At 45.9% G+C, this 41,273-nt stretch carries 33 protein-coding genes; 16 read left to right on the forward strand and 17 right to left on the reverse strand.

Going from position 1 to position 41,273, the window contains the following annotated elements:
- Positions 1–250 precede the first annotated feature (250 nt).
- The 8 genes from secE (at position 251) to rpoC (ending at position 12,270) form a co-directional block, all read left to right on the forward strand.
- Positions 251–628 (forward strand): preprotein translocase subunit SecE, encoded by a 378-nt coding sequence (secE, locus tag AB4384_RS08495; RefSeq protein WP_010435558.1) that lies wholly within the window; start codon positions 251–253, stop codon positions 626–628.
- 13 nt (positions 629–641) lie between these two features.
- The gene (gene nusG, locus AB4384_RS08500) at positions 642–1,190 is read left to right on the forward strand and encodes a transcription termination/antitermination protein NusG (RefSeq protein ID WP_010435556.1); all 549 of its coding nucleotides are present in this window, start codon (positions 642–644) and stop codon (positions 1,188–1,190) included.
- A 212-nt stretch (positions 1,191–1,402) separates the two neighbouring features.
- Positions 1,403–1,831, forward strand: coding sequence for a 50S ribosomal protein L11 (gene rplK / locus AB4384_RS08505; protein ID WP_010435555.1), 429 nt, complete (start codon positions 1,403–1,405; stop codon positions 1,829–1,831).
- Between the two features lie 4 nt (positions 1,832–1,835).
- Complete coding sequence (rplA, locus tag AB4384_RS08510; RefSeq protein WP_017060523.1) at positions 1,836–2,540, forward strand: 50S ribosomal protein L1; 705 nt, start codon at positions 1,836–1,838, stop codon at positions 2,538–2,540.
- A 250-nt stretch (positions 2,541–2,790) separates the two neighbouring features.
- A complete protein-coding gene (gene rplJ / locus AB4384_RS08515; RefSeq protein ID WP_010435550.1) occupies positions 2,791–3,285 on the forward strand; it encodes a 50S ribosomal protein L10 in 495 nt (164 codons plus the stop codon).
- A 57-nt stretch (positions 3,286–3,342) separates the two neighbouring features.
- Entirely contained in the window at positions 3,343–3,711 is a 369-nt protein-coding gene (gene rplL, locus AB4384_RS08520) for a 50S ribosomal protein L7/L12 (protein WP_017631516.1), read from the forward strand.
- 235 nt (positions 3,712–3,946) lie between these two features.
- Complete coding sequence (gene rpoB, locus AB4384_RS08525; RefSeq protein ID WP_017060526.1) at positions 3,947–7,975, forward strand: DNA-directed RNA polymerase subunit beta; 4,029 nt, start codon at positions 3,947–3,949, stop codon at positions 7,973–7,975.
- Positions 7,976–8,067: 92 nt separating this feature from the next.
- On the forward strand, positions 8,068–12,270 hold the full coding sequence (gene rpoC / locus AB4384_RS08530; protein ID WP_017060527.1) for a DNA-directed RNA polymerase subunit beta': 4,203 nt from the start codon (positions 8,068–8,070) through the stop codon (positions 12,268–12,270).
- A gap of 330 nt (positions 12,271–12,600) precedes the next feature.
- Here rpoC and AB4384_RS08535 read toward each other — a convergent pair whose 3' ends face one another.
- Complete coding sequence (locus AB4384_RS08535) at positions 12,601–13,098, reverse strand: Rsd/AlgQ family anti-sigma factor (RefSeq protein ID WP_032545724.1); 498 nt, start codon at positions 13,096–13,098, stop codon at positions 12,601–12,603.
- Positions 13,099–13,263: 165 nt separating this feature from the next.
- Between AB4384_RS08535 and nudC the strand changes: the two genes are divergently transcribed.
- Positions 13,264–14,073: an NAD(+) diphosphatase gene (nudC, locus tag AB4384_RS08540; RefSeq protein ID WP_102429034.1), complete on the forward strand. Its 810-nt coding sequence runs from the start codon at positions 13,264–13,266 to the stop codon at positions 14,071–14,073.
- Positions 14,074–14,372: 299 nt separating this feature from the next.
- A complete protein-coding gene (gene hemE, locus AB4384_RS08545) occupies positions 14,373–15,440 on the forward strand; it encodes a uroporphyrinogen decarboxylase (RefSeq protein ID WP_017060530.1) in 1,068 nt (355 codons plus the stop codon).
- Between the two features lie 103 nt (positions 15,441–15,543).
- Here the strand turns inward: hemE and AB4384_RS08550 are convergent, their stop codons facing one another.
- Positions 15,544–16,137, reverse strand: a complete 594-nt coding sequence (locus AB4384_RS08550) for a uracil-DNA glycosylase family protein (RefSeq protein ID WP_372103960.1) — start codon at positions 16,135–16,137, stop codon at positions 15,544–15,546.
- Positions 16,137–17,063: a D-2-hydroxyacid dehydrogenase gene (locus tag AB4384_RS08555; protein ID WP_136974345.1), complete on the reverse strand. Its 927-nt coding sequence runs from the start codon at positions 17,061–17,063 to the stop codon at positions 16,137–16,139. Before AB4384_RS08555 ends, AB4384_RS08550 begins: the two co-directional genes overlap by 1 nt.
- Positions 17,064–17,134: 71 nt before the next feature.
- Here AB4384_RS08555 and AB4384_RS08560 point away from each other — a divergent pair, with 71 nt between their 5' ends.
- On the forward strand, positions 17,135–17,722 hold the full coding sequence (locus AB4384_RS08560; RefSeq protein WP_017062699.1) for a YjaG family protein: 588 nt from the start codon (positions 17,135–17,137) through the stop codon (positions 17,720–17,722).
- An 80-nt stretch (positions 17,723–17,802) separates the two neighbouring features.
- Here AB4384_RS08560 and AB4384_RS08565 read toward each other — a convergent pair whose 3' ends face one another.
- Positions 17,803–18,978, reverse strand: a complete 1,176-nt coding sequence (locus tag AB4384_RS08565) for a CNNM domain-containing protein (RefSeq protein WP_372129336.1) — start codon at positions 18,976–18,978, stop codon at positions 17,803–17,805.
- A 270-nt stretch (positions 18,979–19,248) separates the two neighbouring features.
- Between AB4384_RS08565 and hupA the strand changes: the two genes are divergently transcribed.
- Together hupA and AB4384_RS08575 are read left to right on the forward strand one after the other, a co-directional pair.
- On the forward strand, positions 19,249–19,521 hold the full coding sequence (gene hupA / locus AB4384_RS08570) for a nucleoid-associated protein HU-alpha (protein ID WP_004729753.1): 273 nt from the start codon (positions 19,249–19,251) through the stop codon (positions 19,519–19,521).
- 47 nt (positions 19,522–19,568) lie between these two features.
- The gene (locus AB4384_RS08575; RefSeq protein WP_017063655.1) at positions 19,569–20,267 is read left to right on the forward strand and encodes a DUF1481 domain-containing protein; all 699 of its coding nucleotides are present in this window, start codon (positions 19,569–19,571) and stop codon (positions 20,265–20,267) included.
- A gap of 181 nt (positions 20,268–20,448) precedes the next feature.
- Here the strand turns inward: AB4384_RS08575 and purD are convergent, their stop codons facing one another.
- Together purD and purH are read right to left on the reverse strand one after the other, a co-directional pair.
- Positions 20,449–21,738: a phosphoribosylamine--glycine ligase gene (gene purD, locus AB4384_RS08580; RefSeq protein ID WP_136979843.1), complete on the reverse strand. Its 1,290-nt coding sequence runs from the start codon at positions 21,736–21,738 to the stop codon at positions 20,449–20,451.
- Between the two features lie 295 nt (positions 21,739–22,033).
- Positions 22,034–23,641 (reverse strand): bifunctional phosphoribosylaminoimidazolecarboxamide formyltransferase/IMP cyclohydrolase, encoded by a 1,608-nt coding sequence (gene purH / locus AB4384_RS08585; protein WP_065584281.1) that lies wholly within the window; start codon positions 23,639–23,641, stop codon positions 22,034–22,036.
- A gap of 325 nt (positions 23,642–23,966) precedes the next feature.
- On the opposite strand from purH, the gene zntR reads away from it, so the two are divergent.
- Entirely contained in the window at positions 23,967–24,407 is a 441-nt protein-coding gene (zntR, locus tag AB4384_RS08590; RefSeq protein ID WP_048612394.1) for a Zn(2+)-responsive transcriptional regulator, read from the forward strand.
- Positions 24,408–24,495: 88 nt separating this feature from the next.
- On the opposite strand, the gene fis is transcribed toward zntR, so the two are convergent.
- The 9 genes from fis to AB4384_RS08635 form a co-directional block, all read right to left on the reverse strand.
- On the reverse strand, positions 24,496–24,792 hold the full coding sequence (fis, locus tag AB4384_RS08595) for a DNA-binding transcriptional regulator Fis (protein ID WP_004729744.1): 297 nt from the start codon (positions 24,790–24,792) through the stop codon (positions 24,496–24,498).
- A gap of 23 nt (positions 24,793–24,815) precedes the next feature.
- Positions 24,816–25,784 carry a tRNA dihydrouridine synthase DusB gene (dusB, locus tag AB4384_RS08600; RefSeq protein WP_032546269.1) on the reverse strand — a complete coding sequence of 323 codons (969 nt, stop codon included), beginning with the start codon at positions 25,782–25,784 and terminating at the stop codon, positions 24,816–24,818.
- Between the two features lie 140 nt (positions 25,785–25,924).
- Complete coding sequence (gene prmA / locus AB4384_RS08605) at positions 25,925–26,812, reverse strand: 50S ribosomal protein L11 methyltransferase (protein WP_017055901.1); 888 nt, start codon at positions 26,810–26,812, stop codon at positions 25,925–25,927.
- Positions 26,813–26,982: 170 nt separating this feature from the next.
- On the reverse strand, positions 26,983–28,326 hold the full coding sequence (gene accC / locus AB4384_RS08610) for an acetyl-CoA carboxylase biotin carboxylase subunit (protein WP_017062706.1): 1,344 nt from the start codon (positions 28,324–28,326) through the stop codon (positions 26,983–26,985).
- Positions 28,327–28,341: 15 nt separating this feature from the next.
- The gene (gene accB / locus AB4384_RS08615) at positions 28,342–28,794 is read right to left on the reverse strand and encodes an acetyl-CoA carboxylase biotin carboxyl carrier protein (protein ID WP_017062707.1); all 453 of its coding nucleotides are present in this window, start codon (positions 28,792–28,794) and stop codon (positions 28,342–28,344) included.
- Between the two features lie 74 nt (positions 28,795–28,868).
- Positions 28,869–29,318: a type II 3-dehydroquinate dehydratase gene (gene aroQ, locus AB4384_RS08620; RefSeq protein ID WP_010435475.1), complete on the reverse strand. Its 450-nt coding sequence runs from the start codon at positions 29,316–29,318 to the stop codon at positions 28,869–28,871.
- A gap of 322 nt (positions 29,319–29,640) precedes the next feature.
- On the reverse strand, positions 29,641–31,590 hold the full coding sequence (gene acs / locus AB4384_RS08625) for an acetate--CoA ligase (protein ID WP_009844693.1): 1,950 nt from the start codon (positions 31,588–31,590) through the stop codon (positions 29,641–29,643).
- Between the two features lie 218 nt (positions 31,591–31,808).
- Positions 31,809–32,441: a 3'-5' exonuclease gene (locus AB4384_RS08630; protein ID WP_017062708.1), complete on the reverse strand. Its 633-nt coding sequence runs from the start codon at positions 32,439–32,441 to the stop codon at positions 31,809–31,811.
- 10 nt (positions 32,442–32,451) lie between these two features.
- Entirely contained in the window at positions 32,452–34,284 is a 1,833-nt protein-coding gene (locus AB4384_RS08635; protein ID WP_102429028.1) for a DUF294 nucleotidyltransferase-like domain-containing protein, read from the reverse strand.
- Between the two features lie 232 nt (positions 34,285–34,516).
- On the opposite strand from AB4384_RS08635, the gene AB4384_RS08640 reads away from it, so the two are divergent.
- Both AB4384_RS08640 and AB4384_RS08645 read left to right on the forward strand, forming a co-directional pair.
- Positions 34,517–35,713, forward strand: a complete 1,197-nt coding sequence (locus AB4384_RS08640; protein ID WP_017062710.1) for a 3-phenylpropionate MFS transporter — start codon at positions 34,517–34,519, stop codon at positions 35,711–35,713.
- A gap of 118 nt (positions 35,714–35,831) precedes the next feature.
- Complete coding sequence (locus tag AB4384_RS08645) at positions 35,832–39,263, forward strand: PAS-domain containing protein (protein ID WP_372129338.1); 3,432 nt, start codon at positions 35,832–35,834, stop codon at positions 39,261–39,263.
- 117 nt (positions 39,264–39,380) lie between these two features.
- On the opposite strand, the gene AB4384_RS08650 is transcribed toward AB4384_RS08645, so the two are convergent.
- Together AB4384_RS08650 and AB4384_RS08655 are read right to left on the reverse strand one after the other, a co-directional pair.
- Positions 39,381–40,766: a lyase family protein gene (locus tag AB4384_RS08650; RefSeq protein ID WP_017062713.1), complete on the reverse strand. Its 1,386-nt coding sequence runs from the start codon at positions 40,764–40,766 to the stop codon at positions 39,381–39,383.
- Between the two features lie 12 nt (positions 40,767–40,778).
- Positions 40,779–41,165, reverse strand: a complete 387-nt coding sequence (locus tag AB4384_RS08655; RefSeq protein WP_017062714.1) for a hypothetical protein — start codon at positions 41,163–41,165, stop codon at positions 40,779–40,781.
- Positions 41,166–41,273: the final 108 nt, after the last annotated feature.

The raw sequence follows: 41,273 nt of genomic DNA on the forward strand, positions 1-41,273 counted from the left end.
GGTGTTGTAGCTAAAATCTTTGCATAAGATTTGACGAACCACTAGTAAAAAGGGCATCATTTGATGCCCTTTTTCTGCGCTAAAAAAAGAGTTGGATGTTTTGACATCGATTTTTGCTCTTAGCAAAGAATTAAACGGTCTTTTTGACTAAAATGACTGTTAGATGTGTTGTTTTGCAACGCAAAGGAATGTGCCCTGCAACAGCGGGGTTATTGTCGTCTATATTTAAGACTTATCACAGGTTGGTTTTATGAAAGCAAACGCTGAAACTCCTGATAGCTCAGGTGCAGCAGATACAATGAAGTGGATTGTCGCTTTTGTTCTGTTGGCTGCTGCTGTTGTGGGTAATTACCTGTATGGTGAATTGTCTGTTGTAATTCGCGCTGCAGGTGTAGTTGTGCTGATTGCTGCCGCACTAGGCGTTGCAGCAACAACAACTAAAGGTAAAGCTGCGATCGATTTTGCAAAAGAATCTCGTATGGAGATTCGTAAAGTTGTTTGGCCTACTCGCCAAGAAACTATGCAAACTACATTGATCGTTTTAGCTGTATGTATTGTTATGTCTCTAGTGCTTTGGGGAATTGACGGCATTATGGTCCGTCTAGTTTCTCTAGCAACTGGGGTGTAGAGGGTTCTGATTCATGAGTGAAGCTCCAAAAAAACGTTGGTATGTAGTTCAAGCCTTTTCTGGCTTTGAAGGTCGTGTTGCACAGTCGCTACGCGAGCATATTAAAATGCACAACATGGAAGAACTATTTGGCGATGTGCTAGTACCTACTGAAGAAGTAGTGGAAATGCGTGCAGGCCAACGCCGTAAAAGTGAACGTAAATTCTTCCCTGGCTACGTATTAGTTCAAATGATCATGAATGATGAATCATGGCACTTAGTACGCAGCATTCCGCGTGTTATGGGCTTCATTGGTGGTACCTCTGATCGTCCTGCACCAATCACTGATAAAGAAGCTGATGCTATCTTGAACCGTCTAGAGAAAGCGAGCGAGTCTCCACGTCCTAAGACAATGTTCGAAGCGGGTGAAGTGGTTCGTGTGAACGATGGTCCATTTGCTGACTTCAACGGTACTGTTGAAGAAGTAGATTACGAGAAAAGCCGCATTAAGGTATCTGTATCGATCTTTGGTCGTGCAACACCGGTTGAGCTTGAATTTGGTCAGGTTGAAAAACTGGACTAAAACTCTAAGCTTTGAACAAGCTGTGGATAAATACTTCGTAAGTTGTTCAAAATAAAAGAGTATAAAAAATCACCTTTTTAGGGTTGTTAAAGGCGCGAATTATGATTATAATTTCGCGCCTTTTTGCTTCTGTGGAAGTAAAAAAGAGTTAATTGAATTTATGGGGAGCTCGCCTGCGGCTAGCGCATGTACCCAAAATATTAGGAAATATCATGGCTAAGAAAGTTGAAGCTTATATCAAACTGCAAGTTGCAGCTGGTATGGCAAACCCAAGTCCACCGGTTGGTCCTGCTCTAGGTCAACACGGCGTGAACATCATGGAATTCTGTAAAGCGTTCAACGCAAAAACAGAATCTGTTGAGAAAGGTCTACCTACTCCAGTAGTTATTACTGTTTACAACGACCGTTCTTTCACGTTCGTAACTAAGACTCCACCTGCTGCTGTTCTTCTTAAGAAAGCTGCTGGCGTTAAGTCTGGTTCAGGTCGTCCAAACACTGAGAAAGTTGGTACTGTTACTGACGCTCAAGTTCAGGAAATCGCAGAAACTAAAGCTGCTGATATGACTGGTGCTGACATCGAAGCAATGAAACGTTCTATTGCTGGTACTGCTCGTTCAATGGGCCTAGTGGTAGAGGGATAAGATCATGGCTAAACTTACTAAGCGTATGCGCGTAATCCGCGACAAAGTTGACTCAACTAAAGAATACGAAATCAGCGAAGCTGTTGCTCTTCTTAAAGAACTAGCGACTGCTAAATTCGTTGAATCTGTAGATGTTGCTGTTAACCTAGGCATCGATGCTCGTAAATCTGACCAAAACGTTCGTGGCGCAACAGTGCTACCTCACGGTACTGGCCGTGACATCCGCGTTGCTGTTTTCACTCAAGGTGCAAACGCAGAAGCTGCTAAAGCTGCTGGCGCAGATATCGTTGGTATGGAAGATCTTGCTGAGCAAGTGAAAAAAGGCGAAATGAACTTCGACGTAGTTGTTGCTTCTCCAGATGCAATGCGTGTTGTTGGTCAACTAGGTACAATCCTAGGTCCACGCGGCCTTATGCCAAACCCTAAAGTTGGTACTGTAACTCCTAACGTTGCTGAAGCGGTTAAGAACGCTAAAGCTGGTCAGGTTCGTTACCGTAACGACAAGAACGGCATCATCCACACTACTATCGGTAAAGCATCTTTCGAAGCTAGCCAGCTTCAAGAGAACCTAGAAGCTCTTCTAGTTGCTCTTAAGAAAGCTAAGCCTTCTTCAGCTAAGGGTTCTTACCTGAAGAAAGTAAGCATCTCTACTACGATGGGTGCTGGTGTTGCTGTTGATCAAGCTAGTCTTGACACTCAAGCAAACTAATTTGCTTAGGCGCAGATTTAGTGTATACTTCTGCGCCTAATATTTGTGGTTGGGTGGTTTTAAAGCAATTTGAAATCATCTATCCCAAGACCGTAGGCGCTGTCGATTTTCATTAGATTATTGATAGCTTAATAAAACCTACGTAGGCGATGTTGTGGTTTGAAATGAATTTATTCATTTTTAAATAACATCGTAAACGCTCATTACATTTTGTATTGAGTGCTGTAATCACAACCAGAGGTTAATCCAAATGGCTTTAAATCTTCAAGACAAAAAAGCAATTGTTGCTGAAGTCAACGAAGCTGCCAGTGGTGCACTTTCTGCAGTTGTAGCTGATTCTCGTGGCGTTGAAGTTGGCGCAATGACTTCTCTACGTAAACAAGCTCGCGAAGCGGGTGTTTACATGAAAGTTGTTCGTAACACACTAGCACGCCGTGCGGTTCAGGGTACAGACTACGAGTGTCTAGTAGACACTTTCACTGGTCCAACTCTGATCGCATTCTCTAATGAGCACCCAGGTGCTGCAGCGCGTCTTTTCAAAGACTTCGCTAAAGAGAATAAAGATTTCGAGATCAAAGCTGCTGCATTTGAAGGCGCAGTTACTGATGCTGAAGTACTAGCGACACTACCAACTTACGACGAAGCTATCGCACGCCTAATGATGTGCATGAAAGAAGCTTCTGCTGGCAAGCTGGTTCGTACTATCGCTGCTGTTCGCGACCAAAAAGAAGAAGCTGCGGCATAAGCCTTGCTTTTCACTGGTTGCTATTTAAACTTATTGTTGACTTAAAAGAGAATTGTTATGTCTATTACTAACGAGCAAATCCTAGACGCAGTTGCAGAAATGTCTGTAATGCAAGTTGTTGAGCTTATCGAAGCTATGGAAGAGAAATTCGGCGTTACTGCAGCTGCTGCTGTTGTAGCTGGTGGCGCAGCTGGCGGCGACGCTGCAGCTGAGCAAACTGAATTCGACGTTATCCTAACTGCTGCTGGCGCTAACAAAGTACAAGTTATCAAAGCTGTACGTGGCGCAACTGGCCTAGGTCTTAAAGAAGCTAAAGGTCTTGTAGACTCAGCTCCTGCAGCGCTTAAAGAAGGCGTTGACAAAGCTGAAGCTGAAGCTCTTAAAGCACAGCTAGAAGAAGCTGGCGCTTCTGTTGAAATCAAGTAATTATTACTTAATTTCTTAGCCGCAAGGCTAATGGCTGGTGGTTTATTAACCACCGGCCTTTTTGCGCTGTAGGGCTATGACGAATTTTCCGCTGTTTAACCGTCATAATCCGAGCAAAAAAACAGTCATTTTTTCGAAATGATTGTTCACTACAGTAAACAGCTGTTTGTCACCGCCCCCTCTTGAAGAGTGTTTTGGGTGGTTTGGGTCACTTATCAGCGAGCTGAGGAACCCCATGGTTTACTCTTATACCGAGAAAAAGCGCATCCGTAAGGATTTTGGTACTCGTCCACAAGTTTTGGACATTCCATACCTGTTATCGATCCAGCTTGATTCTTTCGACAAATTCATCGAACAGGATCCAGAAGGTCAATACGGTCTTGAAGCTGCTTTCCGTTCTGTATTTCCAATTCAGAGCTACAACGGCAATTCTGAGCTGCAATACGTTAGCTACCGTCTTGGTGAGCCAGTTTTTGACGTTAAAGAATGTCAAATCCGCGGTGTTACTTACTCAAAGCCACTACGCGTAAAACTACGTCTAGTTATCTTTGATCGAGATGCACCAGCAGGTACTGTAAAAGACATTAAAGAACAAGAAGTCTACATGGGCGAAATTCCGCTTATGACAGACAATGGTACTTTCGTAATTAATGGTACCGAGAGGGTTATCGTATCCCAGCTGCACCGAAGCCCAGGCGTGTTCTTCGACAGTGATAAGGGTAAGACCCACTCATCAGGTAAAGTTCTTTATAACGCACGTGTAATTCCTTACCGTGGCTCATGGTTAGACTTTGAGTTCGATCCTAAGGATAACTTATTCGTACGTATCGACCGTCGTCGTAAGCTACCAGCATCGATTATTCTTCGTGCACTTGGTAAGTCGACTGAAGAGATCCTAGATCTGTTCTTCGACAAAGTGAACTTCGAAGTTAAAGACCAAACTCTTCTTATGGAGTTGGTTCCTGATCGTCTACGTGGTGAAACTGCGTCATTCGACATCGAAGCAAACGGCAAAACTTACGTTGAGACTGGTCGTCGTGTTACTGCTCGTCATATCCGTCAACTTGAAAAAGATGGCGTTGAGCACATCGAAGTACCAGTAGAGTACATCGTTGGTAAAGTTGCATCTAAAGATTACATCAATGAAGCAACTGGCGAGATCATCGTTGGCGCGAACCAAGAGATTAGCCTAGAAGCACTTGCTAACCTGTCTCAAGCAGGTCACAAGGCTCTACAAACTCTGTTCACGAATGACCTAGATCACGGTCCATTCATGTCAGACACTCTACGTGCAGATAGCACAGTAGATCGCATCTCTGCATTGGTAGAAATCTACCGCATGATGCGTCCTGGCGAGCCACCAACGAAAGAAGCTGCAGAGTCTCTATTCGAAAGCCTATTCTTCTCTGAAGAACGTTACGACCTATCAACTGTAGGCCGTATGAAGTTCAACAGCTCTATCGAGCGTGAAGAAGAAGAAGAGCGCGGTACTCTGGATGAATCAGACATCATCGAAGTGATGAAAAAACTGATTGGTATCCGTAACGGTATTGGTGAAGTGGACGATATCGACCACCTTGGCAACCGTCGTATCCGTTCTGTAGGTGAAATGGCAGAAAACCAATTCCGTGTTGGTCTAGTTCGTGTAGAACGTGCCGTTAAAGAGCGCCTAAGCCTTGGTGACCTTGATGCAATCATGCCTCAAGATCTTATCAACGCTAAGCCGATCTCTGCTGCAGTTAAAGAATTCTTTGGCTCTTCACAGCTTTCACAGTTCATGGACCAAAACAACCCATTGTCAGAAGTTACGCACAAACGTCGTATCTCTGCTTTAGGTCCTGGTGGTCTTACTCGTGAGCGCGCAGGCTTCGAAGTACGTGACGTTCACGTAACTCACTACGGTCGTCTATGTCCGATCGAAACGCCTGAAGGTCCAAACATCGGTCTAATTAACTCGCTATCTGCGTTTGCACGTTGTAACGATTACGGTTTCCTAGAAACTCCGTACCGTCGTGTAGTAGATGGTGTAGTAACAGAAGAAGTTGATTACCTGTCTGCAATCCAGGAAGGTCAATTCGTAATCGCGCAAGCAAACACCATTCTTACTGAAGAAGGTACGTTTGCAGATGAGCTAATCACAGCTCGTCAAAAAGGTGAATCTGGTCTTCACCCACGCGATCACGTTGACTACATGGACGTTGCGACAAACCAAGTAGTATCTATCGCTGCTTCGCTTATCCCGTTCCTAGAACACGATGATGCGAACCGTGCATTGATGGGTGCCAACATGCAACGTCAAGCTGTACCAACACTTAAGGCTGATAAGCCTCTAGTAGGTACAGGTATCGAACGTAACATCGCAGTTGACTCTGGTGTTACAGCGGTTGCTAAACGTGGTGGTCAAGTTCAGTCTGTAGACGCTTCTCGTATCGTAGTTAAGGTTAACGAAGATGAATTGGTACCTGGCGAAGCTGGTATCGATATCTACAACCTAACTAAGTACACGCGTTCGAACCAAAACACATGTATTAACCAACGTCCAACTGTACTTCCTGGTGAACCAGTTGCACGCGGCGATGTTCTTGCTGATGGTCCTTCAACAGACCTTGGTGAACTAGCTCTTGGCCAAAACATGCGTATCGCATTCATGCCTTGGAACGGTTACAACTTCGAAGACTCGATCTTAGTATCTGAGCGCGTAGTTCAAGAAGACCGTTTCACGACAATCCACATTCAAGAACTATCTTGTGTGGCTCGTGATACTAAGCTGGGTTCTGAAGAGATCACAGCTGATATTCCAAACGTAGGTGAGTCTGCTCTGTCTAAACTAGACGAGTCAGGTATCGTTTACATTGGTGCTGAAGTTAAGGGTGGCGACATCCTAGTTGGTAAAGTAACCCCTAAAGGTGAAACTCAACTGACTCCTGAAGAGAAGCTACTACGTGCTATCTTCGGTGAGAAAGCATCTGATGTTAAAGATACTTCTCTACGTGTACCAAACTCTGTTTCGGGTACTATCATCGATGTACAAGTCTTCACTCGCGATGGCGTAGAGAAAGACAAGCGTGCACTTGAAATCGAACAGATGCAGCTTAAAGAAGCGAAGAAAGACCTAACTGAAGAGTTCCAAATTCTTGAGGGTGGCCTTCTTAACCGTGTTAAAGCTGTACTTCTGTCTGGTGGTTACTCTGAAGCTAAGCTTGATACTATCGGTCGTAAGCAATGGCTAGAGCAAGTTCTAGAAGACGATGCGCTACAAACACAGCTTGAGCAACTTGCTGAGCAGTGGGATGAGCTAAAAGCAGACTTCGATAAGAAGTTTGAAACTAAGCGTCGTAAAATCACTCAAGGTGATGATCTAGCGCCTGGCGTTCTTAAGATTGTTAAAGTTTACCTAGCGGTTAAACGTCGTATCCAGCCTGGTGATAAGATGGCCGGTCGTCACGGTAACAAAGGTGTAATCTCTAAGATTAACCCTGTTGAAGACATGCCATACGATGAGAAAGGTCAGCCTGTAGACATCGTACTTAACCCGCTGGGTGTACCATCGCGTATGAACATCGGTCAGATCCTAGAAGTTCACTTAGGTTTGGCTGCGAAAGGTATCGGTGACAAGATCAACCAAATGGTTAAGGAACAACAAGAACTGCATAAGTTCCGTGAGTTCCTACAGAAGGTTTACGATCTTGGTGATACTCGTCAGAAAGTTGATATTGCTGAACTGTCTGATGATCAAGTTCGTACACTGATCAAGAACCTACGTGGCGGTCTACCGATTGCTACTCCTGTGTTCGACGGTGCTTCTGAGTCTCTAATCAAAGAACTACTTAAACTGGGTGATCTGCCAGAATCTGGTCAGCTTAAACTGTTTGATGGTCGTACTGGTGATTCGTTTGAGCGTCCTGTAACTGTTGGTTACATGTACATGCTGAAACTGAACCACTTGGTTGATGACAAGATGCATGCTCGTTCAACTGGTTCTTACAGCCTAGTAACTCAGCAACCACTTGGTGGTAAAGCTCAGTTCGGTGGTCAGCGTTTCGGTGAGATGGAAGTATGGGCACTAGAAGCATACGGTGCTGCATATACTCTACAAGAAATGCTAACAGTTAAGTCAGATGACGTTAACGGCCGTACTAAGATGTATAAGAACATCGTAGACGGTAACCATAGCATGGAACCTGGTATGCCTGAGTCGTTCAACGTACTGTTGAAAGAGATTCGCTCGCTAGGTATCAACATCGAGCTAGAAGACGAAGAGTAATCCCTCCTTCTTTTTAAAAGAAGATAGGATTATTTGGTAAAAGGGAGCTTGCTACAGCAGTGAGCTCCTTTAACTCCTTACAGGAGCTGAATGTGAAAGACTTATTAAACTTTCTAAAAGCACAGCATAAGACCGAAGAATTTGATGCAATCAAAATCGGTCTATCTTCACCAGACATGATCCGTTCATGGTCTTTTGGTGAAGTTAAAAAGCCGGAAACAATTAACTATCGTACGTTCAAACCTGAACGTGATGGTCTGTTCTGTGCACGTATTTTTGGTCCAGTTAAAGACTACGAATGTCTTTGTGGCAAATACAAGCGCCTGAAGCACCGTGGTGTTATCTGTGAGAAGTGTGGCGTTGAAGTTACACAAACTAAAGTTCGTCGTGACCGCATGGGCCACATCGAGCTAGCTTCACCAGTTGCTCACATCTGGTTCCTAAAATCACTGCCGTCTCGTATCGGTCTACTAATGGATATCCCTCTACGTGATATCGAACGTGTTCTTTACTTCGAGATGTACGTAGTAACTGAACCAGGTATGACTGATCTAGAAAAATCTCAGATGCTTACTGAAGAAGAGTATCTGGATCGTCTAGAAGAGTGGGGTGACGAATTTACTGCTAAGATGGGTGCTGAAGCGATCAAAGATCTGCTTGCAACAATGGACCTTCATCAAGAAGTGGAAGAAATGCGCGAAGAGTTAGAAACGACTAACTCAGAAACTAAGCGTAAAAAAGTTACTAAGCGCCTGAAGCTAGTTGAAGCGTTCATTGCATCGGGTAACGATCCGCAATGGATGATTCTGACTGTACTTCCGGTTCTGCCGCCAGATCTACGTCCTCTAGTACCACTAGATGGCGGTCGTTTTGCGACTTCAGATCTGAACGACCTTTACCGTCGTGTGATCAACCGTAACAACCGTTTGAAGCGCCTTCTAGAGCTAGCTGCTCCGGACATCATCGTACGTAACGAAAAGCGTATGCTGCAAGAGTCTGTTGATGCACTTCTAGATAACGGTCGTCGTGGTCGTGCTATCACTGGTTCTAACAAGCGTCCTCTGAAATCTCTTGCTGATATGATCAAGGGTAAACAAGGTCGTTTCCGTCAGAACCTTCTAGGTAAACGTGTAGACTACTCTGGCCGTTCTGTAATCACAGTAGGTCCATACCTTCGTCTACATCAGTGTGGTCTTCCTAAGAAGATGGCACTTGAGCTATTTAAGCCGTTCATCTACAGCAAGCTAGAAACTCGTGGCATGGCTACGACAATCAAAGCTGCTAAGAAGATGGTAGAGCGCGAAGAAGCTATCGTTTGGGATATCCTGGACGAAGTAATCCGCGAACACCCAGTACTGCTTAACCGTGCACCTACACTTCACCGTCTAGGTATCCAAGCGTTTGAACCAGTACTAATCGAAGGTAAAGCGATTCAGCTTCACCCACTAGTGTGTGCGGCATACAACGCCGACTTCGATGGTGACCAAATGGCGGTACACGTGCCTCTAACTCTAGAAGCACAGCTTGAAGCACGTACACTGATGATGTCGACGAATAACATTCTGTCGCCAGCGTCAGGTGATCCGATCATCGTACCTTCTCAGGACGTTGTATTGGGTCTTTACTACATGACACGTGACAAGATCAACGTGAAAGGCGAAGGTATGTACCTTGCTGGCCCTGCTGAGGCTGAAAAGGCATACCGTACTAAGACTGCTGAGCTACACGCTCGCGTTAAAGTACGTATCACCGAAACTGTAGTAGACGAAGATGGTAACAGCACTACTGAAACGAAGATGGTTGATACAACTGTCGGCCGTGCAATGCTATGGCAAATCGTTCCAGCTGGCCTACCGTACAGCATCGTTAACCAAAAGTTAGGTAAGAAGCAGATCTCTACTCTTCTTAACGAGTGTTACCGTAAGCTTGGTCTAAAAGATACAGTAGTATTTGCTGACCAAATCATGTACGCAGGTTTTGCATACGCTGCACTTTCTGGTGTTTCTGTAGGTATCGACGATATGGTTGTACCTCAAGCGAAATACGATGAAATTGAATCTGCTGAAGAAGAAGTTCGCGAAATCCAAGAGCAATTCCAATCTGGTCTTGTTACTGCGGGTGAGCGTTACAACAAAGTTATCGATATCTGGGCATCTACGAATGACCGCGTTGCGAAAGCAATGATGGATAACCTATCTTCTGAAACAGTTATCAACCGTGACGGCGAAGAAGAACAGCAAGAATCGTTCAACAGCATCTACATGATGGCCGACTCGGGCGCACGTGGTTCTGCAGCTCAGATTCGTCAGCTAGCAGGTATGCGTGGTCTGATGGCGCGTCCAGATGGTTCAATCATCGAAACGCCGATCACAGCGAACTTTAAAGAAGGTCTAAACGTCCTTCAGTACTTTATCTCAACGCACGGTGCTCGTAAGGGTCTTGCGGATACAGCACTGAAAACAGCAAACTCGGGTTACCTAACTCGTCGTCTAGTAGACGTTGCTCAAGACGTTGTAGTACACGAACATGACTGTGGCACGCATGAAGGTATCGACATGATGCCTCACATCGAAGGTGGTGACGTTAAAGTTGCACTTTCTGAGCTTGCTCTAGGTCGTGTAGTAGCTGAAGACGTTCTTAAGCCTGGTACTGAAGATGTACTGATTCCACGTAATACTCTGATTGATGAGAAGTGGTGTCAAATCATGGAAGACAACTCAGTAGATAGCATGAAAGTGCGCTCTGTTGTTACCTGTGATGCAGACTTCGGTTGTTGTGCACAGTGTTACGGTCGTGACCTAGCACGTGGTCACCTAGTGAACCAAGGTGAAGCAGTTGGTGTTATCGCTGCACAATCTATCGGTGAACCGGGTACACAGCTAACGATGCGTACGTTCCACATCGGTGGTGCGGCATCTACTGCAGCAGCAGAGAACAGCATCCAAGCTAAGACAACAGGTACTGTGAAACTTCACAATGCTAAGTTCGTAGTTAACAAAGATAAGAAACTGGTTATCACTTCTCGTGCATCTGAGATGACGATTATTGATGAATTCGGCCGTACTAAAGAGAAGCACAAACTTCCTTACGGTTCGATGCTAACCAAAGGCGACAACGCAGCAGTTACTGCTGGTGAAGTTGTAGCTAACTGGGAAGCGCATACCATGCCAATCATCACTGAAGTGGCAGGTCGTATCCAATTCGTAGATATGATCGATGGTATTACAGTTTCTCGTCAAACTGACGATCTAACGGGTCTTTCTTCAAGTGAAGTTACAGACGCAGCAGCTCGCCCAGCAGCAGGTAAAGATATGCGTCCAGCTATCAAACTTGTTGATGAGCAAGGTAACGACGTAATGATCCCTGGTACTGATATGCCAGCTCACTACTTCCTACCTGGCAAAGCGATTGTAAACATCGAAGATGGCGCTGAAGTTGGCATCGGTGACACACTATCTCGTATCCCTCAAAAATCGAGCGGAAACAAAGATATCACCGGTGGTCTACCACGCGTAGCTGACCTATTCGAAGCTCGTAAGCCTAAAGAGCCTGCGATCCTTGCTGAGCACACAGGTACTGTGTCTTTCGGTAAAGAAACGAAAGGTAAGCGTCGTCTAGTAATCACTCGTGAAGGCGGTGACGCTTACGAAGAGATGATTCCTAAGCATCGTCAATTGAACGTGTTCGAAGGTGAGAAGATTGAACGTGGTGATGTAATCGCCGACGGTCCTGAAACTCCACACGATATCCTGCGTCTACGTGGTATCCACGCAGTAACTCAGTACATCGCGAACGAAGTTCAAGAAGTTTACCGCTTACAAGGCGTAAAGATTAACGATAAGCACATCGAGACTATCGTTCGTCAAATGCTACGTAAGTGTACAATCACTCATTCTGGTGACTCTCCGTTCCTACCTGGCGAACAAGTTGAGTACCACAATGTTAAGATTGCTAACCGTAAGCTAGAAGCTGAAGGTAAAGAACTAGTACGTTTCGAACGTGATCTACTAGGTATTACTAAAGCATCTCTTGCAACTGAGTCATTCATCTCAGCTGCATCGTTCCAAGAAACGACTCGCGTACTAACAGAAGCTGCGGTTTCTGGTAAGCGTGATGACCTTCGCGGTCTGAAAGAGAACGTAATTGTTGGTCGTCTGATCCCAGCTGGTACTGGTTTCGCATACCACCAAGAGCGTCAAAAACAACGTGAAGAAGAGCAAGAAGGTCCTTCAGCTGAACAAGCTACTGACAATCTAGCAGCACTTCTAAACGCTGGTTTCTCTTCAGAAGAGTAAGCTCTACGAGTAGTCTCTAAGAGATAAGAAAAAGGCACCTTCGGGTGCCTTTTTTGTATCTGGCGTATTGGTATTTAGCTATGACTTATAAAGTGATAGGTGTGCTTATCTAGCTGGTGAGGTTGGATTTATGTCCTGAAGAGTGCTCTTTGAGGCCAGTAAGATAAAGGGTAGAGATGATTAGGCTGATTAGGGCTGTAACCATATGCTTATGGCTAAAGGTCAGGGCGAGCGAGTAAGCTCTGTCTGAAAGGTTCTGGGTAGTTTGGATAACCTTACAGACAAAACAAAAAGCTTGCACAGAGGCAAGCTTATTAAGGATTCGGCTAACTAAGCGCCTGGTGGAATCGCTAAACTGTCTGCAATAAGCTGGATAAGATTATCTTCTACTTCAAAACGTAGTTCGAGTAGTTCACCTATTTTGGACATATCTCCTTCGAAGTTAGGCAACTCATCGTCTGCATTTACTTTAACGTACTTATCATTGAATTCTAGAAGCGGCTCGGTTGTAAGTACGATCTTCGCGTAAGTTGTATCAATCTCGTCATTGGTTTTAAAGCCTGTTGCTTGCCATTTTTTCATGACCATATCGTAGATCTTAAAATGACCCTCTGAGATATAATCGACAACATGATCACAGAATGAGCTTATTTCTTTAGGAGAAGGGAGTTCAACAACGTTTGATTGCCCGTTGCTAGCTGGCTGCAGGGCACCTAGCTTACAATACTCAACGATTAGAGACTGTCGAGTTTCGAGCCAATGATCGATGACCTCATTAGAGCCACCCCATTGTTCTTGTATTTGTTTGAATTTATTTAGCATGACCATGTCCTCATGATCTGATCACAACCTTGTGATCAAGTAATTGCCTAAGCAGGGTCCGTTTTATTGGTAGCTACTAAAATTAATAGCTTGAAATATTCTCTGCTACAACTCTAGTATGAAATTAGATTGCCAGTAAAATGAACGAACTGCAAGCAATGAGGCATAGGGATGTTAAAAAAAAGTGATAACAAAATGACAGAGCAAGCTTATTGGTGCGTCGTTTCTGGTAGTGATATTTGGGTTAATAATGATCAGTTTCCGTTTGGCTCTGCTGAAGAGCTTGGGCTGAGTGTGGAGCATGCAATCTGTATTGGTCAGCATCAAGGTCGCAAGGTGTATTGGCTCAACGATTGTGATGTGGAGAATGAGCTGAGCATGGTCAGCCTAAGAGAGTTACTGCACTGGCCTGAAGTGAGTTTCTTGACTGCAAGCAAAGCCATCCAATATGGGCATATGACTCAAAGTATGCGTTTTTGCCCTCAGTGTGGTGGTCGAAATCATCTCAATCATAACCAGGTGGCGATGCAGTGTGGAGATTGCCGCACGCTTCACTACCCCCGTATCTTCCCGTGCATCATTGTCGCTGTACGAAACGACAACAAGATATTGCTTGCACAGCACCCAAGACATAAAACAGGCATGTATACCGTGATAGCGGGCTTCCTAGAGGTCGGAGAAACCTTAGAGCAGTGTGTGGCAAGAGAAGTCAAAGAAGAAACGGGTATCGATGTCGATAATATTCGTTATTTTGGCAGCCAGCCATGGGCGTTTCCATCAAGTATGATGATGGGCTTTCTCGCAGATTATGCTGGTGGTACGCTTAAGCCTGATTACAGCGAGCTATCGGATGCTCAATGGTTTGACGTAACAAGCCTACCTGATGTTGCTCCTGTTGGAACCATTGCGAGACAGTTGATTGAGAAAACCGTTGATGACGTGATGAAAGATGGTGTGACGGAGCAGATGCTAGAGCACTAATTTGCCTGTAATAGTATTTGGCCTATGGGTGGTCAAAAGCTAAAAAAAACCCTCCACAAGTGGAGGGGGTAAGTAAGATGTCGTTATGAGATGCTGAGTAGTGACTACTCAGATGTTATAATTGTAATTTTCGCTAGCGAACAAATTTTTAACACGCTCCCGTAATTGGGTGCAAATTAAGCATTGATTTAAAAGTTAATAACTTGATCTAGGTTGCAAAGCACACAGCTTTTACCCTTCAATCAGTGTTAGAATACTTGCCATCAAAACTAGACAAGATTGAATTGGAATTTAACGGAATGACCGAATTAAAAAACGATCGCTATTTACGCGCACTTTTAAAACAGCCTGTTGATTACACACCGGTATGGATGATGCGCCAAGCTGGCCGCTATCTTCCTGAGTACAAAGCAACGCGCGCTGAAGCGGGCGATTTCATGTCTTTGTGCAAAAACGCGGAACTGGCATCCGAAGTAACACTTCAACCTTTACGTCGTTTCCCGCTTGATGCGGCAATCTTGTTCTCAGACATCCTAACTATCCCTGATGCAATGGGCTTAGGTTTGTACTTTGAAACAGGTGAAGGCCCTAAATTTGAGCGTCCTATCACGTGTAAAGCTGACGTAGAGAAGATTGGCCTACCAGATCCAGAAGGTGAGCTTCAATACGTAATGAATGCCGTTCGTCAGATCCGTAAAGACCTGAAAGGCGAAGTGCCACTGATTGGTTTCTCTGGTAGCCCATGGACTCTAGCGACATACATGGTTGAAGGTGGAAGCTCTAAAGCATTCACTAAGATCAAGAAGATGATGTACGCAGAACCACAAACGCTGCACCTGCTTCTAGACAAGCTGGCTGACAGTGTTATCGAATACTTGAACGCGCAAATTAAAGCGGGTGCTCAATCGGTAATGGTATTTGATACATGGGGTGGTGTACTGACTCCTCGTGACTACAACCTATTCTCACTGCAATACATGCACAAAATCGTTGATGGCCTAATCCGTGAAAACGAAGGTCGCCGTGTACCGGTTACTCTGTTCACTAAGAACGGCGGCATGTGGCTTGAGTCTATCGCAGCAACAGGTTGTGATGCGGTTGGTCTAGACTGGACAATCAACATCGCAGATGCAAAAGCTCGCATCGGCGACAAAGTTGCTCTGCAAGGTAACATGGATCCTTCAATGCTTTACGCTCAACCTGAACGTATTCGCGAAGAAGTGGGCAGCATCCTTGAAGGCTTCGGTGACGGTGGTACAGGTCATGTATTTAACCTAGGCCACGGTATCCACTTAGATGTACCGCCAGAGAATGCTGGTGTATTCGTTGACGCTGTTCACGAATTGTCTAAGCCTTACCACAAGTAATTCTGAGTAAGATTATTGAAAGCGCTGTTGGGAAACCAACAGCGCTTTTTTATTGTCTGAAATTGGCATTTGATGGCGGTTTAATCTTATTGTGTGCAGTTAATCAGGCATTTGGATCATGGTAGGCCAAATGCTCTGAGATGTGTTTCCTGATATAAGGAATGACTTCATTTTCAAACCAAGGGTTCTTCTTGAGCCAGATATTATTGCGTGGCGAAGGGTGGGGTAATGGCAAAAACTCAGGCGCCCACCTTTGCCAATCACGCACGGTTTCGGTCAATGTGCTGGTGGTTTTGTTTGTTAGGTAATGGTTTTGTGCGTACTGGCCAATCAGCAGTGTCATTTGAACATTGGGTAGAGATTGCAGCACTTTGTTGTGCCAAAGCTCCGCGCACTCTTTGCGTGGTGGGAGATCACCACTTTTCCCTTTCCCCGGATAACAAAACCCCATAGGCACAATCGCGACTTTTTGCTCGTCGTAAAAAGTATCGCTATCTATCCCTAACCATCCTCTTAATCGTTCGCCACTGGCGTCATTCCAAGGGATGGACGACTCATGCACCTTGATACCCGGCGCTTGACCTATGATCAGCAAGCGCGCGTTTGGATGCGCTTGAATCACCGGGTTGGCACCGTGTGATAGGTGAGGCTCACAAGCTCGGCATTGTCGAATCTCTTTAAGTAACGAAGAGGACATCAGTAACCTTTATCAAAATCGATGACATGATTAAGTGTAAAGCCATCTCGCCACTGTTTGTAATTCTCTGCGAAGATCTCGACTACTTGTCTTGGCTCACTGAGTGCAGCGATGTGTGGAGTGATGGTGACTTGCGGTAGTTTCCAGAAAGGATGTTCCTGAGAGAGGGGTTCACTTTCAAACACATCTAAAAATGCGTGTTCTACCCATCTGTTTTTTATGGCGAGCAACAAGGCTTTATTGTCGATACTTTCCCCTCGACCGACATTAAACAGCAACACATTAGAGCAGTAACCTAACGTGGTTTGGTTCAACAGCTGATAGGTTTCAGCGGTTGATGGCAAGGTGTTGACCACAATATCGGCCTGCTTAAGGGCCGCCTCTATCTCATTGATGTGGAAAGTCTCTTTAAAGGTTTCTTGTTTGGATGGGATACCCGTACGGTTGACACCTATGGTATGAATACCAAAAGCCGCCGCGGTTTTTGCCAAATGACTGCCGATTGAACCTGTTCCTAAAATCACCATAGTTTTGTCAGTTAGGCTAGTATAAAGCTGTGGCTGCCAGTTTCGTTGTTGTTGATGCTGGTGGTAATGAGGGAAGTGTCTACAGTGACTGATTGTGTAACCCAATACGTATTCTGCGATAGCCGGGCCAAAGATGCCTTTGACGTTGGTTAGCGTATAGTCCTGACGCAGATCTGGCTGAGTGAGTTTATTGATTCCAGCATAGGTACTCTGTACCCAGTCTAGCTCTTTAAACTCGCTGAGGCGTTCTGCGATTAGAGGTGGTGACGCCAAGACAATCTGTGCTGATTCGGGGTTTTGAGTGATTTCTAGGTCGGGTAAATCCTGGTTTAGAATCAGTTGCGTATAGGTATCGTCATGCTCAGTAAGAATATAGAGCTTATTCGTAAAATTGTTCATCGGCTTACCTTTTCCCCCCAGGGTTTATCAAGTACACTTTCGCTGTCTTTTTCTGCAATTATTGAGTGACTATGCTTCAGAATCCACTGCAGGTTCGTCTTGAAAAGTTAGAACCTTGGCAACAAATTACCTTTATGGCGTGTCTATGTGAGCGTATGTACCCTAACTATGCCATGTTTTGTGAGAATACAGAATTTGCGGAAGCTCGAATCTATCGTGATGTTTTGGATAGCATTTGGGAAATCCTGACGGTTAAAACAGCAAAGGTGAACTTTGAGCGTCAACTTGAGAAGGTTGAAGAGCTATTCCCTAGCGGTGATGATTTTGATTTTTATGGTGTTTACCCAGCAATGGACGCATGCCAAGGCCTAGCAACGCTAATTCATGGTCTGCTTGACCGTGAACATATGTTGGAAGCGGTAATTAAAGTGAGTCAACAATCGGTGAAGACGGTTGCTGAGCTTGAGTTTGCTCAAGGCGCTGAAGAAGTGACGAACGAAAACCAGAAAGAAAACGAAGCGGTGTGTGAAGAGTGGGACGTTCAGTGGGCCATTTTCCGACCTCTACGTGAAACGACTGAGCGTGACTTAGAGTTGATCAAAGACCTACGCCACGAACTGCGTGAAGACCCAGTCAGTAACATTGGTGTTGCGCTATAATTCGCAATTGCACCAAGGTACGAATAAAAACAAAGGCTCCCTAGGGAGCCTTTGTGGTATCTGACGGTATCAAATTGAGATTAAGCGTCTTTTTTGTCTTCGTTCTGCACTTTGTCTTTTGATGCCTTATCTTTTGATGCGTCGTCGTCATTCGTTGATTTTGCATCTGAAGAGTCGTTGTCTGCTGGAGTTTCTTCCTCGTCCTCGTCATCGCGGTTTTCGATAACACCGTGTGTCTCTTTCCACTTCTCCCAGCGTTGGAACGCCAGTTCTTGCATGTCAGTCGTCTTATCCGCTTCGTCGACAATCTCTTCACCCACTAGGTGCTCAAAGATGTCTTCTAGGGTGATGATGCCCTGAATAGTGCCGTACTCGTCCACAACTAAAGACAGTTGCAGGCGGTTTGCCATCATCTGGTCAAAGGCCTTAGCCAAGCCCATGTTGTTCAGCAACACGTGGATAGGGCGCATTACCTCACCCAGAGCTTTTTCACCACAACCGGCTTGCTGCAATCTAAACAGCTCTAGGCGGTGAACAAAACCGATGATGTTGTCACTCTGCTCGCTGTAAACCAGCGGACGTGAGAACGGCGTGTCTTTATGTTGCTCTAGGAACGTATTCACACTCATTTCCGCATCAACACGGAATACTACTGGGCGCGGCGTCATTACCTGAGTCACGGGTACATCTTGAATACCCAGTAGGTTGCTCAGGATTTTTGATTCGCCTTCTGCAAACTCGCCGCTCTCTTTTGCCAAGATCGCCATTGCAGATAGCTCATCACGCATTTTTGGTGCCTGGTGGCCACGAGCAAGACGCTTGGTGATCTGCTCTGAGAACCATACAAACGGTGTTAGGAAGAACACCATCCAACGAAGCACGCTTGCCGAAGCAGGGGCAAGTTGACGCCAGTAGGTTGCACCAATGGTCTTTGGAACAATCTCAGACAAAACTAAGATACCCAGCGTTAGTACGGCAGAGAAGACACCTAACCATTGGCTACCAAAAACGACAGCCGCTTGTGCACCTGCTGTCGCAGCACCGATAGTATGCGCGATGGTGTTGAGCGTTAAAATTGACGCAAGCGGGCGGTCAATATCTGTTTTCAGTTTGTCTAAAGACTCTGCTGCAGGGTGCCCATTTTGTTTTAGTTGAGCAATGTAGCTCGGACTAATACTCAAAAGTACAGCTTCCAAAACAGAACAAATGAAAGAAACTCCAATAGCAATGGAGACGTAAATAGTTAGCAGCAGCATGTTTGCCCTTAAATTAAATTGTACGCTTTAGCAGCGATTCAGCGTGGATTATAGTGAAAAAGTAGTGGCTAGGTCATCATTAATTTTGCTCTCAGCCCCTTTTAAACAAGGGCTTGCTTAATAAAATCAGTAACAAATTGTGAGTTATTACTCATATTATGGCTAAAACTACGGCATTAGAGCTAAAGATCGACGACAAACCTTTGCCAGATGGGGCATTTATGTTTTAGAGTGAATTGAATTCAAAAATACAAAGAAGGGAAACCTAAAATGAACAAGACTCAATTAATCGACTTTATTGCTGAAAAAGCGGACCTTTCTAAAGCACAAGCTAAAGCTGCTCTAGAAGCGACTCTTGGCGGTGTTACAGATGCTCTTAAAGATGGCGATCAAGTTCAGCTAATTGGTTTTGGTACTTTTAAAGTAAACCACCGTGCAGCTCGCACTGGTCGTAACCCAAAAACTGGTGATGAGATCCAAATCGCTGCTGCAAATGTTCCAGCATTTGTTGCAGGTAAAGCGCTGAAAGATTCAGTGAAATAATCTAAACTGTACCGAGGTAGTCGTATTCCACCTCGGTACAGGTTTTTATGAAAAAAGCATTTCTTCTCGTTTCACTATTATCTACATTTCTTATTGGCTGTTCTTCAACAAGCCCTCGCAAAAACCTAGAGCAATTTGAGACTCACACCGGCGGCCAAGTCATGGGCGACGCGACAAGTTTCTACTGGGTTACAAACAAGCTAACACAACCTCATACTTCAGCTGACTACGTCACTGTCGGCGATTACGGCTGGTACCAAACTGATTATGCTTGGTCAGAAGGCGTGCTTCGTGAATTCATTCGTGAAGGCGAGCAGCGTAACTCTTCTAATGAGCTGGTTCCCTATCGAGTCCATGTGCGTTTCAATAAGTCAGGCGAAGCTGTGTATCAACAGTATCGTATTGATAGCAAAATCTTACCTATCCAAGCCAAGCAGCTTGAAAACTATCAGAAAGAAGCGACGTCGGTTCTAGAGACCACAACGAAGCAGCATGATGAAGGGCTTAGGCTGATTCAGGGTTACTGGAATGGCAGCTCTTTTAAAACGTGCGCTGGTGGTGAGTTTGATCGCATTGAATTTAACCAGACCTTGCCAGGCTTCGTGATTGACCGATTGGCGTCTGTGGAAAGCTATGCGGCGTTTCTTGGCAGTGATTCACTGGGTAAGATGAGCGTGGAAGAGTTACTGATGCTGGCTGAAGACAGCCATGATTGTGTCGTTAGGCCATCATTGTTGAAAGAATAGCGAGTAATCAAAGGATTGAGAGTATTTGGCCTACTGTAGGCCAAGTGCCTATTTGTCTGTACAAATACAGATTCTTGTGTAAATGAGATAATAAAAGGCGCCTATTGAGGCGCCTTTTTCTGTTATTCACTTGCTGTCATTTGCTTACTGTTATTGGAAAGTAAGCGAGCAACAAGATTGTTTACTGCTCTTGTTCGCGCGCAATCGCACGGTAACCAATATCATTGCGGTGGAACATACCATTCCAGCTAACTTGCTTCGTCAACGCGTAAGCGCGCTCTTGAGCCTCAGAAACCGTATTGCCCAGTGCTGTTGCACAAAGTACACGACCGCCGTTTGTCACAACGTCGCCAGCTTCATTATTTGTCGTACCCGCGTGGAAAACCTTTTGGCCTTCAACTTCGCTTGTTGGTAGTGAAATAACGTCACCTTTTGCGTAGTCAGCAGGGTAACCGCCAGCCGCAAGAACAACACCGATAGAAGCGCGTGGATCCCACTTCGATTCTGCTTCGTCGAGCTTCTCGTCGATAGCCATTAGGCAAAGTTCAACAAGGTCTGACTCCATACGCATCATGATAGGTTGCGTTTCAGGGTCGCCAAAGCGGCAGTTGTATTCGATAACTTTAGGTGTGCCGTCAGCATCGATCATTAGGCCAGCGTAAAGGAAACCTGTGTAAGGTGCGCCTTCTGCGTCCATACCACGTACCGTTGGGTAGATAACTTCCTCAAGGATACGGCTGTGGATTTCTGGAGTTACAACCGGCGCAGGAGAGTAAGCACCCATGCCGCCCGTGTTTGGCCCAGTGTCTTTGTCGCCAACACGTTTGTGATCTTGGCTGGTGGCCATAGGAAGCACGCTAGAGCCGTCAACCATTACGATGAAGCTTGCTTCTTCGCCTTCGAGGAACTCTTCGATAACAACGCGGCTGCCTGCTTCGCCAAAGGCGTTGCCCGCTAGCATGTCTTTGATTGCGTCTTCTGCTTCTTCAAGGGTCATCGCAACGATAACGCCTTTACCTGCCGCAAGACCGTCAGCTTTCACTACGATAGGAGCGCCTTGCTCGCGAACGTAAGCGATAGCTGGCTCAATCTCAGTGAAGTTTGAGTAGTAACCTGTTGGGATATCATGACGAGCTAGGAAGTCTTTAGTGAATGCTTTAGAGCCTTCAAGCTGTGCTGCAGCTTGAGTAGGGCCGAAGATTGGCAAACCTACTTCGCGGAATGCATCAACCACACCGATAACCAATGGTGCTTCAGGGCCCACGATAGTCAGTTCGATTTTTTTATCTTGAGCAAACGCGACTAAACCAGCGATGTCTTCAACGCCGATGTTTACGTTCTCTAGTTTTGGCTCAAGTGCAGTACCTGCGTTACCTGGAGCGATGAATACTGTTTCAACGTTTGGGTTTTGTGCTGCTTTCCAACCTAGTGCATGCTCACGACCGCCGGCACCAATAATTAATACATTCATTTTATTTATCCTTTGATAGCTGCGCCATATTGTTAATCTCTGCGTCGAGCTTGCTCATTTATAGTTATAAACTCCGCGAGCTCTCCTTGACCTTATCAATATGGCTTTGCTCTAAAATGAAAAATTTCTAAAACTAAGAGTATTTCAAATTAGTTAAATTAAATAAGTCTTGCTCAAAGTAGTTGGTGATGTGGCTAGGCAGCAATTGAGCCCATCCCCGGGAGCATAGTTCGCTATGTGACCGGGGTGGGCGAAAGCAGCTAACGACGCCACAGTGCCAAATACGAAGAGGAAATTAGTGGCGGAAGTGACGCATGCCCGTAAAGATCATCGCCATGCCGTGTTCGTCTGCTGCTGCGATAACTTCGTCATCACGCATAGAGCCGCCCGGTTGGATAACACACTTGATGCCAGCCTCTGCAGCCGCGTCGATACCGTCACGGAATGGGAAGAATGCATCTGATGCCATCACACAGCCTTCAACCTGTAGACCTTCGTCTGCAGCTTTGATGCCTGCGATTTTCGCAGAGTAAACGCGGCTCATTTGGCCAGCGCCAACACCAATTGTCATGTCGCCTTTCGAGTAAACGATAGCGTTAGATTTAACGTATTTCGCTACTTTCCAGCAGAATAGAGCATCTTTCAATTCTTCAGCTGTAGGTTGGCGCTTAGAAACCACTTTAAGGTCATCTTCAGACACCATGCCTTGGTCGCGGTCTTGAACTAGCAAACCACCGTTAACGCGTTTAACGTCAAAGCCAGTTGTCTTCGTTGTCCACTCACCACACTCAAGTAGGCGAAGGTTTTTCTTAGCCGCTACGATTGCTACTGCTTCAGCAGAAACTGATGGTGCAATGATAACTTCAACGAATTGACGCTCAGTGATAGCCGTTGCTGTTGCAGCGTCTAGCTCACGGTTGAAAGCGATGATGCCGCCAAATGCAGACGTTGGGTCTGTTTTGAATGCACGGTCGTAAGCTTCTAGGATGTCTTCACCTAGTGCAACACCACATGGGTTAGCGTGCTTAACGATCACACATGCTGGCTGGTCGAACTCTTTCACACACTCAAGTGCTGCGTCGGTGTCAGCGATGTTGTTGTAAGAAAGGGCTTTACCTTGAATCTGGCGAGCTGTAGAAACTGATGCTTCTTCAGGGTTTGCTTCAACGTAGAATGCGGCTGCCTGGTGGCTGTTCTCACCGTAGCGCATGTCTTGCTTTTTCTCGAACTGTTGGTTGAACGTGCGAGGGAATTTGCTCTTGTTTTCAGGAGAAGGTTCGTCACCTTCTTTGTTCTCACCGTAAGATGGAACCATAGTGCCGAAGTAGTTTGCGATCATGCCGTCGTAAGAAGCGGTGTGCTCGAATGCTGCGATAGCGAGGTCGAAGCGAGTCTCTAGTGTTAGAGATTTATCGTTCGCGTCCATTTCAGCGACAACGCGCTCGTAGTCGTGTGCGTTAACAACGATAGTGACGTCTTTGTGGTTTTTCGCTGCAGAGCGAACCATTGTTGGACCGCCGATGTCGATGTTCTCAACAGCGTCAGCAAGGGTACAACCTTCTTTAGCAACGGTTTCTGCGAATGGGTATAGGTTTACAACAACCATATCGATAGGGTTGATACCGTGAGTTTCCATCACGTCATCATCTTGGCCACGACGGCCTAGAACACCACCATGAACTTTTGGGTGCAGAGTCTTAACACGGCCATCCATCATTTCTGGGAAACCAGTGTAGTCAGATACTTCTGTAACAGAGATGCCTTTTTCAGCAAGCAGGCGAGCAGTGCCACCGGTAGATAGGATATCTACACCACGGTTAGCAAGAGCTTGTGCAAATTCAACGATACCAGTTTTGTCTGATACGCTGATTAGAGCGCGGCGAATTGGACGAGCGTTATTCATGCTTCCATCTTCCTCAAATTCATGGGGTTAAAATAAAGATATTTGCCAAAAAAGAACTTGTTTCTATCTTCTTAGCGTGGATTATCTTAGATACCAGTAAGAGATAAAATATTGGCCAGTTTTGGTAAAGACCTTTTGGGTTAGTCTTAGGATTAAGCTATAAGATAACCAACTCCAAATTTGATGGCGCAGATTCTAACTAATTTATTACAAAAAAGCTCGCGCAATCGTTTGGCATCTCAAAATTAATTATGAAAAGTGCCATTTCAGCCTGAAAAGTAACGATAAGGTTAATTGTGGAATGGACGAAACAGTAGGAAAAACCATGTTTCAGATCGGTGAATTAGCGAAGCGATGCGGTGTGACAGCCGATACCTTGCGATTTTATGAGAAGAATAACCTGATCGCGCCAGCCAGTCGCAGTGAGTCGGGCTATCGCCTATATGATGAAAATAACCAGAAACAGGTGACGTTTATTCTCAAATCTAAAGCGTTGGGGCTGAGTTTGGACGAGATTAAAGAATTGCTTGAGATTCGCCTCGAGGCCACACAGCACAGTTGCGCTGAAGTGAAGTCGATTACCTCAGCAAAATTAGAGATGATTGATGAGAAGATCACTGAGTTAACTAAGATTCGCACCGCACTTAAGAAGATTAATGATGCGTGTTGCGGCCACGTAGACGACGATGCAAGCCATTGTTCGATTCTGGCAGCCTTGGATTCCGCAAACGTCGACAAAGGGCGCTGTTGTCGCACTGGAGAGTAATCAGCCACTATCACGGATCGACAAGCCAAAAAAAAGCCAAACTCAACAATGAGCTTGGCTTTCAATTCAATAAATTACGAAAGAACGATTAGTTCATGCCGTATTTTTTAAGTTTCTTGCGAAGAGTACCGCGGTTAATACCCATCATGGTTGCTGCGCGAGTTTGGTTACCGCGAGTGTACTGCATGATAGTGTCTAGTAGTGGCTGTTCAACTTCAGCTAATACTAATTCGTATAACTCGCTGACTTCTTGACCGTTTAATTGAGCAAGGTAATTTTTCAATGATGCTTTAACTGAGTCACGTAGTGGCTTCTGCGTGATTTGGTCTTGTGATGTAACTGTAGTTACTGTCAATGCTTCTGAAGTCAGATTTTGTTCGAACATATTCGGTCTAGCTCTTCTCGTAATTATGGTGCAACGTTATCAAAAAAACCTTCTAGCGCTTCAAGCTGCAGATCACCTGCTTCGAATGCGTTGAAGGTACGGCGAAACTCACTCGCTTGTTCATGTTCTTTTAGATACCAACCCACATGCTTACGAGCGATGCGAGGGCCTAAAAACTCTCCATAAAATTCATGTAGAGCGTGGACATGACCAAGCATGATGTCTTTCACTTCCGAAATCGGGAGTGGGTCCATCGTGGTGCCGTTTTCCAAATAGTGTAGGATTTCGTTAAAAATCCAAGGACGTCCTTGGGCAGGTCGACCTATCATTAAAGCATCAGCGCCGGTGTACTCCAGCACAAACTTCGCTTTTTCCGGACTATCGATATCACCGTTAGCGATAACCGGAATAGATACTGCTTGTTTCGCTGCTTTAATGTGTTTGTATTCTGCCTCACCTTTGTACATACAAGCGCGAGTTCTTCCATGGAGCGCAAGAGCTTGTATGCCGCAGTCTTCGGCTATTTTCGCGATTTGGACACAGTTTCTATTGTCTGTATCCCAGCCCGTGCGCGTTTTCAACGTTACTGGAACGTCGACAGCATTTACCACCGCTTTCAGAATGTCTTCAATGAGTTCTGGATGCTGTAGTAAGGCTGAGCCCGCAAGCTTCTTATTCACTTTTTTGGCTGGACAACCCATGTTGATATCGATGATTTGCGCACCGTTATCGACATTAAATTGAGCAGCCTCGGCCATAAGCTGTGGATCTGCACCAGCGATTTGTACTGAACGAATGCCCGATTCGCCTTCATGTACCATACGCTGCTGAGACTTTGACGTTTTCCAAACTTTCGGATTGGAGGACATCATTTCACTGACTGCCATCCCCGCACCGTAGCGAAGACACAACTCACGGAATGGTCTATCCGTTACGCCAGCCATAGGAGCGACGATTAGATTGTTCTTAAGTTGATAATTTCCGATTTTCAAAAATGTCATCACAGTTCTGTACCAGCAAGGGCGCGCATTTTACGCATTTTTTCGCTGCGTGAAAAGACTAATATTTGAGCATTTACAATTTGTTTTTGTAATTTGTTTAAATTTCAGTCAATTAGCGCCCAAAGTCTTGTCTAGCCTTGCTTGCGACCTGAGATTCGACACCATTCTTGTTGTTCGATGATCGGATCAATGTGAAGCTCATCACGATAATAAGTCGCAACATCTTCTGCTTGTGTATCTAAAACACCCGACATCGCAAGTACACCATTTGGCTTAACTAGGCCTTTGATGATGCCAGAAAGGTCGCGTAATGGACCTGCAAGAATGTTGGCTACAACAACGTCTGCTAGCAAACCTTCCGGTTGATCTTGTGGCAAGAACACCTCTAGTTGCTCAGCAACGCCATTGCGTTGTGCGTTGTCTTTTGATGCAAGCAGAGCTTGAGGATCAATGTCGATCCCGATAACTTTTGCCGCGCCTAGTTTGATCGCAGCGATCGCTAGGATGCCTGAGCCACAACCGAAGTCGATCACGGTTTTGCCTGCAAGGTCTAAGCCTTCAAGCCACTCCAGACACAATGCCGTTGTCGGGTGAGTACCTGTACCAAATGCAAGGCCTGGGTCTAGCATTACGTTAACAGCGTCAGGTTCAGGGATATCGCGCCAGCTAGGGCAGATCCATAAACGCTCACCAAACTTCATTGGGTGGAAGTTATCCATCCATTCACGTTCCCAATCCTTGTCTTCAATTTGCTCTACTTTATGAGCAAAGTCTGCAGGGAACATGTTGCTTGCTTTAATCTGCGCTAGAACGACACCAGTATCAGTCTCAGCGTCGTAAAGCGCGAGAATGTCAGTATCACCCCAAAGGCGAGTTTCACCCGGCAGAGGCTCAAATACAGGGGTATCTTGTGCATCCAGGAAAGTTACAGAAAGAGCACCAGTCTCTTCCATTAACATGTCGCCGATTTGTTCGGCATTTTCATTGGTAGCATTAAGCTTGATTTGAATCCAAGGCATGGCTGCATCTTCTATATGAGAAAAATTGGATGGCGAGTCTAGCAGAAAATATGAGCAAATTCACCAAAACCCCACGGAATATAATGGGGATTAAAGATTGATTTTTTCGGTGGTTCAAAAACAAAAATGCTCACCGAAGTGAGCATTTTGACTGTTCTTAAACGAACGGATTATGACAAACCAAGTTTCTTCTCAAGGTAGTGGATGTTTGCACCACCGTGTTGGAAGTTTTCGTCGTTCATAATAGACAGTTGAAGCTCAGTGTTAACGTTAATACCTTCAACAATCATTTCACCCAATGCGTTCTTCATACGAGCGATAGCAACATCACGGTTCTCACCGTAAGTGATCAGCTTACCAATCATTGAATCGTAGTGTGGTGGTACTGTGTAACCAGTGTAGATGTGAGATTCCCAACGTACGCCCATGCCGCCTGGTGCGTGGAAACGTTCAATCTTACCTGGTGAAGGTAGGAAACGAACTGGATCTTCAGCATTGATACGACATTCGATTGAGTGGCCGCGCAGCTTAATGTCATCCTGAGTGAATGATAGAGGCTGACCAGCTGCAATACGTAGCTGTTCTTTCACAAGGTCGATACCCGTTACCATTTCAGTAATCGTGTGTTCAACCTGGATACGAGTGTTCATCTCGATGAAGTAGAACTCACCGTTCTCGTATAGGAATTCAAATGTACCTGCACCGCGGTAACCGATCTCAATACATGCACGAGTACAGCGTTCGCCGATGTACTTACGCATCTCTTCAGTGATACCTGGAGCTGGCGCTTCTTCCACAACTTTCTGGTGACGACGCTGCATTGAACAGTCACGTTCACCTAGGTGGATAGCATTGCCTTGGCCATCTGCAAGCACTTGTACTTCAATGTGACGTGGGTTTTCTAGGAATTTCTCCATGTAAACCATGTCGTTGTTGAAACATGCTTTTGCTTCAGCACGAGTCATCGCGATAGCTTCTGTTAGCTCTGCTTCAGAACGAACAACACGCATACCACGACCGCCGCCGCCGCCAGATGCCTTGATGATAACTGGGAAGCCAATGCGTTTAGCGTGCGCTTTGTTTTTTGCTTCGTCGTCGTCAAGAGGGCCGTCAGAACCTGGTACACAAGGTACGCCAGCTTTCTTCATTGACGTGATAGCTGACACTTTGTCACCCATCATGCGAATGGTTTCAGCTTTAGGGCCAACGAAGATAAAGCCACTGCGCTCTACCTGTTCTGCAAAGTCTGCATTTTCAGATAGGAAGCCGTAGCCAGGGTGAACAGCTACTGCACCTGTCACTTCAGCTGCGCTGATGATACGAGGGATGTTTAGGTAGCTATCGATACCACGAGCTGGACCGATACAAATGGTTTCGTCTGCAAGCAGTACGTGCTTAAGGTCACGGTCAGCAGTTGAGTGAACCGCTACCGTTTTAATGCCAAGCTCTTTACATGCACGCAGAATACGTAGTGCAATCTCACCACGGTTCGCGATTACTAATTTATCTAACATAATGAGTGCTCTCTATTATTCGATAATTACTAGAGCTTGGTCGAATTCTACTGGTTGACCGTCTTCAACTAGGATAGCTGTTACAACACCAGATTTATCAGCTTCGATTTGGTTCATCATTTTCATTGCTTCAACGATACATAGCGTTTCGCCAGCAGTTACAGATTGACCAACTTTAACGAATGGTTTTGCGTCTGGGCTTGGAGCGCCGTAGAAAGTACCAACCATTGGAGAAAGAACTTGGTGACCAGCTGGAACTGCAGGAGCTGCTGCTTCTGCTGCTACAGGTGCCGCCGCAGGAGCTGCTGCCGCTACAGGTGCTGGAGCAGCTGCATATTGAACAGGTGCTACAGGTGCAGTGCTGTTACGACTGATTCGTACTGACTCTTCACCTTCAGAGATTTCTAGCTCAGAAATACCAGACTCTTCAACCAATTCGATTAGCTTTTTGATTTTGCGAATATCCATTGTTTCTTTCTCTTTATCTGTTAATTGAACTTACTCTATGACTGAGTAGGTTAGTAATAGTTCGTTGTTTATGTTTACTTTGAGTTGAGCTTGCTGAGCGCAGCGGTCAAAGCAAATTGATAACCTTGGGCACCTAAGCCACAAATCACACCTTCTGCTTTATCAGATAGGTAAGAGTGGTGACGGAATGGTTCACGCGCGTGAACATTCGATAGATGAACCTCAATAAATGGTATTGCAACGCCAAGTAGTGCATCACGCAGTGCCACACTGGTATGTGTAAAGGCTGCTGGGTTGATAATAATAAAATCAACATTTTGATAAGCACTATGGATAGCTTCAATCAGTTCGTACTCACGATTTGACTGTAAGTGAGATAGCTCAACATCGTGTGCTTTCGCTTGCTCGGTCAGTGAGCTAATAATCTGGTCAAGTGTTTGAGAACCGTAGTGTGCAGGCTCTCTAAGGCCTAACAGGTTAAGGTTTGGGCCATTTAAAACTAGAATGCGAAACTTTGTAGACATCGTGGGGCTATCTTCCTTTATCGTGTTTACGAACGTGAATGTTGCCATTTTATTGAAAATTTGCGGTTAATTTCTAGTGAGAAAAACCCAAATTTAAAAATTAGAACCAGATTATAGCTAATTCAGCGCAAATCGCAGCAATTTACTGGTCTAATCTCCTATTGATACAGCTTGGAATTGTTACCAACTTAACAAAAAAGCGTCTTAGCCTTAATTTGGGGCGGGATATTTGAGATCAAGATCAGCCATAAAAAAACCGCCACATAGGTGACGGTTTAGAAAGTGCTGTTTTAAACAGTGATTAGCTGCTGTGACTGGTTGCTTATGCCAGTTCTGCTTTCTCGGCAATCAGCTTATCAACCACACTTGGGTCGGCCAGTGTCGAGGTATCACCTAGGTTACCTGTATCGCCAGTCGCGATTTTACGCAGGATACGACGCATGATTTTACCCGAACGAGTTTTTGGTAGAGAGTCGGTCCAGTGCAGTACATCTGGCGTTGCAATTGGGCCAATCTCTTTACGTACCCAGTCTTTTACTTCTTTATGAAGCTCTGCGGTTGGGAACTCACCATCATTCAGCGTGATGTAAGCGTAAATCGCTTGGCCTTTAATATCATGAGGGATGCCCACAATCGCGGCTTCTGCAATCTTATCGAACGCGACTAGAGCCGATTCAATCTCAGCAGTACCCATACGGTGACCTGATACGTTAAGTACATCATCGACACGCCCCGTAATCCAGTAGTAACCGTCTTCATCACGACGAGCGCCGTCACTGGTGAAGTACATGCCTTTAAAGGTCGAGAAGTAAGTCTGTTCGAAGCGGTCATGATCGCCATGAACGGTACGCATTTGGCCTGGCCAAGAGTCAAGAATCACTAGGTTGCCGTCTGTTGCACCCTCAATGATGTTACCCATGTTATCAACCAGTGCCGGTTGCACACCGAAGAATGGACGAGTTGCAGAGCCCGGTTTCAGGTCTGTTGCGCCTGGTAGCGGTGCAATCAAGATACCGCCCGTTTCTGTTTGCCACCATGTATCAACAATTGGAGATTGCTCATTACCGATTGTTTTGTAGTACCACTCCCACGCCTCTGGGTTGATAGGTTCACCCACTGAGCCCATGATTCTTAGGCTGTCACGAGAAGTACCTTCAACGGCTTCATTGCCTTTCGCCATCAATGCACGAATAGCCGTTGGCGCCGTATAAAGAATATTAACTTGGTGCTTATCGACCACTTCGCTCATGCGGCTGGTGTTCGGGTAATTTGGCACGCCTTCAAACAGAATCGTTTTTGCGCCATTAGCAAGCGGTCCGTAAACAAGATATGTGTGACCGGTAATCCAACCCACATCGGCTGTACACCAGAAAGTCTCGCCTTCTTGGTAATCGAATACGTATTTGAAGGTCATCGCAGCATAAACAAGGTAGCCACCTGTGGTGTGCATAACGCCTTTAGGTTTACCTGTTGAGCCTGACGTATAAAGGATGAATAGTGGATCTTCTGCGTTCATCTCTTCTGGTGGGCAATCTGCAGATACATTAGCAATAGCATCGTGCCACCACACATCGCGATGTTCGTGCCATGCCACATCACCGCCAGTGCGTTTGAATACAACAACCTTCTCGATGTTTTTCACTTCAGGGTTCGTCAGTGCTTCATCGACATTCTTTTTCAGTGGAACAGCACGGCCGCCACGCACGCCTTCATCGGCAGTGATAACGACTTTAGAATTTGAATCGATAATACGACCAGACAGTGCTTCTGGTGAGAAACCACCAAATACGACTGTGTGAACCGCACCGATACGGGTACACGCCAGCATGGCTACTGCCGCTTCTGGCACCATTGGCATGTATAAACAAACCACATCACCTTTGCGCACGCCTTGCTCTTTTAGAGCATTCGAAAACAGGCACACTTCTTTATGCAGTTCATTAAAAGTTAGAGTTTTATCATCTGCCGGGTCATCGCCTTCCCAGATGATAGCGACTTCATCACCGCGCTCAGCAAGGTGGCGGTCGATACAGTTAGCCGAAACGTTAAGCGTGCCATCTTCAAACCAGCGAATATCAATGTGGCCAGGATCGAAAGAGGTGTTTTTTACTTGTGTGAAAGGTTTGATCCAATCAACGATTTTTCCGTGTTCACCCCAAAAGCCTTCAGGGTCAGAAACAGATTGCTGGTACATGGCTAGGTAAGTGTCATTATCCGCGTGTGTGGTTGATTTAATATTTTCTTTTACCGGATAAACGTGGGCTTCACTCATTGCATCTCTCCTTGTGCCTACATTCCTAATGAACTGGCAACTTCCTTTGTGTTCAGTTTCTAGGTCTATTACAGAACCGTCTTTGTGTTATCACTCTCGGCTAGGACGGCGATTTCCACAATTAGACTTTAGGATGAGACGCTGCTTTTCACTTACAAAATAGCGAGTTAAGTTCAATTTTGAGATGTTGCTCTCTATGTGAAGCGCCAGTGGTTGAATTAAGAATAAGAAGAGTTGAAACGGGGAAGGTCACCATGTTTCAGGCGCACAAAGATCAGCGCAGCGGAGATAGCGTCTTGTAATGCATCATGTTTATTGACCGGGATAGGTAAATCGAGTTGGCGACAGATGGCGTCCATACTGAGATCAAAATAGGCATTGGGCAGCTGTCTTTCGAGTTTGTCTTGATAGAGTTGGCTCACTTCGACTAATCGGTTAGGCAGTGGAAATCCAAGCTGTTTTAAACAGGCGCGGTCGAGAATTTTTTTATCATAGCGGATGTGATAGCCGACTAAAGGACGATTTCCAATGAAGTTCAGTAGCTCGATTAAAGCCTGTTTTTCTTCGATGCCGTGCTTTAGATCTTGATGACGGATACGGTGGATTTTTATTGAATTGCAATCGAGCGATTGGGGGGCGCGCAACCGGACTTCAAAAGGTTGGCTGGTAATGATTCGGTTACCGATGATCTTGGTCGCGGCAATGGTAACTAATTCTGCCTGATTGGGATCTAGGCTGGTGGTTTCACAATCGAGCGATACATATTCATGATCAATAGGCGCGGTAAACAGAGGCTGATAGAGGGAGCCTTTGAGCTTGTGATGCCAGTAATAGCGAACCAACCTATTCATCGTTCAATGCCTAATCCCGTATCTGATAGTGGTAGCCGAGCCATTGCTTGAATTTCTTCACCACGTGCAGGCTATGACGAAGCAGATCCCTGTCTGCTCGTTCCATCAGTTTGACGTTAATCTTGTTGCTGCTGTGCTGCTGAGAAAGCCTTTGGGCTAAGCGCCACTTAAAGAATTGCTTGAGTGCTTCACTGAGATTATCGGCAGTACTTTGCTCTAATACTTTCTTGCTGACCAGCTGCTCAATGCGTTCGAAGGTGTTGTTGACCGTGACACCATGTTCTAGGCAAAGCGCTCTCACACCATGCACGATAGGGAAAATACCGCCTTGTTTGATATCGAGTCCGGACTTAGATTGCTTCACATTACCAAACAGGGTCAGGGGAACTGAGAAGTTCAGCGCCGGGCGGCAGAACTCCGTCAGAATCAATTCTTGTCCGAGCATTAAATCACTGAGGTGCTGCTTTACAGGTTTTAATAACTCTCTATTCCCCGCTACTGCGTGTGCATCTGCCATGATCGCGATATCCATCACGGTGTCTGGCGTGGCTTTTTTTACCCAATGGGTGAGGGTTTGTTTCCACTCTTGTTCTGAATGCACCCATTTCGGATTGTTGACCATTACGTTGCCCGGGCACAGTGGGTAACCCAATTGTTGAAGGGTATGGGTGAGGTCGTTCATGGCACTTTGGCATTGATGCCATTCCAAACCATCTTGAATAATCAGAGCGTTGTCTTGATCGGTTTTGAGAATTTGCTCTCCACGCCCCTCAGAACCCAACACGATTAGGCAGCAATGATTATGCAGTGCAGGTGGGATCACCAACTCAAAAGCCTTCTCTATGATCTGTTCGTTGACCGCAGAAATCAGCTCCATGATAAAGCGTGTGCGAATCCCATTACTGAGCAAGCTCTCGACCAGTTGACGTTGTTTGTTGGATGCCATTGCCAATTCTTCAACGCTGGTGGCGCGCGCAATACGCAAAGTAAGAACGTGGGAGTGTGTGGAGAATGCACTGAGAATCTGTGTCATATCCACCATGCCGACCGCATTTTTACCATCACAAACCATCAACCTTTTTACTCGATTTCTGGTCATGGTAATCATGGCGTTAAATAAGAAATCGCCTTGGTTCACGTGCATCACCGGAAACGTTGCGATCTCACCGACAGGCGCATCCAGTGTGAAATTATCGAGCATCACAGCATGCAATAAATTGGTTCGAGTGACGATTCCATACGACAAGGAACATGATGATCCAAAAGCTTTTGGATCATTATGTTCCAAATGGACTAGGGCCGAGTCTAACCCTTGTTCTTTAAGGGTTTGAGTGACTTGGTTGATCGGTTGGTTTGGTTCAAGTATCAGTGGTGGGTGATAGATAGAGTCATCCACTTTGGTTAATATAAACTCGGCAAGATTCTGTTGCTGCTGGGCGGCTTCTATCAAAGCTTTTCGTGTTGATAGGTTGCTATCAAAGTAGGCAGCGAATTGGCCATTGGCGTGGTAAAGCTCAAGAAAAATATCGGTGGGCAGCAGATAACTTAATGTATCTTCGAGTGCGATATATTGGTGTTTGGTGTGGGGTTCAAACTGGCTGCGGACATCAAAAATATCGTCATTGGCATAGTGTGCGTAAATCTCACCATCACTGCTCGCGCGCTCTTCAACAGCTCCTTTGATCAAAATATGCAGGTGTCGGCTCGGCCTTTCAGCTTCCAGTATCACTTCTTGAGAGCGGTAATACACCACGTCTAATGAAGAGCGAAGCTTCAACTGTTCGGCGTCGGACAGGCTATCGAAGGGCGGGTGCTGCATATTAAATTTGTCAGGCATAAGCATCACAAGAAGAAATGGGAGTCTTTAATCAGTCTGACAAAATACCAGCGAAGCTCCAGACGACTTTAGTCTAAATGCGAGTATGAGTATTGATGAGCGTGAAATCTCTTGTTGAAATGCGATATCCAGACCCATTGAATATGGGAATACTATCCCAGTAATAATTCCCTTTTTCATCGTATGCGAGATAGGCATAATTGGTGCTGCCTTTTTCCGCACACTTTATAGGTCATTTATGTTTAGCCCTTCACCCTATGGCTGGATCTCTCAGTATTTTCTTGGTTTCTTTTTTGCGTATGGCGTGTATTTGCCATTTTGGGCGTTGTGGTTTGAAGACCAAGGCGTGTCTGCTGGTGATATTGGCGTATTGATTGGTATCGGCTTTGCGACTCGTTGTGTGGCCAACTTAGTGATTACGCCGCGTATCCATAAAGTGGAACACTTGATGCCAGCGCTACGCTGTTTGAGTTTCGCTGCGCTGCTGTTTGTCGGTTTCCACTTCTTCACCGGTGGCAGCTTTATACTGATGTTGTTGGCAACGGTACTGTTTAACCTCTGTTGTGGGCCGATCATTCCTCTTTCTGATGCGATGGCTAACCATTACAGTCGTTTGAAAATGCTCGACTACGGCCGAACTCGTCTTTGGGGATCAATTGCCTTTATCGCAGGTTCAACGGTTGTTGGCTATTTGGTGGCACAATTCGGCACTGACATGATTTTGTATACTGCGCTTGCCGGTGTGTTGCTGTCATTGATTCTTGCGATGAGAAACCCCAATGTGATGCCAGTAACACAATCTGAGCAACAAGCGGCGCGACCAAAACTAGGTGAACTGCTGCGTGAGTCGTCAGTGGTAAAGTTTTTAGCCTTGATGGCGCTGCTGCAAGGTAGTCATGCGGCTTACTACAGTTTTAGTGCGATTTATTGGAAAGAAGCGGGTCACTCAGAAGCTATCATCGGTTATTTGTGGAGTTTAGGTGTTGTTGCTGAAGTGGCCGTATTTGCTCTGAGTAAGCGATTATTCTCAGGCTGGTCACTGCGTACTTTGTTTGTCGTCGCGGCTATTGGGGTGATGGCGCGTTGGGGTATTACCGCATCAACCACGGCGATTTTTGCACTGGTGATGGTGCAGTTGCTGCACGGTGTGACATTTGCCATGGCACACATCGCCGCGATTCAATACATCCAATCTGAAGAACAAAACAAGATGGTTGCGCTACAAGCCCTGTATAACGCGATTCCATTAGGTGCCTTTATTGCACTGATGACCACCTTAAGTGGTTGGGGTTATGAGCTTTGGGGCGCAAATATCTTCTGGGGCATGGCTGCAATGGGTGCACTTGCTCTGTTCATTAAGTTGGATGAAAGAAGTTCAGTGGTTGAGATTAATCAATCAGATTCGGAACAGTCAGAATCTCACAGCAAATGCTGATAATTAGAGTCTAAAGCACAGAATTTAAGCGATGCGATTGAGTTAATCACCCATCCTTAGTTAAATGAAACCTCTCCCTTATGGAGAGGTTTTTTTATGGATGAAAAAAGGGTTTTCAATGCAAGGATGGATAGTAATTCCAGTCTCTTTAGCCTACTTGGGCGTGTTATTTCTGATCGCTTGGTATGGAGACAGGCAGGTTCGTTGGCTATCGCGTTGGCGCCCGTGGATCTATAGCCTTTCGATTGCCGTGTATTGTACCTCTTGGACCTTCTATGGAACGGTCGGGCAGGCGAGTAACAACCCTTGGTCTTTTTTACCCATTTACCTCGCCCCGATTCTAGTCTTTACACTAGGCTGGCGGATCTTGGCGCGGCTGATCCTGATTGCGAAGCGGGAACATATCACCTCCATTGCCGACTTTATCGCGGCTCGTTATGGAAAATCTCAGGGCTTAGCGGTGGCGGTGACGGTTATCGCCGTGGTTGGTATCCTTCCTTATATTGCTCTGCAACTGCGTGGTATTACCATGGGGTTGGATATTGTTGCACCCAACCTAGCGGCTGACTTCGGTTATCAGGACTATCATGTGTCTTGGTTTGTGGTCGGTGCTTTGGCTATTTTCACCATGCTGTTTGGTACAAGACACATTGATAACACAGAGCATCACCGTGGCATGATGATGGCGGTGGCGTTTGAATCCATCGTTAAGCTCGCGGCATTCCTGATCGTTGGCCTATTCATCATGTATCTGGCGATGAGCAGCGACAAGATCGACTTGCTTGATGTGGCGGCTTCCACCTACGAATCACCCAATATTCCGACCTTAATTATTCATACCGTTTTGACCATGTTGGCGATTGTCTGTCTGCCACGCCAGTTCCATACCATGGTGGTAGAGAACGAACGTCCTCAAGACCTGCATACCGCTCGTTGGTTGTTTCCGCTTTACCTGATTTTGATGGGACTGTTCGTGCTGCCAATTGCTTGGGCAGGACAAGGACTACTTACTGGTATGCCAGCGGATACCTATGTGATCAGTGTGCCAATGTCAGAAGGCGCTAATCACATTGCCTTGCTGGCTTTCCTTGGTGGTACGTCTGCGGCAAGTGGCATGGTGATAGTGTCGACCATCGCCTTGGCGATCATGGTGTCGAATGATTTAGTGATGCCATTGTTACTGCGCCGTATGCGCCTAACTCAAAGAACCCATCGACACTTTTCTGGCCTGCTATTGGTGATTCGCCGCGGGCTAATTTTACTGCTGTTACTGGGTGCTTGGCTGTTTTATCAGGCGCTCGATACCATCCATTCACTGTCAGCGATTGGCTTTCTTTCCTTTGCTGCGATTGCTCAATTCGCGCCAGCACTTATTGGTGGTTTGTACTGGCGCCCGGGTAACCGCAAGGGCGTGTATGTCGGCTTAATGGTGGGCTCGTTGATTTGGCTGATTACCTTGATGAGCCAAACCAGCATGTTGGCTGGCGACAGTGAAAGTAACCTTTTACTGTGGATTATCACGCCGCCAGAACTGCTCAGTAGCTGGAATATCAGCAGTTCAAACTGGGGCATTGTGCTGAGTATTGTACTTAATACCTTGTGCTATGCCGTGGTTTCGATGACGACTCGCCCAAGCCTAAGTGAGCGCTTACAATCAGCAGCATTTGTTGGCACGCCGCTGCCTGAAAACGAGAATATCAGCCTTTACCAGAACCGAGTGACGGTCGCTGAATTAGAGATGCTGGCGTCGCGTTTTGTGGGCCGTAAGCGTGCGAAAAGTGCTTTACACAGCTATTGGCAACAACACGGGCAGCCGCTGCTTCCTAATCAACAAGCGCCTGCGAGTCTGATTCGACACGCAGAGCGCGTGCTCGCCGGTGTATTCGGTGCTTCATCTGCTAAGTTAGTACTTACTTCTGCTTTGCAGGGAAGAAACATGAAGCTTGAAGAAGTCGCGACCATCGTTGATGAAGCCTCGGAGCTGTACGACTTCAGTCGCGGTTTACTGCAAGGCGCGATTGAACATATTGGCCAAGGCATCGCAGTAATCGACAAACAAATGAGGCTGGTTGCATGGAATCAGCGTTACCTAGAATTGTTTGAATTCCCTGCGGGTTTGATTCAGGTTGGGCGACCCATTTCAGACGTGATTCGTCATAATGCCGAGCAAGGGTTGTGTGGCCCAGGTGACCCGGAAGATCACGTTCGCCGCCGTGTTTATCACCTTGAGCAAGGCACTCGACACACCTCTTCTCGTATTCGTCCTGATGGCCGAGTGATTGAGGTGCAAGGTAACCCAATGCCAAGTGGTGGTTTTGTGATGAGCTTTACCGACATCACGGTATTCCGACAAGCAGAGCAAGCGCTAAAAGATGCCAATGAAAGCTTGGAATCGAGAGTGCATGAGCGAACTCAAGAGCTCGAAAAACTGAATCATCGCTTGGTAAAAGCCACGCAGATTTCGGATCAAGAATCACAATCTAAGAGTCGTTTTCTAGCCGCGGTAAGCCACGATTTGATGCAGCCGCTCAATGCCGCACGTCTATTTGCTTCGTCACTGTCTGAGGTGGCAAAAGAGCAAGAGGTGAAGCAATTGTCATCTCACATCGAGAGTGCACTTGGCGCCGCAGAAGATTTGATTGGTGACTTGCTGGATATCTCTCGATTGGAGTCCGGAAAGTTAGAAACCAACATTCACGCGATTGCCGTGCATGACGTATTAACCAATTTGAACGCGGAATTTAGCGCTCTAGCGAGACAACAGAAAATTGAGTTTAAGATGATTCCGTCGTCATTGTTCATTCATTCAGACCCTAAGCTGTTGAGGCGTGTGATTCAGAACTTTTTGACCAATGCGTTCCGCTATAACCCGGAAGGGAAAGTGGTACTGGGTGCGAGAAGAGTGAATGGACAGGTTCGAATTGATGTGTGGGATAATGGAACCGGTATCGATGAAGACAAGCAACAAGAAATCTTTGAAGAGTTTACTCGTGGCAGCCAAGTACGAGCCGATCAAGGATTGGGGTTAGGGCTGGCTATCTCGAAAGGTATTGCTCATGTGCTTGGCCATCAAATTTCGATGCGCTCATGGCCGGGGCAAGGCAGTGTCTTTTCCATCACCTTAGCTAGAGCGGAAAAAGTGGCTCCAGTTGTGCAAGCTTCGACGCCAATGGCGACCAGCGACATCGAACATCTCAAGATATTGTGTGTCGATAATGAACGAGAAATCTTAGTCGGTATGGAAAACCTGATCGGACGTTGGGGCTGTGAGGTTAAGACGGCGGTTGATTTGGTCGAAAGCTTGCAGTGCCTAGATGAGGGTTGGCTACCTGATGTGATTTTCTCTGATTACCGTTTAGATAATGGCAGAACGGGTCTCGAAGTCCTGCAGCAGTGTCGCTTGCGCCTCGGAGACTCTTTTGAAGGGGTCATCATTAGTGCCGATAGAACCGATGACATGTTGGCAGCGATAAAGGCCAACAGCTTTCGCTTTATTGCCAAGCCAGTGAAGCCACTTAAGTTAAGAGCGGTCTTGAATCGAGTGAGCTAGTTTGGGTTAACAGGCTCGGATTAGTACGTTCGTGAGCGGATAGTGAAAAGGCCTCAGATGAGGCCTTTTTTGTCTCTGTTTTTTTTGCGAACGCCGATTCGCTTGTTAATTCAATAACTAACCAGCAATGCCACCTTGTGTCAGTGTGGTTGGATCAAGCAGTTTACTGAGCTCTTCTCGGCTAAGATCGGTTTCTCTTTCTGCGACATCCAGAATTGGTAAGCCTTCTTTGTAAGCTTTCTTGGCAATATCAGCCGCCTTCAAGTAGCCAATCACAGGGTTAAGTGCGGTCACTAGGATTGGGTTCTTTGACAGTGCCAAATCGAGATTGTCTTGGCGTACCGTGAAGGTCGCGATGGCTTTGTCCGCTAAAGCGACTGAGCTGTTTGCCAATAACTCAATACTTTCCAACACGTTATGAGCAATCACTGGCAGCATCACATTAAGTTGGAAGTTACCTGATTGTCCGGCTACGGTAATGGTGGTGTCGTTGCCAATGACTTGCGCCGCCGCCATAGCTGCAGCTTCTGGAATCACAGGATTTACCTTGCCAGGCATGATCGATGAGCCTGGTTGTAGAGCCTGTAATTCAATTTCCCCTAAGCCAGCCAACGGCCCAGAGTTCATCCAGCGAAGATCGTTTGAGATCTTCATGATCGCAACTGCTGCCGTTTTGAGCTGACCTGACAGCGCAACGATCGCGTCTTGACTGCTGAGGCTAAAAAAGAAGTTTTCACTCGAGCTAAAACTGATCTTTGTCGATTGAGACAGGTTACTCGCAAACTTATCGGCAAAGCGTGGGTCAGCATTGATCCCTGTTCCAACCGCAGTACCACCTTGTGCTAAAGCCTTGATAGCGGGCAGGGTGTTCTCTATTGCTTGCTTAGCGTGTTCTATCTGAAATTTCCAACCACCTAGCTCTTGAGCAAAGGTCATTGGCATCGCATCCATTAGATGAGTGCGGCCGGTCTTCACGACCTCCGCAAGTTCCTGTTGTTTGATGGTGAGTGCTTCAGAAAGGTGAGTTAATGCAGGTAATAGCTTATTTTCAGCCATCAAAGCAACGCTCACTTGAATTGCGGTTGGCACCACATCGTTACTGCTTTGGCCCATGTTGACGTGATCATTGGGGTTCACGTCGCCTTGCAAGCTTCTTGAGGCAAGCGTAGCAATCACTTCATTGGCATTCATGTTGGAACTGGTACCTGAACCGGTTTGGTAGACATCGATAGGGAATTGATCGAGGTGTTTACCCTCAATGATCTCTTGGCTGGCTTCGGCTATCGCGTTGGCAATATCACCTTCCAGTAGACCTAACTGAGCATTGGTATCTGCCGCTGCCTGTTTAATTAACGCCAGTGCTTGAATAAAACTTGTCGGCATCTTGTGAGAGCTAAACGCGAAGTTATCCGCTGCACGCTGAGTTTGTGCTTGGTATAGCGCATCGGCAGGGACTTTCACTTCGCCCATGCTGTCTTTTTCAATCCGAAATTGTAGGGTCATGTTCTATCCTTGTTAGCCAAGTGGGGCTTGGACTTGTTGTAGTGTTTGGCTGAGATTCAAAAAACGCGCTTGGCCTTGAGGTTGCTGGCAGTAGTGGCGCTTCAAATAAAATAGTGGTGAGTGAATAGAGTCTAGGCAGATATGACGAAAGGCGAAACTGCGCTGAGGAGACTCAATCGCTTCAATCAAATGAAAGAAAACTTGGCGTAGATACAGCTCGCACAACAAGATGTTTTCTTGAGCGGCATGCTTTTCATAGTAAGCCGAAAGCGTCAGTGCACACTCGATATACTCTCGAATTACAAACGGCTCATGGCCTTGAACTTGTTCTAATGAAGCAAAGCGATCCTGTGCTTTGTAAAATCTCGAATAGAGAACCTGCTGCTCTTTCATCATCATCTGCATCTCTTTATTGGATGTTAATGATAATTATTATCAAATAAAATTTTAAAAACAACCCTTTGTTTATCTTTTTATAAAGTGAGCAGTGTCTCGTCCTAAAATACG

Source organism: Vibrio sp. 10N.261.51.A4, assembly GCF_041471945.1.
Lineage (GTDB): Bacteria > Pseudomonadota > Gammaproteobacteria > Enterobacterales > Vibrionaceae > Vibrio > Vibrio crassostreae_C.

Excerpts from the sequence above, each read along its gene's own strand:
- secE (WP_010435558.1), top strand. The coding sequence starts at position 251 with ATGAAAGCAAACGCTGAAACTCCTGATAGCTCAGGTGCAGCAGATACA.
- nusG (WP_010435556.1), top strand. The coding sequence starts at position 642 with ATGAGTGAAGCTCCAAAAAAACGTTGGTATGTAGTTCAAGCCTTTTCT.
- rplK (WP_010435555.1), top strand. The coding sequence starts at position 1,403 with ATGGCTAAGAAAGTTGAAGCTTATATCAAACTGCAAGTTGCAGCTGGT.
- rplA (WP_017060523.1), top strand. The coding sequence starts at position 1,836 with ATGGCTAAACTTACTAAGCGTATGCGCGTAATCCGCGACAAAGTTGAC.
- rplJ (WP_010435550.1), top strand. The coding sequence starts at position 2,791 with ATGGCTTTAAATCTTCAAGACAAAAAAGCAATTGTTGCTGAAGTCAAC.
- rplL (WP_017631516.1), top strand. The coding sequence starts at position 3,343 with ATGTCTATTACTAACGAGCAAATCCTAGACGCAGTTGCAGAAATGTCT.
- rpoB (WP_017060526.1), top strand. The coding sequence starts at position 3,947 with ATGGTTTACTCTTATACCGAGAAAAAGCGCATCCGTAAGGATTTTGGT.
- AB4384_RS08535 (WP_032545724.1), bottom strand. The coding sequence starts at position 13,098 with ATGGTCATGCTAAATAAATTCAAACAAATACAAGAACAATGGGGTGGC.
- nudC (WP_102429034.1), top strand. The coding sequence starts at position 13,264 with ATGTTAAAAAAAAGTGATAACAAAATGACAGAGCAAGCTTATTGGTGC.
- hemE (WP_017060530.1), top strand. The coding sequence starts at position 14,373 with ATGACCGAATTAAAAAACGATCGCTATTTACGCGCACTTTTAAAACAG.
- AB4384_RS08550 (WP_372103960.1), bottom strand. The coding sequence starts at position 16,137 with ATGTCCTCTTCGTTACTTAAAGAGATTCGACAATGCCGAGCTTGTGAG.
- AB4384_RS08555 (WP_136974345.1), bottom strand. The coding sequence starts at position 17,063 with ATGAACAATTTTACGAATAAGCTCTATATTCTTACTGAGCATGACGAT.
- AB4384_RS08560 (WP_017062699.1), top strand. The coding sequence starts at position 17,135 with ATGCTTCAGAATCCACTGCAGGTTCGTCTTGAAAAGTTAGAACCTTGG.
- AB4384_RS08565 (WP_372129336.1), bottom strand. The coding sequence starts at position 18,978 with ATGCTGCTGCTAACTATTTACGTCTCCATTGCTATTGGAGTTTCTTTC.
- hupA (WP_004729753.1), top strand. The coding sequence starts at position 19,249 with ATGAACAAGACTCAATTAATCGACTTTATTGCTGAAAAAGCGGACCTT.
- AB4384_RS08575 (WP_017063655.1), top strand. The coding sequence starts at position 19,569 with ATGAAAAAAGCATTTCTTCTCGTTTCACTATTATCTACATTTCTTATT.
- purD (WP_136979843.1), bottom strand. The coding sequence starts at position 21,738 with ATGAATGTATTAATTATTGGTGCCGGCGGTCGTGAGCATGCACTAGGT.
- purH (WP_065584281.1), bottom strand. The coding sequence starts at position 23,641 with ATGAATAACGCTCGTCCAATTCGCCGCGCTCTAATCAGCGTATCAGAC.
- zntR (WP_048612394.1), top strand. The coding sequence starts at position 23,967 with ATGTTTCAGATCGGTGAATTAGCGAAGCGATGCGGTGTGACAGCCGAT.
- fis (WP_004729744.1), bottom strand. The coding sequence starts at position 24,792 with ATGTTCGAACAAAATCTGACTTCAGAAGCATTGACAGTAACTACAGTT.
- prmA (WP_017055901.1), bottom strand. The coding sequence starts at position 26,812 with ATGCCTTGGATTCAAATCAAGCTTAATGCTACCAATGAAAATGCCGAA.
- accC (WP_017062706.1), bottom strand. The coding sequence starts at position 28,326 with ATGTTAGATAAATTAGTAATCGCGAACCGTGGTGAGATTGCACTACGT.
- accB (WP_017062707.1), bottom strand. The coding sequence starts at position 28,794 with ATGGATATTCGCAAAATCAAAAAGCTAATCGAATTGGTTGAAGAGTCT.
- aroQ (WP_010435475.1), bottom strand. The coding sequence starts at position 29,318 with ATGTCTACAAAGTTTCGCATTCTAGTTTTAAATGGCCCAAACCTTAAC.
- acs (WP_009844693.1), bottom strand. The coding sequence starts at position 31,590 with ATGAGTGAAGCCCACGTTTATCCGGTAAAAGAAAATATTAAATCAACC.
- AB4384_RS08630 (WP_017062708.1), bottom strand. The coding sequence starts at position 32,441 with ATGAATAGGTTGGTTCGCTATTACTGGCATCACAAGCTCAAAGGCTCC.
- AB4384_RS08635 (WP_102429028.1), bottom strand. The coding sequence starts at position 34,284 with ATGCTTATGCCTGACAAATTTAATATGCAGCACCCGCCCTTCGATAGC.
- AB4384_RS08640 (WP_017062710.1), top strand. The coding sequence starts at position 34,517 with ATGTTTAGCCCTTCACCCTATGGCTGGATCTCTCAGTATTTTCTTGGT.
- AB4384_RS08645 (WP_372129338.1), top strand. The coding sequence starts at position 35,832 with ATGCAAGGATGGATAGTAATTCCAGTCTCTTTAGCCTACTTGGGCGTG.
- AB4384_RS08650 (WP_017062713.1), bottom strand. The coding sequence starts at position 40,766 with ATGACCCTACAATTTCGGATTGAAAAAGACAGCATGGGCGAAGTGAAA.
- AB4384_RS08655 (WP_017062714.1), bottom strand. The coding sequence starts at position 41,165 with ATGATGATGAAAGAGCAGCAGGTTCTCTATTCGAGATTTTACAAAGCA.